The 55,192-nt window shown below is 58.0% G+C and carries 60 protein-coding genes (1 of these 60 cut by a window edge); 30 read left to right on the top strand and 30 right to left on the bottom strand.

The annotated features are described in order from the left end of the window. Positions 1–811 carry the 5' portion of an MFS transporter gene (gene tcuC, locus ACYYKW_RS11725; protein WP_093100693.1) on the bottom strand. Its footprint begins 482 nt before the window's first position, so the window shows 811 of its 1,293 coding nt (coding positions 1–811); the start codon lies at positions 809–811; the stop codon falls past the left edge of the window. A gap of 934 nt (positions 812–1,745) precedes the next feature. Here tcuC and ACYYKW_RS11720 point away from each other — a divergent pair. After that, positions 1,746–2,054, top strand: coding sequence for an RcnB family protein (locus ACYYKW_RS11720; RefSeq protein WP_464990176.1), 309 nt, complete (start codon positions 1,746–1,748; stop codon positions 2,052–2,054). 22 nt (positions 2,055–2,076) lie between these two features. On the opposite strand, the gene ACYYKW_RS11715 is transcribed toward ACYYKW_RS11720, so the two are convergent. Both ACYYKW_RS11715 and ACYYKW_RS11710 read right to left on the bottom strand, forming a co-directional pair. Further along, positions 2,077–2,388, bottom strand: a complete 312-nt coding sequence (locus ACYYKW_RS11715) for a protealysin inhibitor emfourin (RefSeq protein WP_093100696.1) — start codon at positions 2,386–2,388, stop codon at positions 2,077–2,079. 14 nt (positions 2,389–2,402) lie between these two features. Continuing rightward, positions 2,403–3,449 (bottom strand): M4 family metallopeptidase, encoded by a 1,047-nt coding sequence (locus ACYYKW_RS11710; protein ID WP_090284250.1) that lies wholly within the window; start codon positions 3,447–3,449, stop codon positions 2,403–2,405. A 139-nt stretch (positions 3,450–3,588) separates the two neighbouring features. Between ACYYKW_RS11710 and ACYYKW_RS11705 the strand changes: the two genes are divergently transcribed. Beyond that, positions 3,589–3,927, top strand: a complete 339-nt coding sequence (locus tag ACYYKW_RS11705) for an FKBP-type peptidyl-prolyl cis-trans isomerase (RefSeq protein ID WP_093100701.1) — start codon at positions 3,589–3,591, stop codon at positions 3,925–3,927. 64 nt (positions 3,928–3,991) lie between these two features. Here the strand turns inward: ACYYKW_RS11705 and ACYYKW_RS11700 are convergent, their stop codons facing one another. From ACYYKW_RS11700 to ACYYKW_RS11685, 4 genes are all read right to left on the bottom strand, one after another. Further along, complete coding sequence (locus tag ACYYKW_RS11700) at positions 3,992–4,387, bottom strand: hypothetical protein (RefSeq protein ID WP_464990175.1); 396 nt, start codon at positions 4,385–4,387, stop codon at positions 3,992–3,994. A 169-nt stretch (positions 4,388–4,556) separates the two neighbouring features. After that, complete coding sequence (locus ACYYKW_RS11695; protein ID WP_464990174.1) at positions 4,557–5,498, bottom strand: AraC family transcriptional regulator; 942 nt, start codon at positions 5,496–5,498, stop codon at positions 4,557–4,559. Positions 5,499–5,525: 27 nt separating this feature from the next. Continuing rightward, entirely contained in the window at positions 5,526–6,359 is an 834-nt protein-coding gene (locus tag ACYYKW_RS11690) for an oxidoreductase (protein ID WP_464990173.1), read from the bottom strand. Positions 6,360–6,497: 138 nt separating this feature from the next. After that, positions 6,498–7,898, bottom strand: coding sequence for an amino acid permease (locus ACYYKW_RS11685; protein WP_464990172.1), 1,401 nt, complete (start codon positions 7,896–7,898; stop codon positions 6,498–6,500). A gap of 1,080 nt (positions 7,899–8,978) precedes the next feature. On the opposite strand from ACYYKW_RS11685, the gene ACYYKW_RS11680 reads away from it, so the two are divergent. The 6 genes from ACYYKW_RS11680 (at position 8,979) to ACYYKW_RS11655 (ending at position 15,746) form a co-directional block, all read left to right on the top strand. Further along, a complete protein-coding gene (locus ACYYKW_RS11680; RefSeq protein WP_464990171.1) occupies positions 8,979–9,341 on the top strand; it encodes a DUF6124 family protein in 363 nt (120 codons plus the stop codon). Between the two features lie 136 nt (positions 9,342–9,477). Beyond that, entirely contained in the window at positions 9,478–11,019 is a 1,542-nt protein-coding gene (locus ACYYKW_RS11675) for a phospholipase effector Tle1 domain-containing protein (RefSeq protein WP_464990170.1), read from the top strand. Next, a complete protein-coding gene (locus tag ACYYKW_RS11670) occupies positions 11,019–11,675 on the top strand; it encodes a DUF2931 family protein (protein ID WP_090284236.1) in 657 nt (218 codons plus the stop codon). The genes ACYYKW_RS11675 and ACYYKW_RS11670 overlap by 1 nt, the downstream gene beginning before the upstream one ends. Positions 11,676–11,684: 9 nt before the next feature. Then, entirely contained in the window at positions 11,685–12,341 is a 657-nt protein-coding gene (locus tag ACYYKW_RS11665) for a DUF2931 family protein (RefSeq protein WP_090284234.1), read from the top strand. Between the two features lie 17 nt (positions 12,342–12,358). Then, positions 12,359–13,027 carry a DUF2931 family protein gene (locus tag ACYYKW_RS11660; RefSeq protein ID WP_090288573.1) on the top strand — a complete coding sequence of 223 codons (669 nt, stop codon included), beginning with the start codon at positions 12,359–12,361 and terminating at the stop codon, positions 13,025–13,027. Between the two features lie 295 nt (positions 13,028–13,322). Beyond that, positions 13,323–15,746 (top strand): AAA family ATPase, encoded by a 2,424-nt coding sequence (locus ACYYKW_RS11655; protein ID WP_090284232.1) that lies wholly within the window; start codon positions 13,323–13,325, stop codon positions 15,744–15,746. Positions 15,747–15,933: 187 nt separating this feature from the next. Here ACYYKW_RS11655 and ACYYKW_RS11650 read toward each other — a convergent pair whose 3' ends face one another. The 4 genes from ACYYKW_RS11650 to ACYYKW_RS11635 form a co-directional block, all read right to left on the bottom strand. Further along, on the bottom strand, positions 15,934–16,218 hold the full coding sequence (locus ACYYKW_RS11650; RefSeq protein ID WP_090284230.1) for a DUF3892 domain-containing protein: 285 nt from the start codon (positions 16,216–16,218) through the stop codon (positions 15,934–15,936). A 328-nt stretch (positions 16,219–16,546) separates the two neighbouring features. Continuing rightward, positions 16,547–17,650: a DNA alkylation repair protein gene (locus tag ACYYKW_RS11645; RefSeq protein ID WP_464990169.1), complete on the bottom strand. Its 1,104-nt coding sequence runs from the start codon at positions 17,648–17,650 to the stop codon at positions 16,547–16,549. 2 nt (positions 17,651–17,652) lie between these two features. After that, positions 17,653–18,258, bottom strand: a complete 606-nt coding sequence (locus tag ACYYKW_RS11640; protein WP_464990168.1) for a glutathione S-transferase — start codon at positions 18,256–18,258, stop codon at positions 17,653–17,655. A 62-nt stretch (positions 18,259–18,320) separates the two neighbouring features. Next, positions 18,321–19,229: a MurR/RpiR family transcriptional regulator gene (locus ACYYKW_RS11635; protein ID WP_464990167.1), complete on the bottom strand. Its 909-nt coding sequence runs from the start codon at positions 19,227–19,229 to the stop codon at positions 18,321–18,323. A gap of 403 nt (positions 19,230–19,632) precedes the next feature. Here ACYYKW_RS11635 and ACYYKW_RS11630 point away from each other — a divergent pair, with 403 nt between their 5' ends. The 3 genes from ACYYKW_RS11630 to ACYYKW_RS11620 all read left to right on the top strand — a co-directional run bounded on the left by ACYYKW_RS11630 (position 19,633) and on the right by ACYYKW_RS11620 (position 22,174). After that, positions 19,633–20,037, top strand: a complete 405-nt coding sequence (locus tag ACYYKW_RS11630) for a TraR/DksA family transcriptional regulator (RefSeq protein ID WP_065260998.1) — start codon at positions 19,633–19,635, stop codon at positions 20,035–20,037. 216 nt (positions 20,038–20,253) lie between these two features. After that, on the top strand, positions 20,254–21,858 hold the full coding sequence (locus tag ACYYKW_RS11625; RefSeq protein ID WP_464990166.1) for a methyl-accepting chemotaxis protein: 1,605 nt from the start codon (positions 20,254–20,256) through the stop codon (positions 21,856–21,858). A 112-nt stretch (positions 21,859–21,970) separates the two neighbouring features. After that, positions 21,971–22,174: a hypothetical protein gene (locus tag ACYYKW_RS11620; RefSeq protein WP_090284220.1), complete on the top strand. Its 204-nt coding sequence runs from the start codon at positions 21,971–21,973 to the stop codon at positions 22,172–22,174. A gap of 6 nt (positions 22,175–22,180) precedes the next feature. On the opposite strand, the gene ACYYKW_RS11615 is transcribed toward ACYYKW_RS11620, so the two are convergent. Beyond that, complete coding sequence (locus ACYYKW_RS11615; protein ID WP_090284218.1) at positions 22,181–22,420, bottom strand: DUF2789 family protein; 240 nt, start codon at positions 22,418–22,420, stop codon at positions 22,181–22,183. 50 nt (positions 22,421–22,470) lie between these two features. After that, a complete protein-coding gene (locus tag ACYYKW_RS11610; RefSeq protein WP_093100732.1) occupies positions 22,471–22,743 on the bottom strand; it encodes a hypothetical protein in 273 nt (90 codons plus the stop codon). 419 nt (positions 22,744–23,162) lie between these two features. On the opposite strand from ACYYKW_RS11610, the gene ACYYKW_RS11605 reads away from it, so the two are divergent. The 4 genes from ACYYKW_RS11605 to ACYYKW_RS11590 all read left to right on the top strand — a co-directional run bounded on the left by ACYYKW_RS11605 (position 23,163) and on the right by ACYYKW_RS11590 (position 25,581). Next, a complete protein-coding gene (locus ACYYKW_RS11605; RefSeq protein ID WP_052178306.1) occupies positions 23,163–23,612 on the top strand; it encodes a hypothetical protein in 450 nt (149 codons plus the stop codon). Further along, positions 23,609–23,806, top strand: a complete 198-nt coding sequence (locus ACYYKW_RS11600; protein ID WP_090284214.1) for a hypothetical protein — start codon at positions 23,609–23,611, stop codon at positions 23,804–23,806. The genes ACYYKW_RS11605 and ACYYKW_RS11600 overlap by 4 nt, the downstream gene beginning before the upstream one ends. 126 nt (positions 23,807–23,932) lie before the next feature. Next, the gene (locus ACYYKW_RS11595; protein ID WP_093100735.1) at positions 23,933–24,949 is read left to right on the top strand and encodes an ABC transporter substrate-binding protein; all 1,017 of its coding nucleotides are present in this window, start codon (positions 23,933–23,935) and stop codon (positions 24,947–24,949) included. Between the two features lie 191 nt (positions 24,950–25,140). After that, complete coding sequence (locus ACYYKW_RS11590) at positions 25,141–25,581, top strand: DUF3995 domain-containing protein (protein WP_464990165.1); 441 nt, start codon at positions 25,141–25,143, stop codon at positions 25,579–25,581. 109 nt (positions 25,582–25,690) lie between these two features. Here ACYYKW_RS11590 and ACYYKW_RS11585 read toward each other — a convergent pair whose 3' ends face one another. From ACYYKW_RS11585 to ACYYKW_RS11555, 7 genes are all read right to left on the bottom strand, one after another. Next, a complete protein-coding gene (locus ACYYKW_RS11585; RefSeq protein WP_093100740.1) occupies positions 25,691–26,053 on the bottom strand; it encodes a Na+/H+ antiporter subunit G in 363 nt (120 codons plus the stop codon). After that, positions 26,050–26,328 (bottom strand): K+/H+ antiporter subunit F, encoded by a 279-nt coding sequence (locus ACYYKW_RS11580; protein WP_090284207.1) that lies wholly within the window; start codon positions 26,326–26,328, stop codon positions 26,050–26,052. Before ACYYKW_RS11580 ends, ACYYKW_RS11585 begins: the two co-directional genes overlap by 4 nt. Next, positions 26,325–26,813, bottom strand: coding sequence for a Na+/H+ antiporter subunit E (locus ACYYKW_RS11575; RefSeq protein ID WP_093100742.1), 489 nt, complete (start codon positions 26,811–26,813; stop codon positions 26,325–26,327). The genes ACYYKW_RS11580 and ACYYKW_RS11575 overlap by 4 nt, the downstream gene beginning before the upstream one ends. Beyond that, entirely contained in the window at positions 26,810–28,489 is a 1,680-nt protein-coding gene (locus tag ACYYKW_RS11570) for a monovalent cation/H+ antiporter subunit D (protein WP_336355502.1), read from the bottom strand. Before ACYYKW_RS11570 ends, ACYYKW_RS11575 begins: the two co-directional genes overlap by 4 nt. Continuing rightward, positions 28,486–28,830 carry a Na+/H+ antiporter subunit C gene (locus ACYYKW_RS11565; RefSeq protein WP_007910763.1) on the bottom strand — a complete coding sequence of 115 codons (345 nt, stop codon included), beginning with the start codon at positions 28,828–28,830 and terminating at the stop codon, positions 28,486–28,488. Before ACYYKW_RS11565 ends, ACYYKW_RS11570 begins: the two co-directional genes overlap by 4 nt. Continuing rightward, positions 28,830–31,748, bottom strand: a complete 2,919-nt coding sequence (locus ACYYKW_RS11560; RefSeq protein ID WP_464990164.1) for a monovalent cation/H+ antiporter subunit A — start codon at positions 31,746–31,748, stop codon at positions 28,830–28,832. Before ACYYKW_RS11560 ends, ACYYKW_RS11565 begins: the two co-directional genes overlap by 1 nt. Before the next feature lie 244 nt (positions 31,749–31,992). After that, complete coding sequence (locus tag ACYYKW_RS11555) at positions 31,993–32,928, bottom strand: DMT family transporter (protein WP_464990204.1); 936 nt, start codon at positions 32,926–32,928, stop codon at positions 31,993–31,995. An 86-nt stretch (positions 32,929–33,014) separates the two neighbouring features. Here ACYYKW_RS11555 and ACYYKW_RS11550 point away from each other — a divergent pair, with 86 nt between their 5' ends. The 3 genes from ACYYKW_RS11550 (at position 33,015) to ACYYKW_RS11540 (ending at position 35,679) form a co-directional block, all read left to right on the top strand. After that, positions 33,015–33,578, top strand: coding sequence for a helix-turn-helix domain-containing protein (locus ACYYKW_RS11550; protein ID WP_464990163.1), 564 nt, complete (start codon positions 33,015–33,017; stop codon positions 33,576–33,578). 126 nt (positions 33,579–33,704) lie between these two features. Then, entirely contained in the window at positions 33,705–34,058 is a 354-nt protein-coding gene (locus ACYYKW_RS11545) for a hypothetical protein (RefSeq protein ID WP_464990162.1), read from the top strand. Between the two features lie 181 nt (positions 34,059–34,239). Beyond that, positions 34,240–35,679: an FAD/NAD(P)-binding protein gene (locus ACYYKW_RS11540; RefSeq protein WP_464990161.1), complete on the top strand. Its 1,440-nt coding sequence runs from the start codon at positions 34,240–34,242 to the stop codon at positions 35,677–35,679. Between the two features lie 101 nt (positions 35,680–35,780). Here ACYYKW_RS11540 and ACYYKW_RS11535 read toward each other — a convergent pair whose 3' ends face one another. Beyond that, the gene (locus ACYYKW_RS11535) at positions 35,781–36,716 is read right to left on the bottom strand and encodes a polyprenyl synthetase family protein (RefSeq protein WP_464990160.1); all 936 of its coding nucleotides are present in this window, start codon (positions 36,714–36,716) and stop codon (positions 35,781–35,783) included. Positions 36,717–37,027: 311 nt separating this feature from the next. On the opposite strand from ACYYKW_RS11535, the gene ACYYKW_RS11530 reads away from it, so the two are divergent. Beyond that, a complete protein-coding gene (locus tag ACYYKW_RS11530; protein WP_464990159.1) occupies positions 37,028–37,999 on the top strand; it encodes a terpene synthase family protein in 972 nt (323 codons plus the stop codon). A gap of 94 nt (positions 38,000–38,093) precedes the next feature. Here ACYYKW_RS11530 and ppnN read toward each other — a convergent pair whose 3' ends face one another. Next, positions 38,094–39,467, bottom strand: coding sequence for a nucleotide 5'-monophosphate nucleosidase PpnN (gene ppnN, locus ACYYKW_RS11525; protein ID WP_464990158.1), 1,374 nt, complete (start codon positions 39,465–39,467; stop codon positions 38,094–38,096). Between the two features lie 223 nt (positions 39,468–39,690). Here ppnN and ACYYKW_RS11520 point away from each other — a divergent pair, with 223 nt between their 5' ends. Beyond that, positions 39,691–40,218, top strand: a complete 528-nt coding sequence (locus ACYYKW_RS11520; protein ID WP_093100756.1) for a DUF3087 domain-containing protein — start codon at positions 39,691–39,693, stop codon at positions 40,216–40,218. 13 nt (positions 40,219–40,231) lie between these two features. Here the strand turns inward: ACYYKW_RS11520 and ACYYKW_RS11515 are convergent, their stop codons facing one another. After that, positions 40,232–41,119: an NAD(P)/FAD-dependent oxidoreductase gene (locus ACYYKW_RS11515; RefSeq protein ID WP_464990203.1), complete on the bottom strand. Its 888-nt coding sequence runs from the start codon at positions 41,117–41,119 to the stop codon at positions 40,232–40,234. 129 nt (positions 41,120–41,248) lie between these two features. On the opposite strand from ACYYKW_RS11515, the gene ACYYKW_RS11510 reads away from it, so the two are divergent. Beyond that, entirely contained in the window at positions 41,249–41,695 is a 447-nt protein-coding gene (locus tag ACYYKW_RS11510) for an Rrf2 family transcriptional regulator (protein ID WP_093100761.1), read from the top strand. Here the strand turns inward: ACYYKW_RS11510 and ACYYKW_RS11505 are convergent. Then, complete coding sequence (locus ACYYKW_RS11505) at positions 41,686–42,069, bottom strand: DUF2784 domain-containing protein (protein ID WP_336355507.1); 384 nt, start codon at positions 42,067–42,069, stop codon at positions 41,686–41,688. The genes ACYYKW_RS11510 and ACYYKW_RS11505 overlap by 10 nt on opposite strands. Positions 42,070–42,216: 147 nt before the next feature. On the opposite strand from ACYYKW_RS11505, the gene ACYYKW_RS11500 reads away from it, so the two are divergent. Next, complete coding sequence (locus tag ACYYKW_RS11500) at positions 42,217–42,357, top strand: hypothetical protein (protein WP_157720839.1); 141 nt, start codon at positions 42,217–42,219, stop codon at positions 42,355–42,357. Between the two features lie 46 nt (positions 42,358–42,403). On the opposite strand, the gene ACYYKW_RS11495 is transcribed toward ACYYKW_RS11500, so the two are convergent. Together ACYYKW_RS11495 and ACYYKW_RS11490 are read right to left on the bottom strand one after the other, a co-directional pair. Next, complete coding sequence (locus ACYYKW_RS11495) at positions 42,404–42,676, bottom strand: hypothetical protein (RefSeq protein ID WP_090284184.1); 273 nt, start codon at positions 42,674–42,676, stop codon at positions 42,404–42,406. A gap of 248 nt (positions 42,677–42,924) precedes the next feature. Continuing rightward, positions 42,925–43,605, bottom strand: a complete 681-nt coding sequence (locus tag ACYYKW_RS11490) for an SOS response-associated peptidase family protein (protein ID WP_464990157.1) — start codon at positions 43,603–43,605, stop codon at positions 42,925–42,927. 219 nt (positions 43,606–43,824) lie between these two features. Between ACYYKW_RS11490 and ACYYKW_RS11485 the strand changes: the two genes are divergently transcribed. Next, complete coding sequence (locus ACYYKW_RS11485) at positions 43,825–44,724, top strand: polysaccharide deacetylase family protein (protein WP_464990156.1); 900 nt, start codon at positions 43,825–43,827, stop codon at positions 44,722–44,724. Between the two features lie 97 nt (positions 44,725–44,821). Further along, positions 44,822–45,064 carry a DUF1652 domain-containing protein gene (locus ACYYKW_RS11480; protein WP_336355509.1) on the top strand — a complete coding sequence of 81 codons (243 nt, stop codon included), beginning with the start codon at positions 44,822–44,824 and terminating at the stop codon, positions 45,062–45,064. 3 nt (positions 45,065–45,067) lie between these two features. On the opposite strand, the gene ACYYKW_RS11475 is transcribed toward ACYYKW_RS11480, so the two are convergent. After that, positions 45,068–45,430 (bottom strand): NUDIX hydrolase, encoded by a 363-nt coding sequence (locus ACYYKW_RS11475; RefSeq protein ID WP_090284179.1) that lies wholly within the window; start codon positions 45,428–45,430, stop codon positions 45,068–45,070. A gap of 223 nt (positions 45,431–45,653) precedes the next feature. Between ACYYKW_RS11475 and ACYYKW_RS11470 the strand changes: the two genes are divergently transcribed. Beyond that, on the top strand, positions 45,654–45,851 hold the full coding sequence (locus tag ACYYKW_RS11470) for a DUF2188 domain-containing protein (RefSeq protein WP_464990155.1): 198 nt from the start codon (positions 45,654–45,656) through the stop codon (positions 45,849–45,851). Positions 45,852–45,918: 67 nt separating this feature from the next. On the opposite strand, the gene ACYYKW_RS11465 is transcribed toward ACYYKW_RS11470, so the two are convergent. Beyond that, positions 45,919–46,158 carry a hypothetical protein gene (locus tag ACYYKW_RS11465; protein WP_093100776.1) on the bottom strand — a complete coding sequence of 80 codons (240 nt, stop codon included), beginning with the start codon at positions 46,156–46,158 and terminating at the stop codon, positions 45,919–45,921. 183 nt (positions 46,159–46,341) lie between these two features. Between ACYYKW_RS11465 and ACYYKW_RS11460 the strand changes: the two genes are divergently transcribed. Together ACYYKW_RS11460 and ACYYKW_RS11455 are read left to right on the top strand one after the other, a co-directional pair. Then, positions 46,342–46,677 carry a hypothetical protein gene (locus ACYYKW_RS11460; RefSeq protein WP_090284175.1) on the top strand — a complete coding sequence of 112 codons (336 nt, stop codon included), beginning with the start codon at positions 46,342–46,344 and terminating at the stop codon, positions 46,675–46,677. A gap of 107 nt (positions 46,678–46,784) precedes the next feature. Beyond that, the gene (locus ACYYKW_RS11455; protein ID WP_090284174.1) at positions 46,785–47,429 is read left to right on the top strand and encodes a DUF6338 family protein; all 645 of its coding nucleotides are present in this window, start codon (positions 46,785–46,787) and stop codon (positions 47,427–47,429) included. 102 nt (positions 47,430–47,531) lie between these two features. On the opposite strand, the gene ACYYKW_RS11450 is transcribed toward ACYYKW_RS11455, so the two are convergent. After that, positions 47,532–48,431 carry a LysR family transcriptional regulator gene (locus tag ACYYKW_RS11450; RefSeq protein ID WP_090284172.1) on the bottom strand — a complete coding sequence of 300 codons (900 nt, stop codon included), beginning with the start codon at positions 48,429–48,431 and terminating at the stop codon, positions 47,532–47,534. Between the two features lie 120 nt (positions 48,432–48,551). Between ACYYKW_RS11450 and ACYYKW_RS11445 the strand changes: the two genes are divergently transcribed. Next, positions 48,552–49,919: an MFS transporter gene (locus tag ACYYKW_RS11445; protein WP_464990154.1), complete on the top strand. Its 1,368-nt coding sequence runs from the start codon at positions 48,552–48,554 to the stop codon at positions 49,917–49,919. Positions 49,920–49,949: 30 nt separating this feature from the next. Further along, on the top strand, positions 49,950–51,224 hold the full coding sequence (locus ACYYKW_RS11440; protein ID WP_464990153.1) for a glucarate dehydratase family protein: 1,275 nt from the start codon (positions 49,950–49,952) through the stop codon (positions 51,222–51,224). Positions 51,225–51,346: 122 nt separating this feature from the next. On the opposite strand, the gene ACYYKW_RS11435 is transcribed toward ACYYKW_RS11440, so the two are convergent. After that, positions 51,347–52,231 carry a LysR substrate-binding domain-containing protein gene (locus tag ACYYKW_RS11435; RefSeq protein WP_093100793.1) on the bottom strand — a complete coding sequence of 295 codons (885 nt, stop codon included), beginning with the start codon at positions 52,229–52,231 and terminating at the stop codon, positions 51,347–51,349. Between the two features lie 158 nt (positions 52,232–52,389). Here ACYYKW_RS11435 and ydiJ point away from each other — a divergent pair. Next, a partial coding sequence (ydiJ, locus tag ACYYKW_RS11430; protein WP_464990152.1) for a D-2-hydroxyglutarate dehydrogenase YdiJ occupies positions 52,390–55,192 on the top strand: 2,803 nt, incomplete at its 3' end.

The following is a 55,192-nucleotide window of genomic DNA, read 5'->3' as shown; positions in this document are numbered from 1 at the left end:
TGCTCAGGTGCAGCACGGTTTTACCGAAAGTCGGCGCGTACACGGTGATCAGGTAAAACGCCGTGGTGGTCAGCGCGACCATCAACATGCCGCCCAGCACCACGCCCCAGTTCTGGCCGAGGGTGCGGAACACTTCGCCCATGCTCGGACGGTGTTTGCGCGCCGCGAACTCTTCGGTTTCCGCCAGGTTGCGGCGCAGGAAAAAGATGAACGGGACGATCATGCAACCGACGAAAAACGGAATGCGCCAGCCCCAATCGGCGATCGCCTGCGGCGCCATCCACTGGTTCAGGCCATAGCCGAGTGCGGCGGCGACGATGATCGCCACTTGCTGACTTGCCGATTGCCATGCGGTGAAGAAACCCTTGCGACCGGGCGTGGCGATTTCCGACAGGTAAACCGACACACCGCCCAGTTCCGCACCGGCCGAGAAGCCTTGCAGGAGCCGGCCGATCAATACCAGCGCCGGGGCGAACAGGCCGATGGTTTCGTATCCGGGCACCAGCACGATCAATATCGTGCCGCTGGCCATGATCGACAGGGTGACGATCAGGCCTTTGCGCCGGCCGACGTCGTCGATGTAGGCACCGAGCACGATGGCACCGAGCGGGCGCATGAGGAAGCCTGCGCCGAACACGGCGAAGGTCATCATCAGGGAGGCGAATTCACTGCTTGCCGGGAAGAATACCGCGGCGATCTGTGTGGCGTAGAAGCCGAACAGGAAGAAGTCGAACTGTTCGAGGAAGTTGCCCGAGGTGACTCGGAAAATGGCACCGGCGCGCGAGCCGCCGTGTGGGATTGAGGCTGTCATAGTAAAGGACTCCACCGCTTTTATGACGTGCGCTACGGGAGGGCGGCGCACGGTTTTTATTGAGGTGGATGGTGGCGCAGATGTAACAATCTGTTAATTGCATTGTTGGCATGGATTGATGTTCGGGGCGGATCAATCTGTTTTGAGTACATATCCGTTGCTTCGGGTGCTGCGGCTGGCGGTTTCGCCTGACGGCGACTCACTTTTTTTCAAACGCCAAAAAAAGTAAGCAAAAAACGCTTGCTCCTACGTACGGCCCTCGCAGGCTCGGGTTCCTTCGCTGCGGGATTGATCCGGGCGCAGCGGCTACGGTTTGCTTCGCTGCACCTACTTCCGCTGTGTCTGGCTGCGCCAGACGGTCGCTGCGCTCCCACCCCCGGATCAATCCCTCCGCTCAGCCTTCCGACGTCGCTGGTGAGTCAAAAGCAAGATCAAAAGCACGCGAGCTAACGCTCATTGTTGAGTGGTTAGAAGCGGGTGGTCGGCTTGGGATTTGCGCTGTGGCTGCCCCTCCCCAGCCCTCTCCCCCTGGAGAGGGAGCCGACCTGCTTTGGCTTTGATGTTGGCGTACGACCGGTATTTTACGTTTGCAATTCGCGTTCGACTCGGTATTTCACGTCGGCGTATCTCTCGCATCCGCCTCGGTCAGTCCCCTCTCCCGTCGGGAGAGGGCTAGGGTGAGGGGCTCTTGATTTTGCTTTTGATCTTGAGCCGACGGCAGTGCATCAAGAGCACCAGCAGGCAAGCTGACACTCGGATTTGTGGTTGCACCTGATCCATGTGGGAGCTTGCCTGCAAGCGATGACGGCCTTGCAGCCAACCAAACATCTGGCAGATGCACGCTCCCCTTACCGCCGCCCCCAGGCAAAAAAAGGAATGATTCCCGCCCCACGCAGTCGGAGTTCAGGTACTACCCAATTCAGGAGGTTCACCGATGAACAGCAAGACCCTTATCGCCAGTCTGGCGCTGGTTGCCGGCATTGCCGGGATCAGCCCCCTTGTTCAAGCGGCGCAAACCTCAAGCGATCCTTCCGTTCAATCGCCGACCAGCGATCGTCAGTTGAAGGTCAACGACCGCGCGCCGGAGATGTATCAGCGCAAGGACAAGGCGTTGCAGAACTGGAAGGCCAGAGGTCTGAAGGCGCCAATCGAACAGGCGCAGTGGGTGCAGATCAACGATAAATACGTGATGGTGATGATCACCAACGGCACGATTGTCGAGATGCAGCCGGTCGAGCGTTAAACACGGAATGCCGGGAGAGCGTTTACAGAAGCTCTCCCTTGTCCCACAGATGCACCAGTTCCCCCGGTGCCCGGTCCTCGGGCACTTTCAGCAACATTTCCCCTGACTTGTAACGCACTTCAATCTGATAGAAGCGCTGGTCCCCGCGTCCGGAGTCGCTGCTGTCCAAAGGCAGGCAGCCTTCGAGGACCGAGCAGATGCGTGAACGTTGGCTGATGTCGCATTGCGCGAATTCGATTTCGCGCGGGCGGCTCAGGCTGTGAATCGCGGCGACGCCACCCTGGCGAGAGACACGCAAAACGGAATCGTCACCTAAATCGGGTAGCGTTTTCATACAGCCTCCTCAGTTTATTCGACACCGACCTGTGCCCAGGCCTGCTGCACCGCTTCAACTTCCTTGGCGCCGAAGCGCTGGCCGGCGTGGTCGATGGTCAGTTTTGCGAACGCGTCGAATGTGGCGTCCTGGCTCAAGCGATCATCGCACAGCGTGTCGTACCAGATCCGTCCGGCCTTTTCCCAGGCGAAGCCGCCCAGTGCCCGAGCCGCCAGATAGAACGCGCGGTTGGGGATGCCGGAGTTGATGTGCACGCCGCCATTGTCTTCGCTGGTGATGACGAATTTGCGCATGTGTTCCGGTTGGGGGTCCTTACCCAGCAAGGGGTCGTCGTACGCGGTGCCGGGGTGCGACATCGAGCGCAAGCCCTTGCCCTGGATTTTCGGCATCAGCAGGTCGGCGCCGATCAACCAGTCGGCCTGTTCGACCGTGTGACCGAGGATGTATTGCTTGGTGAGCACGCCAAACACGTCCGACAGCGATTCGTTCAGTGCCCCTGATTGATTGGCGTAAATCAAACCAGCCTCACTCTCGGTGACGCCGTGCGCCAGTTCGTGGGCGATTACGTCGAGGGAGCGGGTGAAGCGCTGGAAGATTTCGCCGTCGCCGTCACCGAAGACCATTTGCGCGCCGTTCCAGAATGCGTTTTCGTAACCCTGGCCGTAATGCACGCTGCCGATCAGCGCAAAACCCTGATTGTCGATCGAGTCGCGCCCGAGCACTTTCCAGAAGAAATCATAGCTGGCGCCCAGCGCGTCGTAAGCTTCGTCGACCGCCGGGTCTCCTGACGGCGGCTGGCCTTCGAGGCGTACCGGCATGCCCGGCAGGAGCATCTTGTTCTGCGCATCGTGCACGCTGCGCCGGGCCAGGCCCGGTTTGGTCGCCTGCGGCAACACCGCCCGCGCCGGCGGCTGCGAAGGTCGGCCGGGGTTGGGCAACAGGCTGCGTACATGGTTGAGCGTCTGCATCGCCGCGTTGCGTTGCGGCTCCGAACCATGGGCAATGATTCGGTTGAGGATGTAAGGCGGGATAAAACTGCGCAGCAAACGAGAGTCGGTCATCAAAGCATCCTTGTCGTCATACGATGTCGATATCCATGTGAGCCGCGGCGCGAATTTCGGTTCCATCGATTGCCATCGACGCGCAATTCTGCGAAAAAACCGTCCGCGCCATCAGGGCCATTCTTAACGAGTCAACCACATGTCAGAAGAACTGCAAATCATCGACCTGCAACCGGGCGACGGCAAAGCCGCCGTCAAAGGCGCGCTGATCACCACCCAGTACACCGGCTGGCTGCCAGACGGCACCGAGTTCGACTCCTCCTGGAGCCGCGGCAAACCTTTTCAGTGCGTGATCGGCACGGGGCGGGTGATCAAAGGCTGGGATCAGGGCCTGATGGGCATGCAGGTCGGTGGCAAACGCAAATTGCTGGTGCCGGCGCATCTGGGCTACGGCGAACGGACGATGGGCAAGATTCCGCCGAACTCGGATCTGGTGTTCGAGATCGAGTTGCTGGAGGTTTTGACGCGGGAGGATTGAGTTTCAGAAAAATTACGCTGGATGAAGCGGGTACTTCATCCAGGTGAGATATGGCTTGAGTCGGTCAGGTGAACGCGTCGATATCATCGAGCGTGTCATCGACTATTCCTTCCAGAGAAGGATGTTCGTGCCTGACTGATTCGAGTGCAAGGAAAACTCTCTCAGTCTCCATTACCCCATGACGGCGAGCGATGTGGCCAATGGAGGTGACCGCAGCGGCGATAATCGCCTCGGAATTATGGGTCAGATATTCAAGGCAAATATTCTGAGCCCAGTTTCCGTCACTTTCATTCAGGCCAATTGATACGAGTGCAGCGATCACGTCCGCATCCGTGTCGCTGCCAAGAAGTCTTTTGGCGTCCGCGTGACTCATAGATGGATCTTGATAAATCAGACTCACTTGGTGCCCATCACCCGCAGGTGGATTTTGTACTTTGGGTATGTCTTTTCTGCGCACCATGAGCGTCCTTGTTCGTTTTACAAAACGAGGCGGACGCTATATCAAAGGGCATTCAAAGGATGTAGGACGGGTCTGAGATTCGCGCGTCGTTACAAGTGTAAAAAAACAGGTGGCCTGTTTCCGAAAGGGCCGGCTCCCTCAGCCCCACTAAGGCGGATACCTTGTCTTCTCAATGCGACGACACAAACAGCGAAGGCGTATTCGGTGCCGGCAACGCATACGTGCGTTTCATCCACGCCAACTCCGCCAGCGGGGTGCGGCCGAAAAAACGTTTGAAGTCGCGGCTGAATTGCGAGGCGCTTTCGTAGCCGACCAGGAACGCTGAGCGGGCGGCGGTGAAGTCGTTACGCAGCATTAATAACCGCGCCTGATGCAAGCGCGTCGATTTGAGGTACTGCATCGGTGAGGTGTCGGTGACCTTGCGAAAGTGCAGGTGAAAATTCGGCACGCTCATCTGCGCTTCTTCGGCGAGCGCTTCGACGTCGAGATGCTCGTGATAACAGCTGTGGATTTTATGGATCGCGCGGGTCACTTTGCCGAACTGTCCCTGCTGGGCAATGGCCGCGCGCAGCGTGCCGCCCTGGGCGCCGGTGAGGATGCGGTAGTAGAGCTCGCGCAACATCGCCGGGCCGATGATTTGCCCGTCGTTACGGTCGTTCATTATTTGCAGAAAGCGCAAGGTCGACTCGCGCAGCGCATCATCCATGGGCGAGGCGTACATGCCGCGTGGCACCGTGGCGTCGAAGCCGCGGACCTCATCGACTTGTTGAATCAGCTCGCCGGCGAGGGCGAAATCCAGACGTAGATACACCGCGAGCATCGGCTGATCCTCGCTGGCATCGGTTTCCATGCTGAACGGCACCGGCACGGACACCACCAGATAATGCTGGGCGTCGTAGACGTAGATTTCGTCGCCCAGATAGCCGCGTTTCTGGCCCTGACAGAGGATCACGATACCCGGCTCATACAGCACCGGCGTGCGCGTCAACGGGCGGTTGGAACGCAGAAACCGCACGTCGTCGAGCACGCTCAGGTTGTAGCCCTCGAGCGGCGCCAGTTCGCTCATCAGTTGCACCATGCGCGCCGTCGTCAGGTCTTCGGATTTCGCCATTCACCGCACCTTTTTTCACGCGACTGCTCAGCCATCGGTAGAGCAACTGAGCGCGTGCCATTGCTCAATACTCTCCGCCGTGCGCTGTAACTTGTCACGCACCAGCGCGACGGCATCGCTGCCCAACAGCAGATGCGCCGGCGGGGCAGGGCTGGCGATCAGCGTCAGCATGGCTCGTGCGGCTTTGTGCGGATCGCCGAGCTGTTGGCCGCTTTTCTCTTCGCGGGCCTTGCGCACCGGGTCGAAGCTGGCATCGTAGTCGCTGATGCTGCGCGGCGTGCGCTGCATCGAGCGGCCGGCCCAGTCGGTGCGAAAAGACCCCGGCGCCACTGCCGTGACGAAAATATTGAAGGGGGCGAGCTCTTTGCTCAGGGTGTCGGAAATCCCTTCCAAAGCGAATTTGCTGCCGCAGTAATAGGCGATGCCGGGCATGGTGATGTAGCCGCCCATGGAAGTGATGTTGACGATATGCCCGGCACGACGCTGGCGGAAATACGGCACAAAAGCCTTGGTTACCGCCACTGCGCCAAACACATTCACATCGAACTGCCGGCGCATTTCCGCCAGCGGCGATTCCTCGAAAACCCCTTCGTGACCGTAACCGGCGTTGTTCACCAGCACATCCACCGGCCCGTAACGTTTTTCAACGGCGGCGACCACCGTATCAATCGCTTCGAAATCGGTCACGTCCAACACCAAGCCATGGGCCCGTTCCGGCGCCAGCGCCTCGAACGTCGCTACGGCGGATTCGCTGCGCACCGTGCCAATCACCCGGTGGCCCTCGGCGAGTGCCTCCCTCGCCAGCGCCTGGCCGAAGCCGCTGCTGACACCGGTGATGAACAGGGTTTTTGCAGTCTTCATGTCGCACACTCCAAAACAGACAAGGTGCGATCATGCTAGGGCGAAGGAGGGCGGGCGACGATGCCGAATCGGATCTGTGTATTGCCTGTTCCTATCAGCAAGATTTTGCGGCGGTGCCGGATTTACTGCGGCACATGTTCACCCGGCAGGCGTGACACTGACCGTCTGCGCAGGATGTCGTGATGTCAGCAAACCGATAAACGATATTGCCAGCGCCAGACCAATCGTCGTGCTCACTTCGGTGCGGTGTTCCGGGGTAATCATCATCACCGCCAGCGCGGCGCAGATGAACACAATCACCAGCCAGGTCAGCCACGGAAACAGCCACATGCGGAACGTCAACTCGACGTTCTGCCGACGCAACATCCGCCGCATGCGCAGTTGCGACACGGCGATTGCCAGGTACACCAGCAAGGCAATCGCGCCGGAGCTGGCCAGCAGAAATTCAAACAGCCCGGCCGGCATCACGTAGCTCCACACGGTGATCGCCGCGCCGAGCACGGTGCTGGCGATGACCGCCGCACGCGGCACACCTTCGGACGAGGTCACTTTCAACGCCTTCGGCGCATCGCCACGCCGACCCAGCGAATAGAGCATGCGCGAGGCGATGTAGATCGACGAGTTCATGCAGCTCGCCACCGCGATCAGCACAACCACATCGACCATGAATTTGGCATGCGGAATGTTCATGATTTCCAGCGCCCGCTGATAGGACCCGATCGAGGCCAGCAGCGGGTCATTCCACGGCACTACCGAAATCACCACGAAGATCGACAGCAGATAAAACACGCCGATGCGCCAGATCACCGAGCGTGTGGCCTTGGCAATGTTCTGCGCCGGGTTATTCGATTCCGCCGCGGCGATGGTCACCGCTTCGGTGCCGATGAAACTGAACATGATGGTAATGAACGCACCGACCACCGCCGACAAACCGTTCGGCGCAAACCCGCCGTGCGCCGCCATCAGGCCACTCAAACCGCTGACTTCACGGTCGGGAATCCAGCCCATCAACACCGCAAAACCAACGCCGATAAAGCCGATTATCGCCACCACCTTGGCCATGGCAAACCAGAACTCGAACTCGCCGTATTTCGACACGCTGAACAGGTTGGTCACCACCAGCGCAATGATCGAGCCCAGCGCGAACAGCCAGGCATCGACCTGCGGAAACCACTGATGCAACACATGCCCGGCCGCCAACGCTTCAATCGGAATCACCAGCACCCAGAACCACCAGTAAAGCCAGCCAATCGTAAACCCGGCCCAGCGCCCGATGGCCTGATCGGCATAGGTGGAAAACGAACCGGTGTCCGGATTGGCCACCGCCATCTCGCCGAGCATGCGCATGACCAGCACCACCAGTAGCCCGGAAAACAGATAAGCCAGCAACACCGCCGGCCCGGCCGCCGCAATGGCATGCCCGGAACCAACAAACAAACCGGCGCCGATGATCCCGGCGATGGACAGCATCGTCACATGACGAGGCTTGAAGCCCTGCGCCAAGTGGCCAGTCGAATCCTTGGAGGTGGGGCTGATCATTGTTTTCTTGTTCTCTGCTGATCGACGTTCAAGCGAATGAAAAGGGCCGAGCGATTACCGCTGATGTTGGCTGAACAGCTCTAAATGGCCCCTCTCGAACGTCGCAGTGCTTATCGAATCCGCCTCGATGGACGGGAGTTTTGCGCAAAAGCTGCGTCACCTTACCCGGCTTGTACGCGAAACCAGATGCCTGATCACGCCACGGTTGTGTCTGTTATCGACATTGGGGTGGGGGATTGTTTGAAGTGAGAACTGGTTGGTCATGGGGTTTGTAGGAGGACAGAGAGCTGAGGATATTTACAGATCAATTTGATTTTCCTGCGGGTGTAGGGAGGTCGACCGAGCGGGCATCCGCTCTCGATAAATCTGAGCGATCCTATCGTTTCTGGATTCACAATCGACCGTCCAGACCGACGATTCTCATCAATCTCCCCCAATCGGTTCCCTCTCCCTCCGGGAGAGGGCTAGGGTGAGGGCAGCCATTTCAGCACCCGCCACAACTTCCGAATCGCCACCGTCCTGGATTGTTTGAAGTGCACTGGTTGTCAGGACGACGAAGCTCTCCAATCTCCCCCAATCGGTTCCCTCTCCCTCCGGGAGAGGGCTAGGGTGAGGGCAGCCATTTCAGCGCCCGCCACAACATCCGAATTGCCACCGTCCGATGTGGCCCAATGGGCGATACCTGTTCACAAACAGGCGAGGGCAAAACGATCCAGCAAAGCACTAAACGCAAAATCCAGCATTTGTTTAAAAGAGAAATACGCACATCACCCAAACCCTACAACGCCTTGCGCCGTTACCTACGACTACGCCAGAATCCGCCGGCTTGTGCGTCTAGGGCGCGGGTTCTATCGTTTGGCGGTCACTGAAAAAGCAGTGATCGGGTTTGGTAGCCCGTCATAACTAGTCGCATCGCGAACCGTTCGCAGACCTCATCAGGTCTCTGCTCAATGGTGGCCATGCGCAGGACACCTTCGGGTGTGCCGGGTCCTAGTTACCGGTCTACCAACCCGCGTATGGCCGCCACCTTCGTTTGGTAGCGAATGTGAAGGCTCCTTTTTCTCAACTAGGAGTTTCACCATGTTCAATGTGACGCCCAACCCACCCGAAACCGACCCCGCATCCCCTTACGAGTCCCCAGATTCCAAGCGCTTCCACCAAGCCGCCGAACGCGCCCTCGACCACTACCTCAAACCCGCCAGCCAGATCATGTCCAGCGTCAACGAACCCGAACGCATGTACCTCGCCAACCCGAAATTCGACAGCGAATCCCTGCTCGCCAACGCCAGCGAAACCCTCGGCTCGGCCAGCGAAATGCTGGTCAACTTCGCCGCGATGCTCGACCCCCAACACCGCAAAACCGCATTGGGCATCGCCCAGGTCGTGATGCTCGGCGAGCTCGCGGTCAATCAGGCACTCGACAACGTAGAGGTCACCAGCTGACAACAACAACGACGAGGGGAAACCCTCGTCGAAACACCGAAACAAACCGCGCTGGCACACCGCCACGCCTTGCGCCGCCAAGCCCCGACTGTCACGCTTCGCGCCGTTCTCAAGGATCAGGACCAAGGAAACAAGGATGAGTGGCTACGTACCCAACCCCCCGAAAAACTACCGCTACGAACAAGCCAAACCCGTCGACCTCCACGCCCAGCACTGGGCGGAATACGAAAAACACGGCAAAGAACCAGCGCCCGAGCCTGAGAAGGTTGGGATAGCGCTGCGGATTGGAGTGTTTTTTGATGGGACGGGGAATAATGCGAATAACACAGCGGCTGGATTGCTGTGTGGGGCGCAGCATCCGATTGCGCCGGAGGATATTCCGGCGAGCTGTCAGCCCTACATGAAGGATCCGGATAGCAGTTATGGTGCTGGTGCGACGAACATAAAAAAACTCGCAGACCTGTATCACGAAGCTCCGGTTGCTGAGGGCGAGGGCTCGTTAAAAAAAGTCTCTCGACCTTTGTATATCGAAGGAATTGGCACTCAATCCAACGAGCAAGATAGTTTGTTCGGTCAAGGTACGGGGCGAGGGGAAACCGGTGTAGCGGGGCGAGTACAGACGTCCTTCACTTTTATCAAACAAGTCATTGAAGATACCCTTCAAGAAAATCCAGATGCGGAAATTACATCTATAACCTTTGATACCTTTGGCTTCAGCCGCGGCGCAGCGGCGGCTCGTCATTTTTCAAATGAAATAGTGAGAGGTAAGCAAGGTCCGTTACGAGAGCTGTTAACCATTTACTCTAGTAATTTCAGCCGTACATTTGTTGATCAGTACGGTGGCAGTATCAACATGGGTTTTATCGGGCTGTTCGATACAGTGCCGTCAATTGCTGGCCTAACTAACTTCGGTATGGTGAAAAGCCCAATCGCGCCAGGCATAAAACTCTATCTTGACCCTCGTTTTTTCAAGGATGTCGTCCATTTAGTTGCTCGCGATGAACGCCGGGCTAATTTTGCCCTCAGTAGTGTGAAACCTGACTTTCCGGAATACGAATTTCCTGGTGTCCACTCAGATATCGGTGGGAGCTATCTCGATGAAATCGAGGAGTGCGTTGTGGTGAGTCCCATGCAAAAACTTGATGTCTGGAGCAACACTGATGTAAGAACTACCTCGATCTATAAGGATGCTGCACTGGTAAAAAGTCAGTGGATAGCCAAAGGATGGCCTGCGGACCTGCTGGAAATCGTAACTCCCACCGCGCTTGCTTTGCCGCCCGATCCACAAGATCGGTTCGGTCCCAAACAGAAACGCGTGTACGCTGGCCTACTACTCAGGCGTCCAGTCAGTGGCAAGCTCTCAAATATTTATTTGAGATTGATGTATCAAATGGCCAAAGAAAGAGGTGTTCCCTTCACCGATATTCCCGGGCGAGCCGAATATGCCGTTCCACAAGAGTTGCAATCGATCTGCGACAGGTTCATTGCGGGTGACAACAGCACTACCGCAGAAGAAGAGCTATTGCTGAAGCTTAAGTACATCCATACTTCTGCCAACTGGAACCATCCACAAGGACGACGGGACGGTAGCGGCTTGAAAGTTGTTTACATAAACGCTCCAACCGACGACGGCATTCGTGTGCATCACCCTCACGTACCTGATTGGAAGCTTTGGTAATGAGAGTACTAGTAGCGATATTGGGCGTTTTGGCTTTCACCGGCTGTCACGCAACGAGTTCTAACTCAGGTGAAGCTGATCCTAAGTACCCTTGGTGGGAGCTCGCCTTCGTCAAACCCAATTTCATGAATGTGTGGGTTGAGGACAGCTCTGTGGAAGATATAGAAGGTAAAACCTTCCAGCGAGCGGGAGGTGGGAACGCCAGCGGAGCAGAACCAAATGATGAAGAAGAATCTGCCCGCGGTTGGATAGGTGTTGGAGGTACAGGCAAACCCGTTATCGGGGCGGGTTTGCCCAAGCGGATTTTTGTCCGCTGGCAATCGATACCTGAACAAAAAACCTATCGGGCTTGGGTGGATATTCCCGAGGAGGCCAGACAAGTGATGGTGAGGTCTACTCACCAACGGTGCCCGGAAACACCAGAGAAGACAGCACGGTTCATGGCGTCTGTCTATTTGGGGCTCGCGCCGGGGGGCGTGGTTCAAGTGTGGGTCAGAGACCTATGTCGGCGCCCAGTAAAGGTAGCGCGCGCCCAAGCCGAATTGGAACCGCTGGGACCAGACTTGGGAAAGAATGGAGGTCAGTACGCTTACCCTATAAGTGAAAAGGCAAAGCGCTACATCGAAAAATACGGCATTCCTTATGGAAGTTGGTAAGCCAAAACGATGAAGAAGCTTGTTATCGCTTTGTGCGCGCTTTTCGTCTGCGGTTGCCAGTCCACTGATCCGCTTTCAGCCAAAAATGATCCTAAATCCGAATGGTGGGAGCTGGCTTTTACAGAGCCTGACTATATGAAGGTGTGGGTGGAAGACAGCTCCGTACACGACATCACAGGTAAGGTTTTTTTCAAAACCGGAGCAGGTACGGCCGCCGGGGGAGAGCCTGACGATGGATCAGAGTCTGCGCGTGGCTGGACTGGCGTAGGTGGTAGCGGCAGAAAAGTCATCGGGGCCGATCTGCCCATGCGTATTTACGTTCGCTGGCAATCGATCGTTGAACAGAAAACCTGGCAAGCGTGGGTGGATATTCCGGAAGAAGCCAGGCGAATAATGGTGGCGTCCACAAATCAACGTTGCGCGGAGAAGCCCGACAGGACCGCAAGCTACATTGCTTCAGTTTATCTAGGTCTTGCTCCAGGCGGCGTGGTGCAAGTTTGGGTTAGAGATTCCTGCCACCATCCAGTCAAGGTCGCGAGAGGGCAAGGCGAAATCGATCCGTTGGGTCCGGAACGGGGCAAGAACGGCGGTCGTTATGCCTATCCAGAGAGTGACAAGGCAAAGCGGTATATCGAAAAATACGGGATCCCATACGGGAGTTGGTAGTGGTGTCAGGCGCCGAACTGCACGCCCTTTTAACCAAGCTATTTTCAGTCTCGCTGTGCGCACTGTTGATAGTTGGTTGTCATGCCCAGCCACTCTCGGCCAAACACGACCCCAAATCCCCCTGGTGGGAACTCGGATTTACCGAGCCCAACTACATGAAGGTTTGGGTTGAAGATACTGCCGTAGAAGATATCAAGGGCAAGACGTTTCTGCGCACGGGCGGCGGATCCGCGTCGGGCGGGCAACCAGAAGATGGAACAGAGTCGGCGCGAGGTTGGCACGGTGTGGGCAGCTCAGCGAAAGCAGTGGTGGGGGCTGATCTCCCGAAACGGATTTTTGTTCGCTGGCAATCCATCGTAGAACCTCAGACTTACCGCGCTTGGATAGACATACCTGAGGAAGCAAGACAACTGATGCTGACGTCGGTCAACCAACGATGCGATAAAACTCCAGATCAGACGGCTACTTATATATCTTCGGTCTACTTGGGATTGGCTCCCGGAGGTGTCGTACAAGTGTGGGTTAGAGACTCCTGCCATCATCCAATCAAAGTGGCCAAAGCTCAGGCAGAAATCGAGCCAATGGGGCCGAGTCAGGGTAAAACTCATGGGCGATACGCGTATCCCGTCAGCGAGAAGTCCAAGCGATATATCGAGAAATTTGGCATTCCGTACGGGAGTTGGTAGGCGTCAGCAATCTGCAGGCTTGCTGCGCTTGCATTGCCTGTACCTTGAGCCATCACTTTCGACGCCCGTGGCTTCTCCGTTTGTTGAGTGGCTGCTTACGGCCAAATGCGGTCGTTCAGCGTCTACGAAAACGAGCAGCGGTTCACTTGCAGGATTGGCCGGAGCGCCTAAGCTGGATAGGCCAATCGCCACCACGCAATTGAGGCTTGGGCTAGGCCGCCATCCGCGCGGTCACGACCCTCGAATTTTAGTGAGCACCGCCAGCTTGGCTCCGCTCCCTGCATAGGCGCAAAGAATGATCGAGTCGATTAGCCTTTCTAATATCGCCACCTATAGCCCCGACAAGTCCGAAGAAATCGTTAACCTAAAACCGATCAATTTCTTCTACGGTGCAAATGGCGCGGGCAAGACCACGATCAGTCGGCTGATCGAAAATCCTGCCATTTCGACGCACTCTCGGATCAAGTGGCTGAGGAACAGCCAGATCCCGGCAATGATCTACAACAATGATTTCATTACCTCTAACTTCACCGACTCGAAAGAACTGCCGGGTGTTTTCACGCTGGGGAAGGCCGAGCAAGCCGAGCTTGATCGCCTAGCGTTACTAAAGGATGAAAGAAAGCGCCACGAACAGATGAAGACGAAGTCAGTCATTCTTCTTGATGGCGAGGATGGTAGGACAGGAAAGAACGCCGAACTCGTTTCTTTAGAAGCAAAACTGGTCGCTCGGTGCTGGGAACAAAAGACAAAACATGACGAACACTTCAAGGGTGCTTTCACCGGCTTGAGAAATAATAAAGAGGCCTTTAAGGCTAGGGTTTTGCAAGAGCATGCGAGCAATACTTCATCTCTGGTCGACCTGGCTGACCTCCAGGCAAGAGCCTTGGTGTTATATGGTGAGCAACCTTTCAAGATGTCTTCTGTTCCAAACTTGAACTTGTCGCGGCTGATTGCATTCGAAACAAGCCTAGTTCTAGCCAAGAAGGTAATTGGTAAGGACGACGTCAGCATCTCAGCGATTATCCAGCGGCTAGCTAACAGCGACTGGGTTCGGCAGGGTATGAGATTTCTGGAACATACAGACGAGCAATGCCCGTTTTGCCAACAGAATATTCCACATGATTTCGAGAAAAATCTGGCTGAATACTTTGACGAAACGTTTGAAGCTGATTCCAAGGCAGTTTCTACTCTGCGTTCTACCTATTTTCAGGTTGCAGATGAGGTATTGACTCAGGCACGTGCTTTATTGTTCTCGGATTGTATTCATCTGGATAAAGATAAGATTAGTCTTGAGATCCAAGCCTTGGAAGCTGTAGTTATTGTAAACAAGGATCGAGTGGATAAAAAGGTTTCTAGCCCAAGCTCTGAAATTGAGCTTGAGGGGTTGAAGGATATTCAGGATGGCATCTTAGGGATTGTCGACGCTGCCAATGTGAAAGTCTCTGAGCACAATCGCCTTGTAGCTAGCTTCACCGCTGAACAGAACAAGCTCACCGGAGAGGTATGGAAGTATGTCATCGATACCGAGCTAAAAAATACGTTAACCGACTACACGTCTGAAAAGGACAAGTTGCAGAAATCCATCGTTGGCATCACATCGAGTCGGGACAAGGCCGCGGATAATATCAACACTGTTGAGATCGAAATTGACAAGATTGAAACAGCGCTGACAAGCGTGAAACCGACGGTCATCGCCATCAACAAGATCCTCAAAAACTTTGGATTTCGTAGTTTTTCGCTCGATCCTGCCTGTGTAGGAAACTCATATAGGCTTATCCGAAGTGATGGCAAAGACGCCAAGCAAACGCTTAGCGAGGGCGAAAAATCCTTCGTCACCTTCCTGTACTTCTACCACCTGCTCAAAGGCAGCATTACGACCTCAGGCATCACAAGTGACCGGGTCGTCGTCATTGATGACCCAGTTTCAAGTCTCGATAGTGATGTGCTCTTTATCGTGAGTAGCTTGATCAAAGAACTATTTGCGGAGGTGAGAAAGAAGGATAGCCATCTCAAACAGATTTTGGTGCTGACCCACAACGTCCATTTTCACAAAGAGATTACCTACGACCAACGGCGGAAGTCCGAAACTTCCCTCAGTGATGAGACCTTCTGGATCGTCCGAAAGCCTAGCGATTACTCCGTAGTCGAGTTTCATCCGAACAACCCCATCAGAACCTCCTACCAGTTACTTTGGGCCGAGTTGAAGAAAACTCCTGTGCCAGCGCTTACGCTGCAAAACACCATGCGAAGGATTTTGGAGAATTATTTCAAAATCTTGGGGGGTGTCGACACGTACGTTCTGGTCGGAAAATTTGAAGGTCTTGAAAAGGTACAGTGTCAGTCCCTAATCAGCTGGGTCAATGATGGCTCGCATTACGCTCCTGATGAGCTGTACGTGGCTATTGGTGAAAACATGGCAGCCAGCTATTTGAAGATTTTCTTCAAGATCTTCAAAGCCGCTAAGCATGACGCACACTACAAAATGATGATGGGCGATGATTATGTCGATCTCGATCCGGATGAGCTTTCGGACGATACTCAGGACGGCATCAGCGCTAATGTAGATGGTAACTTAGTCGCTAGCGCCGTTGATGCTCAGGACCTGTCCATACTCGTCCCTGGCCTATCTGCTATCCCGGCCGACAATCCGGCACTGGCATCGATTGTTCCGTTGGCAGGCAGGGACAGTCCAGAGGGAGATTCAGATATACCCTTCTGAACACCATAAAAATCGGAAAAAAGGGGGCAGATCTACTTTCAACGGAAATAGATCTTTCCCCTTTCCACAGTTCTTGCACAGTTCGTGAATGGCTGCTTCTGGCCGATTCCCGTCTGTGATCGCGGCTGATCGGCCAAAAGCTGTCACGCAGATATGTCTATAACATTAGTGGACATTCAGTGCTTAATCAGATAGGACACTGACTGAGCGACAACAAGTTATTATTCCATTGCCCATCTGCATATGTACGCAAATAAGGCGTATGACCAGATTCGCGTACAACTCCAATATTCGCACGAACACCATTTGCCGGATCGATCACAAAAAAAGTATTCGTTCCAGCATCAATGCTGGCAATCACTTGCTCGCGAGTCCAACGCCATTGATTAGTTGGATTTCCAAGATGAGTGATGTGTTCATGGGAACTGTTTACATTCGGTTTAGTAATACACGTTACTTGAGCGTCGGCCATTTGATTTCCTTTTCACGGATAAAACCATTAAGCAATCTGACTACACTAATTCTTGTACTGGCTTAATGATGCCCTAGTCAATACTCCTTTAGTTTTTCGGGACCTATAAGGCATTCCTTGCCCTCCAACACCTGGTCCCTCGCCGCTGCAGCGATGTACGCCAGTACGCCCATCACGCTGAATCGCCCTTAGTTTTGGTAGACACGCGGAATGACAGCTTTTGGCCGAAAGCTGCCTTCCGTGACTCGAAGCTATTGGCCGAAGCAGCCTTGTCTGGGATTAACTCTCCATCGAATGGCTGCCAGTTTTCTCCCTATCCACAGCACCCTCAACCAACCAAATCAAAACCACCACTCCCCAAAACCTCCCCATTCACCATCACCCAAACCCCATGCCGCCCTGCAAAATGCTTCCGCGTCGTAAAGTCCCTAATCACCTGCCTCCGCCTAACCACCTCACTCCCCAACCCCGCCAACTCCACCATCTTCAACTTGAAAACCTTCCGCGAAATCCCACCATTCGCCTTCACATAGTCAATCGCATAATCAATCACCAAACGCTGTTCATGCGCTACAGTCGACTTCACAACAAACGAAAACGTAATCGCATCCCCCAACCGCACCACCGCCGGCTCAACCCGCACTTCCAGCAACTCCACCTCAGCCTTCGCCCCGGCACCAATCACCGTCAGCGCCCTTAGATCCCCCTGCTTAATCAAACTGCGCAACGCATGCTTCGCAATCCAGCCCGTGTGCTTGTTCTCCAGCGACCATCCTTCAATCGTGTCCAGCACCCACTGCGGATGCACCTTCGTCACATCATTCAAATGATTCGCCACGGACTTGCGCACGTACAAGCTCTCATCGGCCTTCAACCGCTCCAGTATTCCGGCGGTAAACTGCGGATTCGCTTGAATCGGTTCCAGTCGAAACGACCACGGCAGGCGAGGGCGGCTGCCTTCGCTGGCGAGGCGGCGGATGTGGTGGTTTTCGTCGTGGGCCCAGTCGTGCATGTGCTCCAGGGTGCGTTCGAGGTCGCTGCGCAGGAAGTGGCGGATGGCGAATTCGGAGGAGCCGAAGGTGGTGAAGTATTTCAGCGCGTTCATTGATGTGTCGAACGCGTGCCCACCGTATGTCGCGACGTAGTGCGGCAGGCACATGCTGACGAATCCGCTGTTCAATCGCGGGGCGAGTTCGAACAGCGCTTTGAGGGAATCTGCGTAATCCAGCGGCAGCACGGCGTGCAGGCTTTCGCTGACACGCGCCATGCGTTGCATCACCGATAATTCTGCGAGGCCGTGCTGGGCATGTTCAAGAAATGCCTTGGCCTTGAATGCCGGGTAAACGGCGCTCATCTCGCTGGCGATGTGTTGCAGGCGTTCGGCGTTGAAGATTTCCTTTAGCGCCGGAGCGGCGGTTGCGGGCTCACTCATGCTCAGGTCATCGGCGTGCTGACGAATGCTTCGAGGGTTTCGGCGTACGCGGTGTATTGGGCGATGTGCGGGTAGCGGCTGGCGTCGATTTGATCGGGGACGACAAGTTCGGTGAAACTCCAGGCGACGGCGAGGCTGATGCCGGCTTGGGTGAGGGGGCCGTCGGTGGGCAAGGCGTGTGTTTCCAGTTCCTGTTCGAGGGCGGTGAAGGCGGCGGCGAGTTGGCTTTCGACGCGTTCGACCCACGGCTGGTATTGAATGTCGGCGGGGCGCAGGTTGCGTTCGTAATACAGTTGCACGGCTTTTTCGCAGGCGGCGAGGCTGAGGCCGATCAGGCGCAGGGCGTGGGCGCGCTGGCTCAGTTCGGTCGGCAGCAGGGTTTTGCCGGAACTGGCTTCGAGGTAGTCGAGGATCAGCGTCGAGTCCATCAGCACGACGCGGTCGTCGAGGATCAGCGTCGGGGCTTTGACCACCGGGTTGATCTGCTGGAATTGTTCGAAGTGGCGGAACACCGAGACGGACTCGTGTTCCAGGTCGATGCCCAGGCATTTGGCGGAGATCGCCACGCGGCGCACGTAAGGGGAGTCGAGCATGCCGATCAGTTTCATGACGCGTTCCTTCAAGTCGAACCGGTGGGGTAGGCATAACCTAGCCGAGGTGGCGGCAATTGTCAGTCATCGAATCCGGCTTGTTCATGAATCTCATCGACATTCAGCCCCAACCGATACGCCACCGCGACAAACAGCGCCTGGCACAAACACAGCGTCGCACTCAGCGAGCGAAAGGCCAAAGCGCTGCCTTCGTTGACCAGCAGCACGCTGTTGGCCCATTTGACCAGCGGCGAGAGGTGGCTGTCGGTGAGGATCAGGGTGTTCGCCTGCTGCTCGCGGGCGAAACGCAGGCAGTGTTGGGTTTCCTTGGCATAAGGGACGAAGCTGATCGCAATGACCAGATCACCGGCGCGCACGCTGCGCATCTGCTCGCGATAGCTGCCGCCAAGCCCTGACACCAGATGAATGCGTTTCTGCGTGTGTTGCAGGTTGTAAACGAGGTAATCGGCGACCGCGAAGGAGCGGCGTACGCCGACGACATAAATGTTGTCAGCGTTGACGATGAGGTCGACGGCGGTTGTGAACGCCGCGTCGTCGAGTTCGCGGCCGAGGCGTTCGATGCCTGAGCGCGTCGCGTCGATGCATTCGCGGGCGAGGTCGCCGTCGCTGGCGTTGCGTGAGGGGCTGGCGATCAGGCTGCGGATGCGTTGCTGGTAGTTTTGCGCGGGCGAGGCCTTGTCCGTGTAGGCGCTGCGGAACAACGCCTGCATTTCGCTGAAGCCGCTGAAACCGAAGCGTTGCGAGAAGCGCACGATGGCGGAGGGTTGCACTTCGCATTCACGGGCGATATCGCTGATGCGGTCGACCATGATCCGCTCGCTCTGCTGGCTGATGTAGCTGGCGATGCGTTTGAGCTGGCGCGGCAGGCTGTCGTATTGCTCAGTGATCAGTTGCAGCAAACGCTCGGCGTTGATCGGGGGGCTGGCGAGGGCAACCTCGGCGGTGGCCGGCAGATCGGGGCGGGGCATACGTCATCCTTCAGGCTGTTTGAGCGCAGGTTGCGCCTGATAGTAGTGAGGCTTGGCGCGCTCTGCTGTGCTGAAACGATGCACTTCGCGCGGAAAATTCATCGAGCAAGCGCGGCGTAGTTAGCCGTTTGTCTTCTATATACAGCCGCTCGACTGAATTTCTTGCTATAAACGCACTCCGATGGCCGTGTGAAGCCTGTGTCAGAGCAGTTTCCGGGCGTTGTCGGACAAATTCCCAGTATTTACAGTTGCTGAGGCCTCGATCGGGCCTTAGACTGCCGCCCCTTCGTAAATTGAGTGCCGGGTGGCGTTTGCAATAAACGATGCCTTTTCGACGACCGGACACGGCTCGCCGAAACGCTCCCTAATTCGCCTTAATGCACGTTTTTTTATAGAGATATCAATGACAAAGGACAAGTTGCTGGCGATGCCGGCAGATGACTACATGAATGCAGAGCAACACGCTTTCTTCACTGAGCTGTTGCAGAACATGAAAGTCGAAACCCACGAGCGCATTGAGCAAAACCGTATCGCCATCGAAAGCCTGGACACTCCGGCTGACCCGGCGGACGCGGCTTCGGTTGAAGAAGAGCGCACCTGGCTGGTCAACGCGATCGATCGCGACCAGCGCATGCTGCCACAACTGGAACAAGCCCTTGAGCGCATCAAGGAAGACAGCTTCGGCTGGTGCGACGACAGCGGCGAGCCTATTGGCCTGAAACGCCTGCTGATCAGTCCGACCACCAAGTACTGCATCGAAGCTCAGGAACGTCACGAGCAGATCGACAAGCACCAGCGTCAGGCCTGATTTTTCCGGCGCTGTGATCGCGGGCAAGTCCGCCCCACCAGGTTCGAATCGAACCGGTGGGCGCCGGGCTTGCCCGCGAAGCTTTTTATCGTCTGCAACATTTGCTCCGCGTTTACATTGACCGCCACAGACCTCACGACTAACGGACCATGGATAATGGCGTTGTAGTGGCGTTTAATGCAGTCACAACAATGAGAACAGGCGTGGGGTGATGATATGACGAGAGACGGATCTCTGGTTGCGGCGCTGCCTGCACCAGTGCAATTAGCAAAAAACCGCTGGATCGCACCGACCCTGCAAAGCATCGCCCTGATGCTGTTATTGGCTGGCACGACTCTGGCCGAATGGTCGCTGTACATCGGATTGCCGCTGGCAGTGCTGATCGTCTGGCTGCCGCGCCTGCGCACCCGCGCAGTCGCCGATTCGCTGCCAAGCGACAACCGCAGCGCAATTTCCGAACTGACCCGCGATCTTTCCTACACCACCAGCCATAACGCGCTGTCAGCAGCCGGCGTGGCGTTTTCGGTCAAAGAGCTGGCGAGCAAACTCGAATCGCAACTCGACGCGGCGGCGCAGATCGTCAGCAACGCCGAGGTGATGATCGCCACCGAACAGGCCACGTCGCAGCTCAGCCGCGCAGCGCTGGAAGCCGCCAGTCAGGCGCATCACAGCAGCGCGGCGGGGCGCACGGAGCTGGTGGATTCAATCTCGCGTATGCATCAACTCAGTGAACGCGCCAATGCCAGCCGGGAACTGATTGAGGCTCTGAGCCTGCGCAGCGATGACATTCAGCGCGTCACGCTGGTGATCCAGTCGATTGCCAGCCAGACCAATCTGCTCGCGTTGAACGCGGCGATCGAGGCGGCGCGGGCTGGTGAGCATGGTCGCGGGTTTGCCGTGGTGGCCGATGAAGTGCGTGGTCTGGCGGCGCGCACGGCGTCGGCGACCGGCGAAGTTGGCGAAATGGTTGCCGATATTCAGCAGCGCACGGCTCAGGTGGTTGAGCAGATTCGCCAGCTCTCCAGCGATCTGCAAACCGGCGTCGAGCAGGTCGAGCACACTGGCGAGCATCTGGAAAACATTGCCCGACTGGCAGCCGGGGTTGAAAGCCAGGTTGGCGAAATCGCCCACGGTGCACAGACCAATCGCGAGCAGCTCGACAGCTTGTTCATAGCGATCGAGCAGATGCGCAGCGACCTGGCGATCAGCGATCAACAGACGCGGCGCCTGGCTGAAGCAGCTGTACAGATGGAAGGGCAGGCGGAAACCATCAGCGAGCGTCTGGCCGAAGTCGGGCTGGATGACTATCACCAGCGCGTCTACGATCTGGCCCGTGAAGGCGCGAGCCAGATTGCTGCGCGTTTCGAGGCGGATGTCGAGCAGGGCAAGATCAGCCTGGAAGATCTCTTCGATCGCCAGTACCAGCCGATCCCGAATACCCAACCGGCAAAATTTCACAGCCGTTTCGACCGTTATACCGATCAGGTGCTTCCGGCGATTCAGGAGCCATTATTGCCACGTCACGAAGGGCTGGTGTTCGCCATCGCCTGCACGCCGCAGGGTTATGTGCCGACGCACAATCAGCAGTTCACTCAGCCGCTGACGGGCGATGCGCAGGTCGACGCCATCAATAACCGCACCAAACGCAAGTTCGCCGACCGCACCGGGATTCGTTGCGGCAGTCATCAACAGCCGGTGCTGTTGCAGACCTACACCCGCGATACAGGTGAGCTGATGCATGACCTGTCGGTGCCGATCATGGTCAAGGGACGACACTGGGGCGGGTTGCGTCTGGGGTATAAGCCGGAGAAGCCGCGCTAAGCGATTGTTACGGCTGGCGCAATGAATCTGTGCACGGGCGTTGCTGTTTCCGCTCGACCGAAACCCTTAATCTGCAAACTTGTTAGGTTGCTAATGATTTTGGGAGGGCTGCATGCAATGCAGAATCGATGTGGCGGTGATGATCGGCAGTGGCGTGCCGGCCGGTTTGCGCGCGATGGGGCGCAGTGTGTGCTGGGTGGTTTTGCTCAACGGCGAGCGGCGTGGAACGGCGTTTGCCAGCCGCGACGAGGCTGAGGCGTGCAAGGCTGCCTGGCTCGATCAACTCAACTTCGAGCCGGGCGACCGTCTGCACTGATTGCATTTATTTACCGCGATGCAGGCGCACGTTCAGCTCATCGACAATCGGCGCTTCCTCGCCGTCTGCACGTAGCCATTCCTTGAGTAATTGCGCTTGTTGCGGCGTCCAGAAATCAGCATCAATAAGCTTGGTGTCCGGGTCCAGCGGGTGTGCTTCGACGAAATCGTTGATTGACGCCTCGTCCGACGGCAAGCCCAGCTGTTCAAAAAGGGTGGTCAGGTTAAGCTCGGTTGGCAGTTCCATCGTCTACTCCTGGTTCGGTGCCGGTGCGGCGTGTTCGTTTATTCCCCTTATCAGAGGCGGCAGCTGGCGCGGAGTTCGATTTGTGTTTCAAGGGCGCGGGCGAGGGCGCAAGCTTCGTTGTGATCGCCGCGGAAACCTCTTACAAGGCCGGTGGATGTTTCCTTTATATGAAAGAACGCGTTACCGGCGGGGACGACCCGATATCGCGGGTGCTGGTGGGTGTTGGGAGCTGTCGACAGATCGTTCAGGTGATTGACCTGCATGATCAGCGGTGCGGTGATTCTGGCGTCAGTCGATACGGCGAAATGAGTCAGAGTGCACATATGAAGTCCTTTTCATCAGTCGGCCGGGAATTAGCGGCCGTTTCGGGTAGTCGGAATGAGCATCGCTGCTCTAGAATCGCCAGTGCCTGTTGACGACAGGGCTTATCTAAAGCAATTTTTCGCCAGCGATATGTCGGAAAAGTGCTTTTTTTCGTGAGAATTTTCCCTAAAGTTTGTAGTCAGTCTGCTTGCGCCATCAGTAGGGATTTTTCCTTCGAGCTGTGGCGACTTTGGGACGAGTTTCGCGGGTGACAATCCAGTAGTCTTACCAACCTCGCGTTGAACGAGCGCTCTGCTCGAATCGGATTTCAGTTGAGTTTTGGCAGCTTCATCGGCCTGGACGTTTTTTGCCGTGCGCGTTTTCCGTGTGCGGTTTTTTCAGATGTGGGGATGTTTCCTTGGCAGTCAGTAATCTCGATATGCATGCTTTGTTCGTGTTGGGTGATTTGCGCGCAAAGCTGGTCAAACTTTTCCAATCGCGTTTTGTTTACATCACCGAACAAAATGCTGAAGGCATTTACGTTGCCGAAATCGACACCGAAAGTGCTTTGGTCGTCGACGACAAACCCGGCCTCAAGCTCAAGGTCGGCGATCATTTCAGTGCATCGGTCTTGCCCAGCCGTGAAGGCGGCAAGATGGATATCCGCTTCCGTGAAATCAAACTGACGGTGTATGGCCTGGGCGATTACGCCTTCGTCGAGACCGCTGACGGCCATGCGATCCTGTTCAAGGAAGGTCACAGCGTGGTGACCGTGTTCGCCGCTCATCAACAGTTGCAGGAAGGCCTGACCAAGACGCTCAAAGCCGTCACCGCCAAAGCGGCCAAGTGGCGCAAGGGTGAACTCGTGACCTTCAAGGCCAGCGAGTGAGTCGCGCGGATTTTCATTTGGAACATCTCGATGCCGCACGGCAAGAGGCCCGACGGTTGTTCGCCGCAAAGACCAAGCTGCAAGGCGCATGGCTCAACTGGGTGGCGGCGCAGCTCTATACCTTGCGCCCCGCAGAATACGCCGGGATGGTCAGACGCGAGCTGCAAAGCTTGCAGGAAAAGTCTGAAACCTGACCTCGTCGCGGCGTAGTCCCGGAAAAAGCAGGAACCTCGGCTACAGTGAGTTGACTGAGTATTCAGCGGCTTGCGGTCTTCTCTCAGGCCAACGGCCATGGCTGTGAACAGCACGAGGTGCAATGCATGAACGGATTTCGACGGTTACTGGCCGCCAGCGTGGCCACCTTCGGGTTGCTGGCGTCAGCGCAATCGGTCTCGGCGGCACAGGCGCCGATCCATTTCGCCGATCTCAACTGGGAAAGTGGCAGCCTGATCACCGATGTCCTGCGGGTCATCGTCGAGAAGGGCTATGGACTGCCGACCGACACGTTGCCGGGGACCACCATTACGCTGGAAACCGCACTCGCCAATAATGATATTCAGGTGATTGGCGAGGAGTGGGCCGGGCGCAGTCCGGTGTGGGTCAAGGCCGAGGCCGAGGGCAAAGTGGTCAGTCTGGGCGATACGGTCAAAGGCGCCACCGAAGGCTGGTGGGTGCCGGAATACGTGATCAAGGGCGACCCGGCCAAGGGCATCAAACCGATGGCTCCGGATTTGCGCAGCGTCAGTGACCTGAAAAAGTACAAGGACGTGTTCAAAGACCCGGAAAACCCCAGCAAGGGGCGCTTTCTGAACAGCCCGATCGGCTGGACGTCGGAAGTAGTCAACAAGCAGAAGTTGACGGCATACGGGCTGCAGAACGATTTCACCAATTTCCGCAGCGGTTCGGGGGCCGCACTGGATGCCGAGATCAGCTCGTCGATCCGTCGCGGCAAGCCCGTACTGTTTTATTACTGGTCGCCAACCCCGCTGCTCGGCAAGTACAAACTGGTGCAGCTGGAAGAACCCCCGTTCGATGCCGAAGCCTGGAAGACCCTGACTGACGCCGACAACCCCAATCCAAAACCGACCCGCTCGCTGGCCTCGAAGCTGTCTATCGGCGTGTCTACGCCGTTCCAGAAGCAATACCCGCAGATCGCTGAATTCTTCAGCAAGGTGGACTTCCCGATCGAACCGCTGAACAAGGCGCTGGCGCAAATGAGCGAGAAGCACACCGCGCCACGGGAGGCGGCGGTGGCGTTCATGAAGGCACATCCTGATGTGTGGCAGGCGTGGTTACCGAAGGATGTGGCCGAGAAGGTTTCTGCTGATCTGGAATAGTCGTCTCGGCGACTGAGTTCATCGCCAGCAGGCTGGCTCCCACAGGGGATCGCACACCCGATCTGGGAGCAAGCCTGCTGGCGATGCTTTTGAAATCCCGCTCATGCCCTTGCATACCGCCGACCGGTCGTGCACACGAAAAAAATCCGACTACGATGGTTTGTTCAAATCCCTTTCCAAGGATTTCAACCATGACCTTTGTGTTGGCTCAATGGCTGGTGACCGTTTTTGCATTGATCAGCCTGATGCATGTGTATTGGGCGCTGGGTGGGCAATGGGCGGCGGCCGTGGTGGTGCCGCAGGTGCCGGTGGCTGGTTTTGTCGAAACGCTGCGACCGGCGTTCAAACCGTCTGGCTGGATCACCTTGCTGGTGGCAGCCGCTCTGTGGTTGATCGCCGTGCTGGTCTGCATGCGTGTCGGCTGGGGCATGCCGGCGGTGCAGCACAAGGCGTTGCAGTGGGTAATCAGCGCGATTGCCTTGTTGCTGTTTGCCCGGGCGATCGGCGATTCGAATCTGGTGGGGTTTTTCAAGGAAGTGAAGGATTCGCGGTTTGTCCGGCTGGATACATGGGTGTATTCGCCGTTGTGTGCGGTGCTGGGGGCGGGGTTGTTGGCGGTAGCTTGGATATGAGGTGAATGAGAGATCGCTATCGCGAGCAGGCTCACTCCTACATTCGAAATGCGTTCCCATGTAGGAGTGAGCCTGCTCGCGATAGCACCATTTCAGGCGATATAAGACTTCAGCTACCGCTTTCAGTCCGCCGGCTACTGACCTCAGCCGGAACATCATCCCCGGCCATGCGCTTGCGAAACAGTGCCGCCCGCGCCAGCAGCAGTGTCGTCACCGGTACGGTAATCGCCAGCAGGATCGGGATCAGCCAAGCGTGCACTACCGCCGTGGATTTCAGCGCCGAAAAACAAATGATCGATGCCAGCGCCACACACCAGGCGCCCAGTGTCGACGCCAGTGCCGGCGGATGCATGCGTTGGAAATAATCCTTCATGCGTAACATACCCAAGGCGCCAATCAGTGCGAACACGCCGCTGAGCACCAGCAGAATCGCCACCGGGATTTCGACCCAGAGAGACAGTTCGTCGGTCATTCGATCACCTCGCCGCGCAGCAGGAATTTCGCCAGGGCAAACGAGCCGACGAAGCCGAACAGCGCGATCAACAACGCTGCTTCGAAGTAAGTGTCACTGGCATAACGGATGCCCAGGGTGAGCATCATCAACATCGCGACGATGTACAGGTAATCCAGCGCCAGGACGCGATCCTGCGCGGAGGGGCCTTTGAACAGGCGAATCAGCGTCAGCACCATGGCCAGCGAGAACAGGAACAGCGTCAGCAGAATCGCATTCGACAGCAATGGGCTCATTCGAAAATCTCCATCAACGGTCGCTCGTAGGTGCTTTTGAAGTGCTCGATGAATTGCGCTTCGTCGTGCAGATCCCAGACGTGCAGCAACAAAACGCTGCGATCCAGTGCCAGCTCCGACCACACCGTGCCGGGCACCACCGTGCAGATCATCGCCAGCGTCGCCAGACCGTGAGCGTCGCGCAGATCAAGCGGCACCTTGATGAAGCAAGAGTGCGGCGCACGCCGGCCGGCGTTGAGCACGCCCCAGGCGACAATCAGGTTCGACATCACCACGTCGCGGCCGACCAGAAAGAACAGGCGCACGATGCTACCAGGGCGGCGAATGCGTGCGCGTTTGGGGCGTAGTTTGCGCATCATCAGGGGGGCCGCAAAACCCAGTGCCGCGCCGAGCAGCAAGTTGCCCGGGCTGATCGACAGGTTCAGCGTCAGCCACAAAACCCAAAGTGCCAGAGACAACCACGGTGCCGGAAACAGTCGTTTCATGGTTGCACCTCCAGCAGCGCGGCTTTGCCTTCCGGACTGGGCACGGCACGGGTGCCGAGCACCGCCATCACGTATTGCTGAGGATTGTGCAGCGCGTCGGCGGTGGCTTGGGTATAGCGCAACAGCGGCTCAGCCTTGAACGTCAGCACGATGCTCAGCCCCAGCAGCAGGAAGATCGGCGCGCATTCCAGTTTGCGCAACAGCGGCGAAGGGCGCTCTTCGGGCGTCCAGAAACGCTGGATGCCCAGACGCGAAAACGCCATCAACGACGCCAGCCCGGTCAGAATCAGTAAGGCTAACAGCGCCCATGCGGCATTGGAGATTGGCCCGCCGTTGCCCAATTCCAGCGGATTGAGCAGCGCACCGATCAGGCTGAGTTTGCCGATGAACCCCGACAGCGGCGGCATGCCGATGATCAGCAGTGCGCAGGCAATAAAGCTCAGGCCGAGAAAGGCCATGGTCCATGGAATCACCTGACCGACCACGGCTTTTTGCTCATCGTCGAGGTTGATGCCTTTGGGCGGTTGCAGGGATTCCTGCGGTCGTGGCAGCAATTCGCTTTCGTCTTCCAGCGGGATTTCGTTGGCCGAGCGCGAACGCTCGATCAGCTCCGCCAGGAGAAACAGCGCACTCAGTGCCAGGGTCGAGCTGACCAGATAGAACAGCGCGCCGCCGATCAGGTTCGGCTGAGCGAAACCCACCGCCGACAGCAGAATCCCGGCCGACACCAGAATGCTCAGGCTGGCCATGCGCTCGAGCCGTTGCGCCGCGAGAATCGCCAGCGCTGCGATGCCCATGGTCGCCATGCCGCCATAGATCAGCCAGTCGCCGCCAAAAAATGCTGAAGCCCCGGCCTGCCCGGAGAACAGCAGCGTCCACAGGCGCAACAAGGTGTAGACGCCAACTTTGGTCATGATCGCGAACATCGCCGCCACCGGCGCACTGGCCGAGGAATACGCCGGCACCAACCAGAAATTCAGCGGCCACATGCCAGCCTTGGCCAGGAACGCCACCGCGAGAATCCCGGCGCCCGCGTGCAGCAAGCCACGGTCGGCTTCCGACACCAGCGGAATCTTCAATGCCAGATCAGCCATGTTCAGCGTGCCGGTAACGCCGTAGATCAGCGCCGCGCCAATCAGAAACAGCGACGAGGCGAGCAGGTTGATCGAGATGTAGTGCAACCCCGATGACACCCGCGCCCGGCCCGAACCATGCAACAGCAAGCCGTAGGACGCGGCGAGCAGGACTTCAAAAAACACGAACAGGTTGAACAGGTCCGCGGTCAGGAACGCGCCGTACAGCCCCATCAGTTGAATCTGAAAGAGTGCGTGGAAGCTCGACCCTGCGCCATCCCAGCGTGCCATGGCGAACAGCAGGGCGCTGACGCCGATGATCCCGGTCAGCACCAGCATCAGCGCCGACAGTCGATCGATCACCAGCACAATACCGAACGGCGCCTGCCAGTTGCCTGGCAGGTACACGCCGATCGAGCCCGGCACCCCGGTGGTCTGGGTCCATTGCAGCAGCATCATCGAAATGAACAGCCCGAGCAGGCCGGAGAACAGATTGATTTTTGCCTTCAGCGGCCGGTGCCGTTCGCCGAGCATCAACATGAGCGCGGCGGTGAGCAGCGGCAGCAGAATCGGTGCGGCGATCAGGTGCGTCATCGCCATCATTCCTTAGGCTCCCGGCCGTCTACATGGTCGGTACCGGTCAGGCCGCGCGAAGCGAGCAGCACGACGAGGAACAGCGCAGTCATGGCGAAGCTGATGACAATCGCCGTGAGGACCAGCGCTTGCGGCAGCGGATCGGTGTAGTGAAGCAAGTCCTGGGTGACGCCGTCCTTGATCACCGGCTCCTTGCCGATGAACAGGCTGCCCATACTGAAAATGAACAGGTTGACCCCATACGACAGCAGGCACAGGCCCATGACCACCTGGAACGTCCGTGGCCGCAATATCAGCCAGACCCCGGACGCGGCGAGAACGCCGATGGCGATTGCGATGACTTCTTCCATCAGACGGCTCCTTTGCTGGCGACGGACCTGGGTAGCGACGCGGTCTTGTGGCCGCGCACCGATTGGTGGGCGAGGGCGGTCAGGATCAACAACGTCGAACCGACCACCACGCCATACACACCGACGTCGAAGAACAGCGCGCTGGCGATGTGGATATTGCCCAGCACCGGCAGTTCGAAGTGCCAGGTGTGCGTGGTCAGGAACGGATAACCGACCAGCGTCGCCCCAAGACCCGTAGCAGTAGCGAACAGCAACCCGGTGCCCATCCAGCGCAGCGGTCGCAGGCTCATTTGCGCTTCGACCCACTGCGTCCCCGCCACCATGTATTGCAGGATGAACGCCACCGACATCACCAGACCGGCGACAAAACCGCCGCCCGGCTGATTGTGCCCGCGCATAAACAGGTAGAACGACACTACCAGCGCAACCGGAAGCAGCAGACGCACCAGGACCGCTGGCACCATCATGAAGCCGAGCGCGGTGTCGCTGGCCGAGCGCGGGTTGACCAAGTCAGTGACCACGTCGGGCGCCAGCAGGCGTTGCTGCGCTGGCAGTTGCAGGCTTTCTTTCGGTGGGCGAAAACGGCGCAGCAGGGCGAACACCGTCAATGCCACGGCGACCAGCACAGTGATTTCGCCGAGGGTATCGAAGCCTCGGAAATCCACCAGCATCACGTTGACCACATTGCTGCCGCCCCCTTCGGGCAGGGCGCGACTGAGATAGAAGGAGGAAATGTCGTTGGGCGTCTGCCGCGTCAGCATGGCGTAGGACAACAGCGCCATGCCGCCGCCGACGGCAATCGACAGCAGCAAGTCGCGCAGACGACGAATCCGCGCCTTGCGCAGGCTGCTCGGCAATGGCGAGACTTCTTCGATGCGACGCGGCAGCCAGCGCAGACCGAGCAGAATGAGCACCGTGGTGACCACTTCGACGGCGAGCTGGGTCAGCGCCAGATCCGGCGCGGAGAACCAGACGAAGGTCACGCAGGTCATCAAGCCGCAGACGCTGACCATGGTCAGTGCCGCGAGACGGTGATACTTGGCCTGCCAGGCGGCGCCGAGGGCGCAGGCGATCGCCAGCAGCCACAGGGTGACGAAGACGATCGAGCCGGGGATCTTCGGCCGGTCGCCCCAGCTCAGGCTGCTGTTCAACATCGGGATCAGGCCGGCAAGCACTGCCGCCAATACCACCAGAAACAACTGCATCTGCAGGCGCTTGGTGCCGAGGCGGCGTTCAACACGCCGGGCCAGACGCATCATCAGCACCAGACTGCGCTCGAACAGGCGCTTGCCATTGAAGCGACCCACCAGCGGCGGATATTTGAAGCGGCCCAATCGGAATTGCCTGCGCAGCAGCCAGTAGAGGACGATGCCGCCGGACATGGCGATCAGGCTCATGATCATCGGCGCGTTCAGGCCGTGCCAGATCGCCAGGCTGTATTCAGGCAACTCGCCGCCGACCACGGGCAGCGCCGCAGCGGCGAGCAGCGGGCCGACGATCTGCGCGGGAAAAATCCCCACCAGCAGGCAGGTGAACACCAGCAATTCGACCGGTGCCCGCATCCAGCGCGGCGGTTCATGCGGGGTGTGCGGCAGGTCGGTGGCAGTCGGGCCGAAGAACACATCGACCGTGAACCGCAGCGAGTAGGCGACGCTGAACATGCCGGCGATGGTGGCGACGATCGGCAGACTGATTTCGACCCAGGCCGTGGCATTGATGAACACGGTTTCGGCGAAAAACATTTCCTTGGACAGGAAACCGTTGAGCAACGGCACGCCGGCCATCGAGGCGCTGGCGACCATGGCCAGTGTTGCGGTGAAGGGGATCAGCTTGAACAGGCCGCTGAGTTTGCGGATATCGCGAGTGCCGCTTTCATGGTCGATGATGCCGGCGGCCATGAACAGCGAGGCTTTGAAGGTGGCATGGTTGAGAATGTGGAATACCGCCGCCACGGCTGCCAGCGGACTGTTCAGACCCAGCAGCAGGGTGATCAGGCCGAGATGGCTGATGGTCGAATAGGCCAGCAGGCCTTTCAGGTCGTTCTGAAACATCGCGCAATACGCGCCGAGCAACAGCGTACAGGCGCCGGCCCCGCTGACGATGTAGAACCATTCTTCGCTGCCCGCCAGCGAGGGCCACAAACGTGCAAGCAGGAAAACCCCGGCCTTGACCATGGTCGCCGAGTGCAGATAGGCAGATACCGGGGTGGGGGCTGCCATTGCGTGGGGCAGCCAGAAATGAAAGGGGAACTGCGCACTTTTGCTGAGGGCGCCAATGAGAACAAGAGGCAAGAGGATGGGGTAAAGGGCGTGTGCACGAATCATGTCGCCGGCGGCCAGGACCTTGTCGAGGTCATAGCTGCCGACCACATGGCCGAGGATCATGACCCCCGCCAGCAGGCACAATCCGCCGGCACCGGTGACCATCAAGGCCATGTAGGCACCGCGGCGGGCGTCGGCACGGTGATGCCAGTAGCCGATCAGCAGGAACGAGAACAGGCTGGTCAGCTCCCAGAAAAACACCATCTGAATCAGGTTGCCGGAAATCACCAGACCGAGCATGGCGCCCATGAACGCCAGAAAAAACGCGAAGAAACGTGGCACCGGATCGTCCGGCGACATGTAGTAACGGGCATATAAGGAAACGAGGGTGCCGATGCCGAGCACCAGCATCGAGAACAGCCAGGCGAAGCCGTCCATGCGCAGAATGAAATTCAGGCCGAGGCTGGGCAGCCACATGAATTCTTCGCGGATCACGCCGCCATGGGCGATCTGCGGGTACAGCATCGCCACCTGGACGGTACCGATCAAAGCGACCAGACCTGCCAGCAGGGATTCGGCATTACGCGCATTGTGTGGCAGCACTGCTGCCAGACAGCTGCCTATGAAAGGCAGAAGCAGTAGAACTATCAGGGACATAGACTTCTAATCTGCGGAGGTTTGTGAAGCATCATACGTGCCAGCTCCCCGATCACCAAACGCCAGGATGTCTCAGAATCCTACAAAGTAGTCCGGAATTTAGTGTTTAGCCTTGTTTCAGTAGCGCAGATATTGCCCATATTGGCATCATCGCGAGCAGGCTCGTTCCCACAATTGAAATACATTCTCCTGTAGGAGTGAGCCTGCTCGCGATAGCGATCGGAATGGCACTGGATAGTTCGGATCAGCCCTGTATTTCCCGCTCCAATTCCGTTTCTGCTTCGACAACCGTCCTCTTGGTCTTTAACTCACTGACAATCACCGCCGCAACAATCAACCCCGCACCCACCAGTGCAATCGCCGGCAACCGCTCGCCAGCGATCCGTCCGACAATTCCGGCCCACACCGGCTCACCGGCATAAATGAGCGTCGCCCGAGTCGGCGAAACGCTTTTCTGCGCCCAGTTCATCGCCACTTGAATCGCCGCGCTTGCAGCGCCCAGCCCTAGCGCGGTGACCAGCAATGTCCAGGAAAAATCCGGAATCAGCTCACCGGTCGGCACGACCAGCAGGAACGACAGCACCGACGTGGTCGCCAGTTGCACCACCGTCACCCGGCGCACATCGACCTGGCCGGCGTAAGTGCTGATCAGAATGATTTCGGCAGCAATGGCGATGGCGCTGATGAGCGTCGCGATCTCACCGGGGCTGAAATTCAGCGCAGCGCCGGACGGGCCGGACAAAAGCATCAACCCGGTAAACGCCAGCATGATGCCGATGCTTGGCATCAATCCCGGCCGCCGTCCCAAAATCAGCCATTGCAGCAACGGCACGAACGGCACATATAAAGCCGTGATAAACGCTGACTGACTGCTTGGAATGGTTTGCAGACCCACCGTCTGCAAACCGTAACCCAGCATGATCGCCACGCCGATGAACGCGCCGGCCTTGAGTTCGAACAGGGTCAGTTCGCGCAGGTGACGCCAGGAGAACAGCGCAACAATCAGCGCAGCAGCCGCAAAACGCAGGCCGACAAAAAACATCGGGCCGCTGACGGTCATCGCATGCTGAACCAGCAGGAACGTGCCGCCCCAGATCATGGTGATCAGCACCAGCACGCACTCGGCTTTGCTGAAACGGGAAAGACGCACAGGAGTAGGAGAACCGTTCGATGACATGATGGCCTTGCGCACTATAAAAAGGAGGCCGCACAATGCGGCGCAACGTTGCGCAGTATACTGCCCAACCCCACCGAGTGAGCAATATAGTGCACAAAGATTCCACGCAACGCGCCTCCGTCCTGCAACACGTCAGTCAAAATGTCCGGCGTTTGCGACATGCCGCCGACCTGAGCCAGACAGCACTGGCGGAAAAATCCGGGGTCAGTCGGCGCATGCTGGTGGCGATCGAGGCGGGCGAGAAGAATGTCAGCCTGACGACGCTTGATCGCGTCGCCGAAGCGCTCGACGTGGCATTCAGTGATCTGATCCAGGCTCCGGATGCGCGCGATCCCAGCCGCATCAATGAAGTGGCATGGGCCGGCAGCATCCCCGGCAGCAAAGCAGTACTGCTGTCGAAGGCGATCGCTACACGCGAAGTCGAGCAGTGGGAGTGGTGCCTGCAACCCGGTGAGGTCTATCCCTCGCAAGTCGATGCCGAGGGCTGGAGCGAGCAGATATTTGTATTTGCAGGATGTCTGACGCTGATGCTCGGCGATCAGCCGCAGCACATCAATGCCGGGGAGTTCTACATGTTTGCCAGCCACCAGCCGCATTCCTACCGCAATGACGGCGATGTGGCGGCGCGATTCGTGCGTAATGTGGTGATTTGACTGATGGCGACCATTCGTCGGCTAGCGGCTTTACCCTGTAATTTCTGACAGTAGACGGTGAAACGCACTTCGACTCCAATGTGATAGCAGTGAATGCCATTGGATATCTGAAAAAGGAGTTACAGAATGCTTAAGCCGCTCAGTATTAAAGAGGCCGTAAATGGTGTCATCAACCTTCAAAACATAGTTGAATTCGCGACTGCGATTATTCCTGCTGTGCAAGAAAATCCTCAACCCCATGACGAAGCTGACGTATACATCGGAAAGGACGGAGCTGAGGAATATTTGGATACTGTAAAGTTCACCCCGGGGAATGAAGGCACATTACAGATCCCTAAAAGCGTCTTGTTAAATTACTCAGGGAACAACGCAGTTGCGTTTCACTACGAACTCTTTCCAGATGGGGGAGGAAATGGCTACCCTTCGGAGAAAGCTGTTTACAAGATCGTTCTCGCCGTAAAGCCTGACCGTAAGAAATAGCTCAGTTCAGGTGGAGCAGTCCCTCTGGTTACCAGGGGGGCTTTTTGCCGCTTTTTTCGATGTTCAAAATTTCGCCAATTGGTTGTATTGGCTTGGTCGCCAACGAGTCTCAATAAGACCCGCTGATAAGAGAAGCGATTTAGCATATTGTTAGCCAAATAAATCCTCCTAGAAAAAAGCGATGCGTGAGCAAATCCACACGGAGTCACCCGTTTCTTTGCGCTGTGCAGACGTCCTGATCATCGGCGGCGGCCTCAGCGGCACGATGCTGGCGGTGCAATTGCTGCGTCTGCCCGGGCAGCGCAAGATTGTGATTATCGAACCGCGCGCCGAACTCGGCCGGGGCGAGGCCTACAGCGCCGTGGAACCGGGCCATACGCTCAATGGCAACGCCGCGCGCATGAGCGTCGACCCGGATAACGCTGATGACCTGACTCAATGGCTCACCGAGCACATCGCTGGCGGAGGCTGGCCGGAGTCTGCCGAACAGGGCGTGCCAGTCAGCGAACTGTTCCCGCCGCGCGGATTGTTCGGTCTCTATGTCCAGCAGCGTCTGGCTGAAGCCCGCGCAATCGGCGCGCAACACGGCTCGAGCGTCGAACACATCTGCGCCGAAGTCACAGACTTGGTATCCGCTACCGATTCGGTACAGCTGAGCTTGAGCGACGGGCAAACCCTGAGCGGGACCTATGCGGTACTGGCGACCGGCATGTTCCCCGCCGCGCGAACCCCGCAGAAAACCTCCAGCGGTCTCAACACCGCCGCGCTGGATCCCTGGGATGTCGGCGCCATGCGCCTGCTCGATACGCAATCGACCGTGCTGATCATCGGCTCCGGCCTGACCATGGTCGACGCAGTGGTGTCGCTGGAGCAGGCCGGGCATCGCGGGCCGATCAAAGTGTTTTCCCGGCATGGCTTGTTGCCGCATGTGCGCCGGCAGCCACCGGCCTGGGTGGATTTCCTCGGTGCTGATCATAATCTGCGCACGCCACGGCAGTTGTTGCGCGAGCTGCGCCGGCAGTGCCGTGAGGCCATTGCGCAAGGTATCGACTGGCAGGCGCCGCTGGACACGGTTCGCGTGCATATCTCGCGCTTGTGGAGCCAGGCGACCGACGTACAGCGACGACAATTCGTACGCCATGTGCGGCCATGGTGGGAAAGTCATCATCACCGTTCGCCGCCGTTGAGTGCGCAGTTGGTTGAGAGACTGCACGGGGCAGGGCGGCTGACGATTGATGCGGCATCGTTCAAGGGGCTCGAACCGAGTCCGGAAGGCGGAGTCGGGATTCGCGTCCGCCTTCGTGGAGAATCCGAAACGCGCGTGGCGTATGGCGCTGCGTTGATCAACTCCAGCGGCATCGAATACGACTGGCGCCGCGTGGCACGGCCGTTGCCGCAGCAGTTGCTGGCGCGAGGTCTGGTGCAACCGGGGCCGTTGGCGCTGGGCATTGCCGCAGCGGCGGACGGCGCAGTGCTGGATGCCGAAGGGCACGCTTCCAGGCGTTTGTTTGCCATGGGGCCGCCGTTGCGCGGGATGTGGTGGGAGAGTACAGCGGTGACGGATGTGGCGCTGCAGGCCAAGGCACTGGCTGCGCGGTTGGCAGCGGATCGGATCAAATAGCAGCAGCTTGAACTCCGCGATCAAGGTGCTGACAGAGTGTCATTTCCCTTGAAAATGTATGGGGCAGATGATGCTGTGATTCAAACCAGTAGGGCTTGAGTTTATTGTTTTTTCAGCCATTCATAATAATTGTCGTCAACGGACTGTTGAAAATGAATGTTCTTCAAGAAGCGCCGAAGGGCGCTGAAGTTGCGCTGGTTGCACTTGCGCTGCGCACGTTCGTAATGTTGCGTTAACTGCGCGTAGCTGGCGTCCATGGTTGCCAGTGCCTTGTCGAATACACCCGCGTTGCCCCATTCAAGAATGATCGCATCCTTTCTTTTTTTGCTTCTTGGTTTCTTTAGCAGACAACGGCCTGCAAGTATCATCAGGAAAGACTTCGGTCCGCCCTCCAGGTCGGTGGCAAATCCTTTCCTGTCAAAATGAGGTTTGTGGTTGATGTCGCAATAATCATTGACCAAGCGATAATAAACGGCCAGTTCCAAAAGCATTTGCATAAGTGCGCTGTAGCTTCCCTGGGGCAGCGGCTTCAGTTGTTGGCAGGCCTGCAGGATGAAAGTAAAAAAACAGCCGGTGTTGGATTGGGCAATAAAACGGTATTCTTCGAAGGTGGGTAGCGAACTGCCTTTGCTTATTTGCGTGTCGATGTGCTGACCAACGTGCAGTTCTTCAAGACTGCGTAGCGAGGCGCGAAGCAAGTTCACATCATCCAGTTCTGCCAATAATTGCAAGCCTTTGATGTACCCGTACATCCCGGAAATCAGAGCAGTGTCTACACCGAACTTGACCCAGACTGCGGGTGCACCCCGGCGGATCTGGTCCTCGTCCACTATGTCGTCATGGATCAGCGATGCTGTGTTTTTTCGCTCCACGCATCGACTGATGATCTTCGACTGTTGCGAATCGATCTGAAAAACGGTTGCCAGTGCGCGAGTCAGAGCAGCTCTGACCTTCTTCCCGGCATGCTGTTCCTGATAATCGAAAGCGGCGATCCAGCTTCGTTTGGCAAGTGTATATTGCGGCGAAATCGAAGGCATTTTACGGGGCTCCTGGTGCTGTATTGCCGACTCCTCATATGGCAAGTTACATCGGAAATGGAATCATAAGACGTTTTGAACGATAGGCAGGTTTTTTACCTGATACAAACAAGCATCTAGAATAGATGGTTATAGCTTTCCTTGATTGCGTTCTATGACAGGTGAGTTGTGTTGCATGATGCGAAATGATTTTCTAGTTCATATATTCAATATTCTTCTAGGCTTATCGATGGTTTATTTTGCCGGGCCGTCGCCTGGGCATTGTTCTTGCGCTGTCGCTCCATAAGTCGTTCATTTGTTTGGGTATCCTCATGAACTATTCATTACCGCCGATTATGCAATCGTTGAATGCGAAAATGAGTCCTTATAGGGAGGATGCCGAGCGGCACGCTCGTAAATGGCTCAAGAGTCTTGGTCTGGAGGACACCCGTTACGAGGCCTGCCAGCGGGATATGTATATGGCCGGCCTCTATGCGGCCTACATGTGGCCCAATTCGAGTCGTAACGATCTTCGCATCCTTGCCCTTCTCACGGCATGGTTCAGTTGTCAGGACGATCTGGCGGACGAGACGTTAAGCGACGACCCGGAGGCCTTGGAGGAGGTGTTGCGTGGGGTGCATGAGATGGCTTGCGCGGGATCCGTGACTTCCGGCAGTGGGCTCGCCGGTGGTTTGACGGGCGTCATTGGCCGAGCTGGAGCTTTCATGCCTGATCAGTGGCGGCGGCGGACACTCGATCAGTATCAAACGTATATTTACCCCTGTATGCGTGCAGCGGTTCATCGACTGCAACGGAGTCAGCCCGGCCGGGATGATTACAAATACAACTGGCGCAGCGCCGGCGGGTTTCAGGTATGTATTGAATTTACCTACTTTGCAATGCGAGTAAATCTTCCGTCGACGGTGTATTACTCCATGACCTGGCAGACGCTACGGCGGCTGACCTTGAACTTGCTCAAGGCAGTGAACGATTTGCTTTCGTTCCAGATCATGAAAAACCCCGATCAAGATATTTACAACCTGATCACCCATTGGCGCCGCCAGGACGGTTCAAGTCCGGACCAGGCAGCCGCACGGCTTGCTCGGCAAATAGAAAAATGGGTTCGGCAGTTCTTCAGAGCGCAAGCCCGATTGCCGGTCGAGTTGCGTAGGCTGGGTTGTGAAGCCGAGGTTATTGAACAGGCAGTCAGGTGCGCCGAAGCCTTTGAATGGCTATGGCGTGGTAATGCCGCCTGGCATATGGCTGTCCCGCGTTATCGCGAGGTGCGCTTCCAGCAGGAGTGAACGGATCTTTGCAAAGCGGCTGAGGGACGCTGACGAGTTCGCTCTGCCCTTGAGAGTTGGCAGAGCGGACATGCTTTGGATGTGGCTGGCGGAACTACGCCACCACGCGGTAGCACGGCACATACGCCGCGCCACCCGGCAATTTCATCCGGTGCTGGGCGACGAAGGCTTTGAGCAGCGCATCGAGCGGTTGCATGATCGCCGCGTCACCGCGGATCTGGTACGGCCCGTGTTCTTCGATCAGGCGAATGCCCTTGTCCTTGACGTTGCCGGCGACGATCCCCGAGAACGCGCGACGCAGATTCGCCGCCAGTTCATGCGCGGGCTGGTCAAGATGCAATTTCAGATTGGCCATGTTTTCGTGGGTCGGATCGAACGGGCGCTGGAAGCCTTCGTCGATCTTCAATAGCCAGTTGAAATGGAAAGCGTCGTTGCGTTCGCGGCGGAACTGCTTCACGGCTTTCAAGCCTTGCGTCATTTGCCGCGCCACTTCGGCCGGGTCATCGATGATGATGTCGTAATGCTGACGGGCCGCTTCGCCGAGAGTTGCAGTGACGAACGCATCGAGCTGTTCGAGATACGGCGCGGCATTTTTCGGGCCGGTGAGGATCACCGGGAAGGGCAGGCCCTTGTTGTCCGGGTGCATCAGGATGCCGAGCAGGTAGAGAAATTCTTCTGCCGTACCGGCGCCGCCCGGGAAGATGATGATGCCGTGGCCGACCCGCACGAACGCTTCCAGACGTTTTTCGATGTCCGGCAGGATCACCAGTTCGTTAACGATCGGGTTTGGCGCTTCGGCGGCGATGATGCCCGGCTCGGTCAGGCCGAGGTAGCGACCGCCATGAATGCGCTGTTTGGCGTGGGCAATGGTTGCGCCTTTCATCGGGCCTTTCATCACGCCCGGACCGCAACCGGTGCAGATGTCGAGACTGCGCAGGCCCAGCTCATGGCCGACCTTCTTGGTGTATTTGTATTCTTCGGTATTGATCGAATGACCGCCCCAGCACACGACAATCTTCGGTTCGACACCCGGACGCAAGGTGCGCGCGTTGCGCAGCAGGTGGAACACGTAGTCGCTGATGCCTTGCGAATTGCTCAGGTCGATGCGCTGGCTGTCCAGTTCGTTTTCGGTGTAGACGATGTCGCGCAGGGCGCTGAACAGCATCTCACGGGTGCTGGCGATCATTTCGCCGTCGACGAACGCGTCGGCCGGCGCGTTCAGCAGCTCCAGGCGCACGCCGCGATCCTGTTGGTGAATGCGGATTTCGAAATCCTTGTAGGCCTCGAGAATGGTCTTGGCGTTATCGACGTGGGCGCCGGTGTTGAGGATGGCCAGGGCGCACTGGCGGAAGAGGGTGTAGGTGCTGCCGGAGCCGGCTTCGCTCAGTTGTTGCACTTCACGTTGAGAAAGGGTTTCGAGGCTGCCTTTCGGGCTGACCGAGGCGTTGATTACGTGTCGTTGGGTCATGCAATGATCCTTAAAACGATGTCATTCCCTGCTCAGGCGAACGGCATCCGAATAATGTGTATCCATGAATGAAGATGGCACGATCTGCGCTATACCGCCATGTCCCGTTGGACGCTGAAAAGATCAAAAGGAGCCCCAGCATAGCTAAATCCGCACCAGAGGCGATAATGCGCCGGCTGGTTTTTTCCGTTACCCCTCTTGTCGCTCAAGGAAGTCATTTGTGATGTTCGAGATTCAGCCGATGGACGCCGCCACTTTCCGCCAGCAGACCCGGCGCAGCACGATCATCATCGCCGTGCTGTTTCTGGTATTGGCGATGCTGTTTTCCAGCGTGGCCGTGGCGCTGTTCGGCGAGCCTGACGGCGACAACCTGCGCTTCAATGTCGGCGGGGTGTTCCTGGCCTTTTTACTGACCGGCGCATTGCTGCGCGGGCGCTTCTGGCATCAGAGCTGGATGGCGCCGGCGGTGTACAGCTGGCGGCTCAAGCGCAGCCTGATGAGTATCACCAACGTGATGCATCACCTCACCGCCGCCGTCGCGCAAAACGATCCGACCGCGTTGAAAGTGCTGCGGTTCTATCATCTGGGGCTGATGCAGATGCACGAGCTGGACGGCAACTCCAGCGATCAGGGGCAGCTGTGGCGGGAAGTCGAAGAACATAAACAGCGCATGCAGGCGCAAGGGCTCGATACCGAGCAGACGCGCCTGGATCCGACATGGCTGGACGCGTTGAAGCAGACGCCGCGCTAAGGCGTCAGCGTATTCAGCCGAAAATCAGCGAGCGGTGGGTGCCTGCTCCGGCGCGGGCGCCATCGCCGACCGCCAACGCGACGGAGCCGGCAGCCAATGCTGCATCACCGCACGCGAAGACGCCGGGCACTCTGGTCTGCTGGGTCGCGTCGGTCTGAATAAACGGCCCCATAGGCCCTTCTTCGAATGCACAACCCAACTGTTCAGCCAGCGGGCTCGCCATGCTTGTTCGCGGCATGGCAAACAGGCCGGCTAGCGCGATGATCTCGCCATCGCTGAGGACTACGTCCGCACGCGCGCCATCGATGCGCCTGACGCGCCGGGTTTCCAGCCTCACACCGCGTGCAGCCAATTGCCCCCGTTGCTCGGCATCTGGTTCGAAAACATCATTGATGAAGAATGTCGTCGGGCCCCAGTCAGGCAGCATCAGGGCGTGATGAATCGACAAGGGCGAAGTCGCCAGTACGCCGATTGCGCCCTGATTCAGTTCATAGCCGTGACAGTAAGGGCAATGAAAAACGCTTCGGCCCCAGCGCGGTTTGAGTCCCTCGATGCCCGGCAATTCGTCGATCACGCCCGACGCGAGGATCAGGCGCCTGGCGCTGAGCCGTTTGCCGGCAAGGGTGCGCAAATCAAATCCAGCGTCAAATTGCATCGCCTCTACCGCCGTATCTGCCAGCCATTGCACGGTAGGGTAGGCCATCAATTGCGCTCGCGCCTCGGCAGCAATGTCGCCCGGCGCGCGTCCGTCCTGTCCGAGAAAGCCGTGGGAAGTGTCGGCGAAGCGATTGCGCCGCAGGCCTGAATCGAGCACTAGCACATTGCGCCGGGCCCGGGCCAATTGCAGGCCGGCGGACAGCCCCGCATAGCTGCCCCCGACAATGATGACGTCGTACATGATTCAGATCTCCGCTGTGAGGTTTTCAGCGTACAGCGTAAGTTACGTGAAAAAAGACTGTCAATAGTCTCGTAACTTAAGACCTTGCAAGCGATACTCGGAGCATTCTTTGTTCAGTCTGGAAATGCTCAAGTGAGAAACGACACGCGCCTGTCGCGCATGCTGCATGTGTTGATTCATATGGATCGTCATGAAAAACGCGCCACTTCGGAAACCATCGCCGGGATGCTTGGCACCAATCCCGTAGTAGTGCGGCGCACCATGGGTTTGCTCAAGGAGCAGGGTTTCGTGACGTCGGAGAAGGGCCATCAGGGCGGTTGGGCGCTGGCCAAACCGCTGAAGCAGATAACGTTGCTGGATATTCACCAGGCATTGGGCACACAGTCGATTTTTTCCATCGGTTTGTCGACGGATCACCCGCAGTGCCTGGTCGAGCAGGCCGTGAATGCGGCGCTGACCCGCAGCTTCGATGAGGCGCAGGCGCTGTTGCTGTCTCGACTGGGCAGTATCACGTTGGCGGATCTGGCGGCGGATTTCGATGCGCGCTTCAAGACCGTGTGCGAGGTCGATCAGGGCTGAGCGGCGGCGCGGCGCAAACGCCACGAGCGGATCAAGCGCCCGTATACCAACAAGTTGACCGCCAGTACCACGCTGCCAAGCGCCAGTTGAATCTGCGGGGTCAGCCCGGCTGGGTAGATGATCGGCCAGATGTAATGCTCAATGAAGCCACCGGCGTACTCGGTCTGCCCGGCGGCGTGGCGCATGAGGTTTTCCCAGTAGGTCAGCGGGCAGGTCAGGTGCAGCAATTCGACCGCCACGCCCCAGGCGGCGGCTGGCAAATGCAGCCACAGCAACCGTGGCCATTTGAGCACCAGCAGCCCGCCAAACAGCACGAACAGAATGAACAAAAGATGAAACAGCACCAGCCCGTCGGCTGCGATTCGGTACAGCATGTCGTCTCCCTGACGTGATCGTGAATGTCGCCATGTTACGCCGGCGCGGGGATTAAAGCTCAGGGCGGACGCCACGCAAGGAGCCCTTGGCTGAAACCTGATCTACGCTTGAAGAAAGACTGTTGACGATGGCAGGAGGTGCGCAGGGTGAATGAGCAAAAGCAGCCTGAAAACGATATGGAAACGGATGAACCGAGTGAAGAAGAAATAGAACGCGAGAAGCGCAAGGAAAAAACCTGGAAGCATGACGATAGCCAGGAGCTTTCCGAACCTGACCGCAAGTTCTAAGCAGTCGATACGAAGAGCCCCGCAAGTGCGGGGCTTTTTTACAGGCTCAAAGATCGTCCAGCTGGGTGAAGTCCGGGTGTGAGGCCCGATAGCCCAGTGTCCTGTCGATCCAGGCATTCAGCTCGTTGACCATCACTGGCGCATGGCCGGGATAGTTTTCGAGGGTACTGCGCAGGGTGCGTTCGATGTCGGGAACGGCACTCAGGTTTCGGGTCTTGATGTAGTGGCCGATAAAACAGTCGAGTTCAAAGCGCTCTGTCGTGGACAGATGAATACACTCCAGGCCACCGACCTGTTTGATTGCAAAATCGTCGCGCAACTTAGTTCTCTGCAAGGCTTGTAGATGTTGTTGGGATCCTGGTTTGTTGACTCTTTGGTCAACTGGTATACCAAATGGAAATGCGGCGCGCATGCTAGCTGTAGTGCAGCGAAATGTATGTACGATGGTCGGGTTGTCTGACAAGCGGTTGGTCTATTTGCGTATCGGTTACATTCGCGGTGTTTCACGGGTGAAACAGCCGTTGTAACGACGCCGATTCAATGGTTCGCTCAAAGGGCGTTGGCCCCTCATTCAACCGGATGAATCAATTCAGCATTCTGGTTACGGACGTTTCCGACGGCTCTTGCGACTTTGTGCCACTCGAACGACTCGCTGCCTTCACCTTCGAACAGCAACATCTGCTCGGCGCGCTCAATGGAGGTCGCCGGATCGAGCCACTCGCGTGCCAGTTTCGGGCACAAAACCACCGGCCGACGATCGTGAACGTCCAGTAAGCCGCCCACCGCTTCGGCAGTAATGATCACAAAACCATCGTCGTCTCGAACCGCGCTTTCGGCTGTGGGAAATTGTCCGATGGCGGCACAGAAAACCGGGCTCTGGTCTGCACGACGAATCAGCCACGGCTGTCGGGTCTTTTCCCCCGTATCGACCCATTCGAACCAGTTGTCGACCGGGACAATCAAGCGATGGCGCCAGATCGCGCGGAAAAACGCACCATGGGCGACTTTTTCCACGCGCGCATTGATTGGCGCGGGGCGATCCCTGGCCCAATGCGGCCGCCAGCCCCAGCGCAGATTGTCGGCTTGAAGATGTGGGCCGTGTTGATGAAGCACTGCCAACGCGGTGGTCGGCGCCGCGTTGAAGCGAGCCAGCGCTGCATCGCCGACGTGATTGATCAAGGCGTCGGGAATGCTCAGTGCGGCGACGAAATCGTGAATGCCGCGGTATTGCGAGAGTCTTCCGCACATGGGCTGAATCTCCGGTTGAAGATTTCAGCTTAGTCGCTGACGTCCCGAGTGGAGGTCACCGCGTCGAATCGCTCATTAAACAACCGAGGTAATGAGCGCCGGAACCAAAGCCTGTGTACCCTATCCAACCTCCGCTCGCGAAGGGCGATGCACGGATGGAAAGGGCGAGGGAAGTTGCCAAACGACAACATGAAGGCAGCGGTCGCGCTCAAGGCAAACATGACATCCGGATTCAAGCTTTTTACTGCTGCGCTCATGGTGCTCGGTCTGGCCGGTTGTATCGCCGCGCCGATAGAAATGACCACGCAAACCGAAACGCGGCTGCGGGGCCAGGCGCCGGTGCGGTTTCTACTGACCTTTGACGACGGCCCCAGTGCTTCGAGCTTGTGGAACCCGACGGCGATGGTCCTCGACGGCCTCAAGGACAATCCGCTGCAAGCGAATATCAAAGCGGTGTTCTTCGTGCAGACCCGGGCGCCGCGAGCGGGCAACAGCGAGATCGGCCGCAGCCTCATGCGAAGAGAACACGACGAGGGGCACATCCTCGGATTTCACACGGCGACCCATTGGCACACCAACCATCGTTCACTCGACCCACAACAACTGGAAGCGTCGCTAAGTAACGGCACGGCCGATATCGCTGCCATCACCGGGGCGCCGCCGAAGTTGCTGCGTCCGCCATTCTGGAATTTCGACAAACGCACCTTCGCGGTGTATCAGCAGCACGGTTTGCGGGTGTTGCTGACGGATCTCAGCGCCAACGATGGCAAGATCTGGGGCTTCAATGCCAGCCCACGCCGACGCGCCAATCTGCTGCGGCAGTTATCCGAAGTGCGTGAACGCATAGCGGCGGGGGCGTTGCCGACGGTGGACGGAGTGATACCTGTGGTGGTGACCTTTCATGACCTCAATCGCTACACCGCGCGGCATACCCGCGAATATCTGCAGATTCTGCTCGACAGCGCCGCCGCTACGGGCGTGAAGCTGGACCGCAAGCCTTTTTATGATGATCACGAAGCGCTGCAAAAAGCGGCGCTGGCGCGCACCGTTGAAAAAAGTTCTGAGCCGGTGAGTCTGCCGGGAATGTGGAACTGGATCTGGGACCATGACTCGCATTGATTTGTGAGCCAGTAGACAAATGCGCGACAACGCAGAGCAACATGCTGATCTATGCTCTACCGATTGAACGGCCCCATCGCCTGCGAGGCGTGCCACCATGCTTGCTCTTGACGACATCTGCCGCATCGTTGAATCAGGCTTTCCCGGGTTTGAATGCGAATGCACACCCGCATCGCATGGGCTGTTGCAGATCAAGGTCTATCGGCCGGGAAACGGCCAGGTCGTGCTGCTGCTTACTGGCGTATCGCCGGAACATCTCGTGACGATCCGCGACGTATCAAATTTCATCGGTGAACTGCGCACGGAGATGAGCGCCGGGCGCCGCGCGTTTGCCGGTTGAGCCTTATAAACGCCGTTGAAACGCTTCAACAATGCGCAGCGTCGCTTCATTGGTATTCAAATGGCGCACCGCATCGAGTGGATGCCAGATGCAATCGATGATTTCGTTCTGCGGCCGCACTTGCTCCAGGTCTGCCACGGACGCTTCGTAAACGTGATGGCGGGTGCTGCCGCTCTGCATTTCCATCAGATACAACACATCGTCGGCATTCAGCCCGGTTTCTTCCTGCAATTCACGCACGGCCGCCTGCGCGCGGGTTTCCCCGGGCTCGACCTTGCCACCGGGCAATGTCCAGTGGCTGCGCGGTTTGCGGACCAGGAGGATGTGGCGATCCTGTTCGCATATAACGGTTGCACGTACTTTCATCTGTTACCTGTTTACGGCTTGTCACGTAATTGTCATCAAACTGCAATATTTGAGCCGCGACCTCGAATAAAGGTTTCAATAAGATTTGAGCGGGCGTGGAGGCGAAAAGTGCAAGATTTCTGCGGGCCGGACCTTGCGACATCCGGTCGGCAAATTCAGCGAGTCAGGGTGTAAGGTAGACCGGTGAAGCTGGAACTGACCGTAAGCAACTATGGAGGTGTCCATGAGCATGCCGATGTTGAACAAGATGCACATGAACGGCTATGACGTGCTTAGCGTGAACAATGGCCCTTGGCGGGTCTGCACCCAGGGTGACCGGCTGGCATCGTTTGCTAGCAAAGAGGAGGCGCTGGCTTACGCTGCAGCACTGCCTGGCTACAAAAAACGCTCGACGTGGGCGAAAAGTCACACGACCCATTGATTGAAAATAAAAACAGCCCCGACATGTTTGCCGGGGCTTTTTATTGAGTGGTCAGGGCAGGGTGCCCTCAGTGCACCTTGATCCGGCTGATGGCACGCGCTTTCACCTCTTTGGCATAGAGTTGCAAACGCTCCTCGTCGCTTTGCAGTACCTCACAAGACCTCATTACCGCTTGCGCGTCCGCTTCGTTGCCGGATTTGCGCAGTTGGTCGGCGATACGTTTCAAGTCGACGGCCGACCATCTCAAGTCCGATGCGACGCTTTGCAGGTCGCGCTGAAGTTCGTGTTCATATTCATTGAGCCGCATGATCATCTCCAGAACATTCTCGGTAGAAAAGAGTAGTCGCATTATTCGCCGATGGGCAAAGCACGTTCGTCTGTCTGTGCAGCTTGTGAAAAGTTGTGCAGATTGCGCCACGGGCGGCGTGCCACGATGGATGTACACCCGGTTACGCGTTACATTCGCTTTTTTTCAGATCAGGAAAACACCATGCGGATATGGATCGGGGGGTTGGCGTTGGCCCTGTTGGCGGGTTGCTCGTTGCCGAGGTCACTCGTGCCGGGTGAACCGAATGTCAGCAAGACCAGCGACAAGGCCCCCAAAGACTATGCCGCGTGTGTATTACCGTTGTGGCAGCGGGATGTGGCGAAGACCTCGCAAACCTCGATTTCCAACGGCTACCGCATCACTGCGCCGAGCGTCATCACCGCGGACGAGATCCTCGACATCGTCAAATACAAGGACGGCAGCCGCGTCTCGTTGTACCAGGGGCCGCCATGGGCCAAGTCCGGAGCTTTGCGCCAATCGGTGCGTGATTGCCTGTAGCCATCGACGGCGTGAAACGCCCGGTGACAGTTGTACGCGAACGGTTTGCCAGCGTGCGCTAGGCTTTCGAATGTCGGTCGGCAAGACCTCGAAGGGAGCCTCGGATCATGGATGATCTGGTCAAAGAAGTCATACCGTTGCTGCAGTATCTGATTCCGGGCTTTTTGTCAGCGTGGATTTTCTATTCGCTCACGGCGTTCAAGCGGCCTGATACATTTGGGCAGATTGTGCAGGCGTTGATCTTTACGTTTGTGGTTCAGGGAGCGGTGTTGGCTGTCAGGTCGTTGTGTTTGTGGATTGGCTCAAAAGGTTTGTCCATTGGGCAATGGGACGCGAGGGCAGAAACAGCGTGGGCAAGCGCTTTTTCGCTGATGCTCGGACTTCTCGCCTGTTATCTGGCCACCGGCGATAAATTGCACGCGTGGTTACGCAAGAGAAACGTCACGAAACAATCTTCTTACCCTAGCGAGTGGTTCTGCGCCTTTGCGCAATATGAGCGTTTCATTACCTTGCACTTGAACGATGAAAGGCGCGTCCTGGGCTGGCCGGTGGAGTGGCCAAGAGAATCAGTCAGCGGTCACTTCGTGATGCAATACCCTCGCTGGCTCAACGATGATGGCCAACCGGCCTCTTATGGTGCTGAGTTTTTGTTGATAGATTCCGCGAACGTCAAATGGGTTGAATTCAGCCCTACATCAGAGGGATCCGCATGCCGACTGCCAGAGCACCACAACCCATGCCAAAACATTTAGAGCGCCTCTTCGTCGGGCCGGATGGAAAAATGCTGGAGGTGCCATTGATCAAGGGGCCGAGCGCGCCGCCTCCGCTCAAGCGCCGGCCGGCAAGATAGATCACTATCCCCAACCTTGCACCACAGCCCGGCGAATCGCTTCCAGCAGCATCGCAAACGCCGGGTTGTCATTGTTCTCCCGCCAGATCAGGTGCAGTTCGCTCTGGACCCCTTCGCCCAGATCAATATCGCGAAACACAACGTTCTTGAACACCACGCTGGTCGCGCAACGCGGTACCAGCGCCAGGCCCATGCCGGCGTTGACCAACGCCAGAATCGTCAGCGATGAACCCAGCCACTGCACATAGTCCGGTGCGACCCGCGCCGAGCGCAGCATGCCGGTCAGCAGTTCGTTGAACGGTGGATAGGCGGCGTGGGAGTACATCAGAAACGGTTGTTGGTCCAGATCGCTCACCAGCACTTCGGCGGCGGTTGCCAACGGATGCGCACTCGGCACGGCCAGCACAAACGGCTCGCGGACCAGGCATTCGGTGGCGTAGCCCGGCTCCAGCAGCGGCGCGCGGGCGATGCCCAGGTCGATGCGCCGCGCGCGCAGGGCTTCGTGTTGCTGATAGGTGTTCATCTCGCTCAGATCGATTTTCACCTGCGGCTGTTTCAGCCGTGCCTCGGCGATCACCTTGGGCAAAAACTCATACACCGCGCTGCCGACGAAACTGATGTTTACCGAACCAATATCACCCTCGGCAAAACGCCGTGCGGTAATTGCTGCCTGCTGGGCGCGCTCGAGCAAATTCTGCGCTTCGATGAAAAATGCGCGCCCGGCGGCAGTCAGCGCAACGCTGCGGGTACTGCGGGTAAACAACTCGACGCCGAGGTGATGTTCAAGCAATTGGATCTGCCGGCTCAGCGGCGGTTGGGTCATGTTCAGCCGTTCGGCGGCGCGGCGAAAATTCAGTTCGGTAGCGACAGTGGTGAAGCAGCGTAGTTGGGTCAGTTCGAACATTGATCTAATCCGGGTATCAATCGAATGCCAAGTTAGATTAGACGGGATCAATACGCGGCGTCCATGATCGATCCATCGCTTCACGCCATTCCTAAAAACAACAAGATCGGGAGTCGCCCCTTGAAAACCCTGCAGAGTCCAGCGGACGTCACGGTGCTCGCCCGCGCCGCCGCCAAGGTAAAGCGCCACGTGCTGCCGCTGTTCGTGGTGATGTTCATCGTCAACTACATCGATCGGGTCAACATCGGCTTTGTTCGCAGTCATCTGGAAACCGATCTGGGTATCGGGGCTGCGGTCTATGGCCTGGGTGCCGGGCTGTTCTTCATCGGCTACGCATTGTTCGAAGTACCTTCCAACATGCTGCTGCAGCGATACGGCGCACGGGTATGGCTGACGCGGATCATGTTCACCTGGGGCGCGGCCGCCATGGCCATGGCGTTCGTGCGCGGTGAAACCAGCTTCTATGTGCTGCGCTTCATTCTCGGCGCGGCCGAGGCGGGGTTCTTTCCGGGGATCATTTATTACTTCACGCAATGGCTGCCAGCCTCCGAACGTGGCAAGACCATGGCGGTATTTCTCAGCGGCTCGGCGATTGCCTCGGTGATCTCCGGCCCGGTGTCCGGTGCGTTGCTGCACATCAGTGGCCTGGGCTTGCACGGCTGGCAGTGGATGTTTCTGATCGAGGGCGCCGCGTCGGTGGTGCTGTGCGCGTTCGTCTGGTTCTGGCTGCAATCGCATCCGCGTCAGGCCAAGTGGCTGAGCGAAGACGAGCGTGAAGCGCTGGTCGCAGCGATTGCCGAAGAGCAGCGTGCCCGCGAAGCGGTGCAGGTGAGCAAGCCGTCAATGTTCAAGTTGCTGGCGGATCGGCAGATCGCGCTGTTCTGCTTCATCTACTTTTCCATCGCCCTGACCATTTACGGCGCGACGTTCTGGCTGCCGAGCATGATCAAGAAAATGGGCAATCTCGGCGACTTCCAGGTCGGTCTGCTCAATTCAATTCCGTGGATCATTTCGATTGTCGCCATGTACGGTTTTGCTGCGATGGCCGGCAAATGGAAATTCCAGCAGGCGTGGGTCGCTCTGACCCTGGTGATCGCCGCCATCGGCATGTTCATGTCGACCATCGGCGGCCCGGTCTTCGCCTTCGTTGCCATCTGCTTTGCGGCGATTGGCTTCAAAGCCGCCTCGGCGCTGTTCTGGCCGATCCCGCAGAGCTATCTCGATGCGCGCATCGCGGCGGCGGTGATCGCGTTGATCAATTCCATCGGCAATCTCGGCGGCTTCGTTGCGCCGACGGCGTTCGGCATTCTCGAGCAAACCACCGGCTCGATCGAGGGCGGACTGTATGGCCTGGCGGCGACTTCGCTGATCGCTGCGGTGGTGATTTTCTTCGCCCGTACGGCGCCGGGCGCCAAAGACAAAACCCCGGCAAAGCCCGCTGACGAAACCGCCGTCGTCGCGACGGCCAGCCCGGCCGCGAGCCACTGAATCGATTGTTGATCTGTCAGGAGCATCATCTTGAAAATCACCCGTGTCACGGTTACTCCGATTGCCTTTCGTGATCCGCCGCTGCTCAACGCCAGTGGCATCCACGAACCTTATGCCCTGCGCTCGATCATCGAGATCGAAAGCGACAACGGCTACATCGGCCTGGGCGAAAGTTATGGCGACGCCCCGGCGCTGGCGATCCAGCAACAAGTGCAGGCGCAACTGATCGGCCTCGACCCGTTCAACCTCAACCAGTTACGTGCGATCGTGCAAGCGACGGTGGCGGCGCATAAGCCTGTCAGTCTGGCCGGAGCCGAGCTGGCGCCGGGTTCCCACGCCAGCAAAGCGGTGAGCAACGCGTACTCGGCATTCGAAGTGGCGTTTCTCGATCTTCAGGCGCACTACCTGAACGTACCGCTGGTGGACTTGCTCGGCGGCGCAATCCGCGAAGAAGTGCCTTTCAGCGCTTACCTGTTTTTCAAATACGCGCAGCACGTCGATTCGCCTTACAAACCGGATGACTGGGGCGAAGCGCTCAGCGAACAACAAATCGTCGCGCAGGCGGCGCGGATGATCGAGGCGTACGGTTTCAAGAGCATCAAGCTCAAGGCCGGTACGCTGCCGCCGGAGCACGAAGTGGCCTGCATCAAGGCGCTGAAAAAGGCCTTCCCCGGCTATCCGCTGCGCATCGATCCAAATGGCAACTGGTCACTGCAAACCTCGATTCGCATGGCTGAATTGCTCGGTGATGATCTGCAATATTACGAAGACCCGACGCCGGGTCTCGACGGTATGGCGCAACTGCACAAACGCACTGGCCTGCCGCTGGCGACCAATATGGTGGTCACCGATTTCGACGAGTTTCGCCGCAGCGTCGCGCAGAACAGCGTGCAGATCGTGCTCGCCGACCACCACTATTGGGGCGGCCTGCGTGACACCCAGACCCTGGCGAAAATGTGCGAGGTGTTCGGCCTCGGGGTGTCGATGCACTCCAACTCGCACCTGGGCATCAGCCTGATGGCCATGGCGCATGTCGCGGCGGCCGTGCCGAATCTGGATTACGCCTGCGACACTCATTACCCGTGGCAGGAGCCGGACGAGGAGGTGATCAAGGGCGGCAAGCTGCCGATTGTCGATGGTTGCGTGAAGATCAGCCGCGCGCCGGGGCTCGGGCTCGAGCTGGATCATGAGCAGTTGGGCAAGCTGCATGATCAATACCTGACGTGCGGGATTCGCCAGCGCGACGATGTGCGGCAGATGCAGCGGTATAAACCGGATTGGAGGGCGGTCAAGCCGCGGTTTTGAGGCAGTCAATGCTGCCGCCATCGCGGGCAAGCCCGCTCCCACAGGTATGTTATGAGACGCAAGATTGGTGAGCGATACCGAATACTGTGGGAGCGGGCTTGCCCGCGATGGCGGCCTGTCGGTCAAAGCGTTTTTATCAGCCAGTCCCGAAACGCCGTCAGCGACGGCAACTTTTCATTACGCGGCGGATACACCAGATAGTAGCTGCGCCGACTGGTGATCGGCTCGCCCAGTTGCAGCAGCTCGCCATTGACCAATTCATCCTCGACCAGAATCCGCGGCACCAGCCCCACACCAATATTGGCTCGTACCGCTTGGATCAGGTGCGAGGTCATTTCAAAGCTCGGCCCGATGCGCATGCTGCGATGGGGCAAGCCGCGCTGGCTGAACCATTCCGTCCATGCCTGAGCGTTGCTGCTGACGTTGAGCAGCAGTTGCCCGGCGATGTGCCGTTCGGCGTCGTCGCGCTCGACGGCGGACAATTGCGCGCTGGCGATCACCACCAGTTCTTCGGTGTGCAAGGGCAGGGCGGTCAGCCCCGGCCAGTCGCCGCCACCGACGCAGATCGCCGCGTCGATTTCGCTGGTATCAAAATCGATCGCTTCGATGCGTGAATGCAGATGCACGGTCATGCCGGGATGTGCGGTGTAGAAATCCTTGAGGCGCGGCAGCAACCATTTCGAGCCGAAGGTCGGCAGCGTCGCCAGACGCAGGCTATGAATGCCCGACCCGAATGCCATCGCCTGCAGCGTCGCGCTGCGTATCTGCCCGAGCGCTTCGGCCAGTTCGCGTTGATACAGGCGCCCGACGTCGGTCAGCACCACTTGCCGGCCTTCGCGAGTGAACAGGCGCATGCCGAGCATTTTTTCCAGAATCTGCACCTGACGGCTGACCGCACTTTGCGTCAGCGACAGTTCGTGGGCGGCGCGGGTGTAACTTTCATGACGGGCGGCGGCCTCGAAAGCCAGCAATAACGACATGGACGGCGTGAGCGTGCGCGGATTCATTCGCAAAAGTCATCAATAGCGGGTCGAATTTACGGTTGTCCCTGAGTCGTTCAGCAATGAACATGGGCACCCTGAGATGGCGGAGCCTGACGCAATCATTCGTTGCGTACAACTGTTCGCCGCCACACGGCCCGATTTTGACCGAGATACCCTGACCGATGATTGCCCAGCTGTCGCCCGCAAGCACCCTCACTGCCGATTATCAGGCGTTCCTCAACGCCCTCAAGGCCAGCGGCTTTCGCGGTGAGATCAGCGCCGATTACGCCAGCCGCGTGGTGTTGGCCACCGATAACTCGATCTATCAGCGTCTGCCCCAAGCGGCGGTGTTCCCGATGGATGCCGACGACGTCGCTCGGGTGGCGAGGCTGATCGCCAAGCCGGCACATCAGCAAGTGGTGATCACGCCACGCGGCGGCGGCACCGGCACCAACGGCCAGTCGCTGACCGACGGCATCGTCGTCGACCTGTCGCGGCACATGAACCGCATTCTTGAGATCAACGTCGAGCAGCGCTGGGTGCGGGTGCAGGCCGGGGTGGTCAAGGACCAGCTCAATGCCGCACTGAAATCCGCCGGGCTGTTTTTCGCCCCGGAACTGTCGACGTCCAACCGCGCCACCGTCGGCGGCATGATCAACACCGATGCCAGCGGCCAGGGCAGTTGCACCTACGGCAAGACCCGCGACCATGTGCTGGAACTCGACATGATTTTGCGTGGCGGCGAGCGTTTGCACGCTCAGGCGCTGGACGAAAGCGAGCTGCAAGCGCAGTGCGTGCGTGATGATCGGGTCGGTGAAGTCTATCGCTGCGCGCGGCAGATCATCGATGAGCAGGGCGACCTGATCAAACAGCGTTTCCCCGATCTCAACCGCTGCCTGACCGGTTACGACCTCGCGCATCTGCGTGAAGCAGATAACCGCTTCAATCTGAACAGCGTTTTGTGCGGCGCTGAAGGTTCGCTAGGGTTTGTCGTCGAGGCGCGGCTGAATGTGCTGCCGATTCCCAGGCACACGATGCTGGTGAACATCCGCTACGCCGGTTTCATGGACGCGCTGCGCGATGCGCGCGCGTTGATGGCGCTCAAGCCGCTGTCGATCGAAACCGTGGATTCGAAAGTGTTGCTGCTGGCGATGCAGGACATTGTCTGGCACGGCGTCGCCGAGTATTTCCCCGCCAGCGCCGAGCGGCCGACTCTGGGTATCAATCTGGTCGAATTCTGCGGTGACGATCCGGATGAATTGCAAGCTCGCGTCGCTGCGTTTGTCGAGCATTTGAGCAGTGATCAAACCGTTGAACGCTTGGGCCATACTCTGGCAGTCGGTCACGCGGCGGTGAACAAGGTCTACGGCATGCGCAAGCGCGCGGTCGGCCTGCTCGGCAACGTCGCCGGCGAAGCGCGGCCGCAACCGTTTGTTGAGGACACCGCGGTACCGCCGCAGCACTTGGCCGAGTACATCGCCGAGCTGCGCGATCTGCTTGACAGCCACGGCTTGCAGTACGGCATGTTCGGCCACGTCGATGCCGGCGTGCTGCACGTGCGGCCGATTCTCGACATGAAAGACCCGCAGCAAGCGGCACTGGTGCGCCCGGTGTCCGATGGCGTCGCCGCGCTGACTCAACGTTACGGCGGGCTGCTCTGGGGCGAGCACGGCAAAGGCCTGCGCTCGGAATACGCGCCGGCGTTTTTCGGCGAGTTGTACCCGGCGCTGCAAGCGCTGAAGGCCGCGTTCGACCCGTTCAATCAGTTCAACCCCGGCAAGATCGCCACGCCGGCCAACACCGATGCGGCATTGCTGAAAATCGATGAAGTGACCCTGCGCGGCGAACTTGATCGACAGATCGATGAGAAGGTCTGGCAGGACTACGGCGCGGCGATGCATTGCAACGGCAACGGCGCCTGCTACAACTTCGATCCCGATGACGCCATGTGCCCGTCGTGGAAAGCCACCCGCGAGCGCGCACAATCGCCCAAGGGCCGCGCCTCGTTGATCCGCGAGTGGCTGCGGTTGCAGGGTGAGGCGGGTGTCGACGTGTTGTCCGGGGCGATTCGCCGACCGGCGTTTTTTGCGACGTTATGGCAGCGCTGGCGCAACACGCGGGCCCGGTCGGCGGATTTTTCCCATGAGGTCTATGACGCCATGGCCGGTTGTCTGGCGTGTAAATCCTGCGCGGGGCAATGCCCGGTCAAGGTCAACGTGCCGGATTTTCGTTCGCGTTTTCTTGAGCTGTACCACACACGGTATCTGCGTCCGGCGCGGGATTATCTGATCGCTTCGCTGGAGTACAGCATTCCGTACATGGCGCGAATTCCGGCGCTGTACAACGGCTTGATGGGTGCGACGTGGGTGCGCAGAGTGCTCGAGCGAGTCGGTGGCATGGTCGATGTGCCGTTGCTCAGCCGTTTCGATTTTCACGCCGCGATGCGCCGCTGGCTGGTGCAGCCGGCAACCGTTGCGACGCTGTCGGCGCTGACACCGGCGCAGCGTGAACGCAGCGTGGTGATCGTGCAGGACGCGTTCACCCGCTATTTCGAAGCGCCGCTGCTGGCGGATCTGGTCGAAATGATTTCGCGCCTGGGCTATCAGGTTTACCTGGCGCCGTTCAGCGCCAACGGCAAACCGTTGCATGTGCAGGGCTTCCTTTCGGCGTTCAACCGTGCGGCGCTGCGCAATGCGCGGCAGTTGCGTGAATTGGCGGATCTCGGCGTGCCGTTGCTGGGCCTCGACCCGGCCATGACGCTGGTGTATCGCCAGGAATATCTCAAGGTTCCCGGCCTGCAGGATTGCCCGGAAGTTCAGCTGGTACAGGAGTGGTTGCTCAAGGTGATGCCCGAGCAGGTGCCGCCGCACAGCGAAGCAAAATTCCGTCTGCTCGCCCATTGCACCGAGAAAACCAATGCGCCCGCTGCGACCCGCCAATGGGAGCAGGTGTTCGAGCGTGCCGGATTGAAACTGACAACCCAGG

Source organism: Pseudomonas sp. 15C (assembly GCF_055484735.1).
This window is presented reverse-complemented; position numbering and strand designations above follow the sequence as displayed.

Coding starts and splice junctions, on each gene's coding strand:
- ACYYKW_RS11720 (WP_464990176.1), top strand. CDS start 1,746: ATGAACAGCAAGACCCTTATCGCCAGTCTGGCGCTGGTTGCCGGCATT.
- ACYYKW_RS11715 (WP_093100696.1), bottom strand. CDS start 2,388: ATGAAAACGCTACCCGATTTAGGTGACGATTCCGTTTTGCGTGTCTCT.
- ACYYKW_RS11710 (WP_090284250.1), bottom strand. CDS start 3,449: ATGACCGACTCTCGTTTGCTGCGCAGTTTTATCCCGCCTTACATCCTC.
- ACYYKW_RS11705 (WP_093100701.1), top strand. CDS start 3,589: ATGTCAGAAGAACTGCAAATCATCGACCTGCAACCGGGCGACGGCAAA.
- ACYYKW_RS11700 (WP_464990175.1), bottom strand. CDS start 4,387: ATGGTGCGCAGAAAAGACATACCCAAAGTACAAAATCCACCTGCGGGT.
- ACYYKW_RS11695 (WP_464990174.1), bottom strand. CDS start 5,498: ATGGCGAAATCCGAAGACCTGACGACGGCGCGCATGGTGCAACTGATG.
- ACYYKW_RS11690 (WP_464990173.1), bottom strand. CDS start 6,359: ATGAAGACTGCAAAAACCCTGTTCATCACCGGTGTCAGCAGCGGCTTC.
- ACYYKW_RS11685 (WP_464990172.1), bottom strand. CDS start 7,898: ATGATCAGCCCCACCTCCAAGGATTCGACTGGCCACTTGGCGCAGGGC.
- ACYYKW_RS11680 (WP_464990171.1), top strand. CDS start 8,979: ATGTTCAATGTGACGCCCAACCCACCCGAAACCGACCCCGCATCCCCT.
- ACYYKW_RS11675 (WP_464990170.1), top strand. CDS start 9,478: ATGAGTGGCTACGTACCCAACCCCCCGAAAAACTACCGCTACGAACAA.
- ACYYKW_RS11670 (WP_090284236.1), top strand. CDS start 11,019: ATGAGAGTACTAGTAGCGATATTGGGCGTTTTGGCTTTCACCGGCTGT.
- ACYYKW_RS11665 (WP_090284234.1), top strand. CDS start 11,685: ATGAAGAAGCTTGTTATCGCTTTGTGCGCGCTTTTCGTCTGCGGTTGC.
- ACYYKW_RS11655 (WP_090284232.1), top strand. CDS start 13,323: ATGATCGAGTCGATTAGCCTTTCTAATATCGCCACCTATAGCCCCGAC.
- ACYYKW_RS11650 (WP_090284230.1), bottom strand. CDS start 16,218: ATGGCCGACGCTCAAGTAACGTGTATTACTAAACCGAATGTAAACAGT.
- ACYYKW_RS11645 (WP_464990169.1), bottom strand. CDS start 17,650: ATGAGTGAGCCCGCAACCGCCGCTCCGGCGCTAAAGGAAATCTTCAAC.
- ACYYKW_RS11640 (WP_464990168.1), bottom strand. CDS start 18,258: ATGAAACTGATCGGCATGCTCGACTCCCCTTACGTGCGCCGCGTGGCG.
- ACYYKW_RS11635 (WP_464990167.1), bottom strand. CDS start 19,229: ATGCCCCGCCCCGATCTGCCGGCCACCGCCGAGGTTGCCCTCGCCAGC.
- ACYYKW_RS11630 (WP_065260998.1), top strand. CDS start 19,633: ATGACAAAGGACAAGTTGCTGGCGATGCCGGCAGATGACTACATGAAT.
- ACYYKW_RS11625 (WP_464990166.1), top strand. CDS start 20,254: ATGACGAGAGACGGATCTCTGGTTGCGGCGCTGCCTGCACCAGTGCAA.
- ACYYKW_RS11620 (WP_090284220.1), top strand. CDS start 21,971: ATGCAATGCAGAATCGATGTGGCGGTGATGATCGGCAGTGGCGTGCCG.
- ACYYKW_RS11615 (WP_090284218.1), bottom strand. CDS start 22,420: ATGGAACTGCCAACCGAGCTTAACCTGACCACCCTTTTTGAACAGCTG.
- ACYYKW_RS11610 (WP_093100732.1), bottom strand. CDS start 22,743: ATGTGCACTCTGACTCATTTCGCCGTATCGACTGACGCCAGAATCACC.
- ACYYKW_RS11605 (WP_052178306.1), top strand. CDS start 23,163: ATGCATGCTTTGTTCGTGTTGGGTGATTTGCGCGCAAAGCTGGTCAAA.
- ACYYKW_RS11595 (WP_093100735.1), top strand. CDS start 23,933: ATGAACGGATTTCGACGGTTACTGGCCGCCAGCGTGGCCACCTTCGGG.
- ACYYKW_RS11590 (WP_464990165.1), top strand. CDS start 25,141: ATGACCTTTGTGTTGGCTCAATGGCTGGTGACCGTTTTTGCATTGATC.
- ACYYKW_RS11585 (WP_093100740.1), bottom strand. CDS start 26,053: ATGACCGACGAACTGTCTCTCTGGGTCGAAATCCCGGTGGCGATTCTG.
- ACYYKW_RS11580 (WP_090284207.1), bottom strand. CDS start 26,328: ATGAGCCCATTGCTGTCGAATGCGATTCTGCTGACGCTGTTCCTGTTC.
- ACYYKW_RS11575 (WP_093100742.1), bottom strand. CDS start 26,813: ATGAAACGACTGTTTCCGGCACCGTGGTTGTCTCTGGCACTTTGGGTT.
- ACYYKW_RS11570 (WP_336355502.1), bottom strand. CDS start 28,489: ATGATGGCGATGACGCACCTGATCGCCGCACCGATTCTGCTGCCGCTG.
- ACYYKW_RS11565 (WP_007910763.1), bottom strand. CDS start 28,830: ATGGAAGAAGTCATCGCAATCGCCATCGGCGTTCTCGCCGCGTCCGGG.
- ACYYKW_RS11560 (WP_464990164.1), bottom strand. CDS start 31,748: ATGTCCCTGATAGTTCTACTGCTTCTGCCTTTCATAGGCAGCTGTCTG.
- ACYYKW_RS11545 (WP_464990162.1), top strand. CDS start 33,705: ATGCTTAAGCCGCTCAGTATTAAAGAGGCCGTAAATGGTGTCATCAAC.
- ACYYKW_RS11540 (WP_464990161.1), top strand. CDS start 34,240: ATGCGTGAGCAAATCCACACGGAGTCACCCGTTTCTTTGCGCTGTGCA.
- ACYYKW_RS11535 (WP_464990160.1), bottom strand. CDS start 36,716: ATGCCTTCGATTTCGCCGCAATATACACTTGCCAAACGAAGCTGGATC.
- ACYYKW_RS11530 (WP_464990159.1), top strand. CDS start 37,028: ATGAACTATTCATTACCGCCGATTATGCAATCGTTGAATGCGAAAATG.
- ppnN (WP_464990158.1), bottom strand. CDS start 39,467: ATGACCCAACGACACGTAATCAACGCCTCGGTCAGCCCGAAAGGCAGC.
- ACYYKW_RS11520 (WP_093100756.1), top strand. CDS start 39,691: ATGTTCGAGATTCAGCCGATGGACGCCGCCACTTTCCGCCAGCAGACC.
- ACYYKW_RS11505 (WP_336355507.1), bottom strand. CDS start 42,069: ATGCTGTACCGAATCGCAGCCGACGGGCTGGTGCTGTTTCATCTTTTG.
- ACYYKW_RS11490 (WP_464990157.1), bottom strand. CDS start 43,605: ATGTGCGGAAGACTCTCGCAATACCGCGGCATTCACGATTTCGTCGCC.
- ACYYKW_RS11485 (WP_464990156.1), top strand. CDS start 43,825: ATGACATCCGGATTCAAGCTTTTTACTGCTGCGCTCATGGTGCTCGGT.
- ACYYKW_RS11480 (WP_336355509.1), top strand. CDS start 44,822: ATGCTTGCTCTTGACGACATCTGCCGCATCGTTGAATCAGGCTTTCCC.
- ACYYKW_RS11475 (WP_090284179.1), bottom strand. CDS start 45,430: ATGAAAGTACGTGCAACCGTTATATGCGAACAGGATCGCCACATCCTC.
- ACYYKW_RS11470 (WP_464990155.1), top strand. CDS start 45,654: ATGAGCATGCCGATGTTGAACAAGATGCACATGAACGGCTATGACGTG.
- ACYYKW_RS11465 (WP_093100776.1), bottom strand. CDS start 46,158: ATGCGGCTCAATGAATATGAACACGAACTTCAGCGCGACCTGCAAAGC.
- ACYYKW_RS11460 (WP_090284175.1), top strand. CDS start 46,342: ATGCGGATATGGATCGGGGGGTTGGCGTTGGCCCTGTTGGCGGGTTGC.
- ACYYKW_RS11455 (WP_090284174.1), top strand. CDS start 46,785: ATGGATGATCTGGTCAAAGAAGTCATACCGTTGCTGCAGTATCTGATT.
- ACYYKW_RS11450 (WP_090284172.1), bottom strand. CDS start 48,431: ATGTTCGAACTGACCCAACTACGCTGCTTCACCACTGTCGCTACCGAA.
- ACYYKW_RS11435 (WP_093100793.1), bottom strand. CDS start 52,231: ATGAATCCGCGCACGCTCACGCCGTCCATGTCGTTATTGCTGGCTTTC.